This is a genomic window from Nostoc sp. XA010 (assembly GCF_020829625.1).
Taxonomy (GTDB): Bacteria; Cyanobacteriota; Cyanobacteriia; order Cyanobacteriales; family Nostocaceae; genus Nostoc.
Map to the genome: position 1 here is coordinate 115,343 of NZ_JAIVFX010000016.1, position 50,573 is coordinate 165,915.

General features: G+C 41.1%; 47 protein-coding genes and 3 pseudogenes (1 of these 50 cut by a window edge). 31 read left to right on the forward strand and 19 right to left on the reverse strand.

The window, feature by feature from the left end:
• Positions 1 to 484 carry the 5' end (the start) of a PAS domain S-box protein gene (locus LC608_RS22125; protein WP_229555557.1) on the reverse strand. It extends 686 nt beyond the left edge of the window, so 484 of the gene's 1,170 nt are visible here — the first part of the coding sequence; it begins with the start codon at positions 482 to 484; the stop codon falls past the left edge of the window.
• A 1,819-nt stretch (positions 485 to 2,303) separates the two neighbouring features.
• Between LC608_RS22125 and LC608_RS22130 the strand changes: the two genes are divergently transcribed.
• Positions 2,304 to 2,636: a hypothetical protein gene (locus LC608_RS22130; RefSeq protein WP_229555558.1), complete on the forward strand. Its 333-nt coding sequence runs from the start codon at positions 2,304 to 2,306 to the stop codon at positions 2,634 to 2,636.
• 383 nt (positions 2,637 to 3,019) lie between these two features.
• Here the strand turns inward: LC608_RS22130 and egtD are convergent, their stop codons facing one another.
• Positions 3,020 to 4,054, reverse strand: a complete 1,035-nt coding sequence (gene egtD, locus LC608_RS22135; RefSeq protein ID WP_229555559.1) for an L-histidine N(alpha)-methyltransferase — start codon at positions 4,052 to 4,054, stop codon at positions 3,020 to 3,022.
• 354 nt (positions 4,055 to 4,408) lie between these two features.
• Here egtD and LC608_RS22140 point away from each other — a divergent pair, with 354 nt between their 5' ends.
• The 4 genes from LC608_RS22140 (at position 4,409) to LC608_RS22155 (ending at position 8,525) form a co-directional block, all read left to right on the forward strand.
• Entirely contained in the window at positions 4,409 to 4,624 is a 216-nt protein-coding gene (locus tag LC608_RS22140) for a hypothetical protein (RefSeq protein ID WP_229555560.1), read from the forward strand.
• Entirely contained in the window at positions 4,624 to 5,100 is a 477-nt protein-coding gene (locus LC608_RS22145) for a PIN domain-containing protein (protein WP_229555561.1), read from the forward strand. The genes LC608_RS22140 and LC608_RS22145 overlap by 1 nt, the downstream gene beginning before the upstream one ends.
• Before the next feature lie 124 nt (positions 5,101 to 5,224).
• Positions 5,225 to 8,233 carry a UPF0182 family protein gene (locus LC608_RS22150; RefSeq protein ID WP_229555562.1) on the forward strand — a complete coding sequence of 1,003 codons (3,009 nt, stop codon included), beginning with the start codon at positions 5,225 to 5,227 and terminating at the stop codon, positions 8,231 to 8,233.
• Between the two features lie 109 nt (positions 8,234 to 8,342).
• Positions 8,343 to 8,525: a hypothetical protein gene (locus tag LC608_RS22155; RefSeq protein ID WP_094328683.1), complete on the forward strand. Its 183-nt coding sequence runs from the start codon at positions 8,343 to 8,345 to the stop codon at positions 8,523 to 8,525.
• Between the two features lie 57 nt (positions 8,526 to 8,582).
• On the opposite strand, the gene LC608_RS22160 is transcribed toward LC608_RS22155, so the two are convergent.
• The 6 genes from LC608_RS22160 to LC608_RS22185 form a co-directional block, all read right to left on the reverse strand.
• Positions 8,583 to 9,050 (reverse strand): hypothetical protein, encoded by a 468-nt coding sequence (locus LC608_RS22160; protein ID WP_229555563.1) that lies wholly within the window; start codon positions 9,048 to 9,050, stop codon positions 8,583 to 8,585.
• Between the two features lie 104 nt (positions 9,051 to 9,154).
• Positions 9,155 to 9,457, reverse strand: coding sequence for a hypothetical protein (locus tag LC608_RS22165; RefSeq protein ID WP_229555564.1), 303 nt, complete (start codon positions 9,455 to 9,457; stop codon positions 9,155 to 9,157).
• 418 nt (positions 9,458 to 9,875) lie between these two features.
• Positions 9,876 to 11,279: a glycoside hydrolase 100 family protein gene (locus LC608_RS22170; RefSeq protein ID WP_229555565.1), complete on the reverse strand. Its 1,404-nt coding sequence runs from the start codon at positions 11,277 to 11,279 to the stop codon at positions 9,876 to 9,878.
• A 346-nt stretch (positions 11,280 to 11,625) separates the two neighbouring features.
• Complete coding sequence (locus LC608_RS22175) at positions 11,626 to 12,435, reverse strand: SDR family oxidoreductase (RefSeq protein WP_229555566.1); 810 nt, start codon at positions 12,433 to 12,435, stop codon at positions 11,626 to 11,628.
• A gap of 331 nt (positions 12,436 to 12,766) precedes the next feature.
• The gene (locus tag LC608_RS22180; protein ID WP_229555567.1) at positions 12,767 to 13,426 is read right to left on the reverse strand and encodes a class I SAM-dependent methyltransferase; all 660 of its coding nucleotides are present in this window, start codon (positions 13,424 to 13,426) and stop codon (positions 12,767 to 12,769) included.
• Positions 13,427 to 13,561: 135 nt separating this feature from the next.
• The gene (locus LC608_RS22185) at positions 13,562 to 14,920 is read right to left on the reverse strand and encodes an APC family permease (RefSeq protein ID WP_229555568.1); all 1,359 of its coding nucleotides are present in this window, start codon (positions 14,918 to 14,920) and stop codon (positions 13,562 to 13,564) included.
• Between the two features lie 104 nt (positions 14,921 to 15,024).
• Between LC608_RS22185 and LC608_RS22190 the strand changes: the two genes are divergently transcribed.
• The gene (locus tag LC608_RS22190) at positions 15,025 to 15,162 is read left to right on the forward strand and encodes a hypothetical protein (RefSeq protein ID WP_229555569.1); all 138 of its coding nucleotides are present in this window, start codon (positions 15,025 to 15,027) and stop codon (positions 15,160 to 15,162) included.
• Positions 15,163 to 15,440: 278 nt separating this feature from the next.
• Here LC608_RS22190 and LC608_RS22195 read toward each other — a convergent pair whose 3' ends face one another.
• A complete protein-coding gene (locus LC608_RS22195; RefSeq protein WP_229555570.1) occupies positions 15,441 to 15,869 on the reverse strand; it encodes a hypothetical protein in 429 nt (142 codons plus the stop codon).
• A gap of 1,160 nt (positions 15,870 to 17,029) precedes the next feature.
• Between LC608_RS22195 and LC608_RS22200 the strand changes: the two genes are divergently transcribed.
• From LC608_RS22200 to LC608_RS22210, 3 genes are all read left to right on the forward strand, one after another.
• Positions 17,030 to 17,671 carry a hypothetical protein gene (locus tag LC608_RS22200; RefSeq protein ID WP_229555571.1) on the forward strand — a complete coding sequence of 214 codons (642 nt, stop codon included), beginning with the start codon at positions 17,030 to 17,032 and terminating at the stop codon, positions 17,669 to 17,671.
• 245 nt (positions 17,672 to 17,916) lie between these two features.
• Positions 17,917 to 19,260 carry a hypothetical protein gene (locus LC608_RS22205; protein ID WP_229555572.1) on the forward strand — a complete coding sequence of 448 codons (1,344 nt, stop codon included), beginning with the start codon at positions 17,917 to 17,919 and terminating at the stop codon, positions 19,258 to 19,260.
• A gap of 960 nt (positions 19,261 to 20,220) precedes the next feature.
• Complete coding sequence (locus LC608_RS22210; protein ID WP_229555573.1) at positions 20,221 to 20,610, forward strand: hypothetical protein; 390 nt, start codon at positions 20,221 to 20,223, stop codon at positions 20,608 to 20,610.
• Positions 20,611 to 20,834: 224 nt separating this feature from the next.
• Here LC608_RS22210 and LC608_RS22215 read toward each other — a convergent pair whose 3' ends face one another.
• From LC608_RS22215 to LC608_RS22225, 3 genes and pseudogenes are all read right to left on the reverse strand, one after another.
• The gene (locus tag LC608_RS22215) at positions 20,835 to 21,401 is read right to left on the reverse strand and encodes a 3'-5' exonuclease (RefSeq protein WP_229555574.1); all 567 of its coding nucleotides are present in this window, start codon (positions 21,399 to 21,401) and stop codon (positions 20,835 to 20,837) included.
• Positions 21,402 to 21,453: 52 nt separating this feature from the next.
• Positions 21,454 to 21,888, reverse strand: coding sequence for a hypothetical protein (locus tag LC608_RS22220; RefSeq protein ID WP_229555605.1), 435 nt, complete (start codon positions 21,886 to 21,888; stop codon positions 21,454 to 21,456).
• Positions 21,889 to 22,002: 114 nt separating this feature from the next.
• Positions 22,003 to 22,131, reverse strand: a pseudogene (locus LC608_RS22225) (ATP-binding protein); the annotation flags it as partial.
• A gap of 289 nt (positions 22,132 to 22,420) precedes the next feature.
• Between LC608_RS22225 and petN the strand changes: the two are divergent.
• The 6 genes from petN (at position 22,421) to LC608_RS22250 (ending at position 27,755) form a co-directional block, all read left to right on the forward strand.
• Positions 22,421 to 22,510: a cytochrome b6-f complex subunit PetN gene (gene petN / locus LC608_RS22230; RefSeq protein ID WP_012408302.1), complete on the forward strand. Its 90-nt coding sequence runs from the start codon at positions 22,421 to 22,423 to the stop codon at positions 22,508 to 22,510.
• A gap of 22 nt (positions 22,511 to 22,532) precedes the next feature.
• A complete protein-coding gene (locus LC608_RS22235; RefSeq protein ID WP_229555606.1) occupies positions 22,533 to 22,679 on the forward strand; it encodes a hypothetical protein in 147 nt (48 codons plus the stop codon).
• A gap of 153 nt (positions 22,680 to 22,832) precedes the next feature.
• Complete coding sequence (locus LC608_RS22240; protein ID WP_229555575.1) at positions 22,833 to 25,961, forward strand: GAF domain-containing protein; 3,129 nt, start codon at positions 22,833 to 22,835, stop codon at positions 25,959 to 25,961.
• 248 nt (positions 25,962 to 26,209) lie between these two features.
• Complete coding sequence (locus LC608_RS22245; RefSeq protein WP_229555576.1) at positions 26,210 to 26,440, forward strand: DUF433 domain-containing protein; 231 nt, start codon at positions 26,210 to 26,212, stop codon at positions 26,438 to 26,440.
• 154 nt (positions 26,441 to 26,594) lie between these two features.
• Positions 26,595 to 26,672, forward strand: coding sequence for a hypothetical protein (locus LC608_RS37630; protein ID WP_374108425.1), 78 nt, complete (start codon positions 26,595 to 26,597; stop codon positions 26,670 to 26,672).
• A 450-nt stretch (positions 26,673 to 27,122) separates the two neighbouring features.
• Positions 27,123 to 27,755, forward strand: coding sequence for an alpha-ketoglutarate-dependent dioxygenase AlkB (locus LC608_RS22250; RefSeq protein WP_229555577.1), 633 nt, complete (start codon positions 27,123 to 27,125; stop codon positions 27,753 to 27,755).
• A 91-nt stretch (positions 27,756 to 27,846) separates the two neighbouring features.
• Here LC608_RS22250 and LC608_RS22255 read toward each other — a convergent pair whose 3' ends face one another.
• The 3 genes from LC608_RS22255 to LC608_RS22265 form a co-directional block, all read right to left on the reverse strand.
• Positions 27,847 to 29,253, reverse strand: a complete 1,407-nt coding sequence (locus LC608_RS22255) for an NAD(P)(+) transhydrogenase (Re/Si-specific) subunit beta (RefSeq protein WP_229555578.1) — start codon at positions 29,251 to 29,253, stop codon at positions 27,847 to 27,849.
• Positions 29,250 to 29,543, reverse strand: coding sequence for an NAD(P) transhydrogenase subunit alpha (locus LC608_RS22260; RefSeq protein ID WP_012408294.1), 294 nt, complete (start codon positions 29,541 to 29,543; stop codon positions 29,250 to 29,252). Before LC608_RS22260 ends, LC608_RS22255 begins: the two co-directional genes overlap by 4 nt.
• A 98-nt stretch (positions 29,544 to 29,641) precedes the next feature.
• The gene (locus LC608_RS22265; protein ID WP_229555579.1) at positions 29,642 to 30,814 is read right to left on the reverse strand and encodes a Re/Si-specific NAD(P)(+) transhydrogenase subunit alpha; all 1,173 of its coding nucleotides are present in this window, start codon (positions 30,812 to 30,814) and stop codon (positions 29,642 to 29,644) included.
• A gap of 761 nt (positions 30,815 to 31,575) precedes the next feature.
• Between LC608_RS22265 and LC608_RS22270 the strand changes: the two genes are divergently transcribed.
• From LC608_RS22270 to LC608_RS22305, 8 genes and pseudogenes are all read left to right on the forward strand, one after another.
• Positions 31,576 to 32,088 carry a DUF2808 domain-containing protein gene (locus LC608_RS22270; RefSeq protein ID WP_229555580.1) on the forward strand — a complete coding sequence of 171 codons (513 nt, stop codon included), beginning with the start codon at positions 31,576 to 31,578 and terminating at the stop codon, positions 32,086 to 32,088.
• A 262-nt stretch (positions 32,089 to 32,350) separates the two neighbouring features.
• The gene (rpmH, locus tag LC608_RS22275) at positions 32,351 to 32,485 is read left to right on the forward strand and encodes a 50S ribosomal protein L34 (protein ID WP_094327629.1); all 135 of its coding nucleotides are present in this window, start codon (positions 32,351 to 32,353) and stop codon (positions 32,483 to 32,485) included.
• 26 nt (positions 32,486 to 32,511) lie between these two features.
• On the forward strand, positions 32,512 to 32,934 hold the full coding sequence (gene rnpA / locus LC608_RS22280) for a ribonuclease P protein component (RefSeq protein ID WP_229555581.1): 423 nt from the start codon (positions 32,512 to 32,514) through the stop codon (positions 32,932 to 32,934).
• Entirely contained in the window at positions 32,921 to 33,313 is a 393-nt protein-coding gene (locus LC608_RS22285; RefSeq protein WP_229555582.1) for a PH domain-containing protein, read from the forward strand. The genes rnpA and LC608_RS22285 overlap by 14 nt, the downstream gene beginning before the upstream one ends.
• Positions 33,314 to 33,528: 215 nt before the next feature.
• Complete coding sequence (yidC, locus tag LC608_RS22290; protein WP_229555583.1) at positions 33,529 to 34,680, forward strand: membrane protein insertase YidC; 1,152 nt, start codon at positions 33,529 to 33,531, stop codon at positions 34,678 to 34,680.
• The gene (locus LC608_RS22295) at positions 34,677 to 35,204 is read left to right on the forward strand and encodes a R3H domain-containing nucleic acid-binding protein (protein ID WP_229555584.1); all 528 of its coding nucleotides are present in this window, start codon (positions 34,677 to 34,679) and stop codon (positions 35,202 to 35,204) included. Before yidC ends, LC608_RS22295 begins: the two co-directional genes overlap by 4 nt.
• A 173-nt stretch (positions 35,205 to 35,377) precedes the next feature.
• Positions 35,378 to 35,896 carry a DUF177 domain-containing protein gene (locus LC608_RS22300; RefSeq protein WP_229555585.1) on the forward strand — a complete coding sequence of 173 codons (519 nt, stop codon included), beginning with the start codon at positions 35,378 to 35,380 and terminating at the stop codon, positions 35,894 to 35,896.
• A 107-nt stretch (positions 35,897 to 36,003) separates the two neighbouring features.
• Positions 36,004 to 36,156: pseudogene (locus LC608_RS22305) on the forward strand (IS630 family transposase); the annotation flags it as partial.
• Here the strand turns inward: LC608_RS22305 and LC608_RS22310 are convergent.
• Positions 36,153 to 36,494: a hypothetical protein gene (locus LC608_RS22310; protein WP_229555586.1), complete on the reverse strand. Its 342-nt coding sequence runs from the start codon at positions 36,492 to 36,494 to the stop codon at positions 36,153 to 36,155. The pseudogene LC608_RS22305 and the gene LC608_RS22310 sit on opposite strands and share 4 nt — an antisense overlap.
• 355 nt (positions 36,495 to 36,849) lie before the next feature.
• Here LC608_RS22310 and LC608_RS22315 point away from each other — a divergent pair, with 355 nt between their 5' ends.
• The 3 genes from LC608_RS22315 (at position 36,850) to LC608_RS22325 (ending at position 40,617) form a co-directional block, all read left to right on the forward strand.
• Positions 36,850 to 38,361: an AAA family ATPase gene (locus tag LC608_RS22315; protein WP_229555587.1), complete on the forward strand. Its 1,512-nt coding sequence runs from the start codon at positions 36,850 to 36,852 to the stop codon at positions 38,359 to 38,361.
• A gap of 112 nt (positions 38,362 to 38,473) precedes the next feature.
• Positions 38,474 to 39,010, forward strand: a complete 537-nt coding sequence (locus tag LC608_RS22320) for an SH3 domain-containing protein (protein WP_229555588.1) — start codon at positions 38,474 to 38,476, stop codon at positions 39,008 to 39,010.
• A 173-nt stretch (positions 39,011 to 39,183) separates the two neighbouring features.
• On the forward strand, positions 39,184 to 40,617 hold the full coding sequence (locus LC608_RS22325; RefSeq protein ID WP_229555589.1) for a peptidoglycan-binding protein: 1,434 nt from the start codon (positions 39,184 to 39,186) through the stop codon (positions 40,615 to 40,617).
• A 131-nt stretch (positions 40,618 to 40,748) separates the two neighbouring features.
• Here the strand turns inward: LC608_RS22325 and sbcC are convergent, their stop codons facing one another.
• A complete protein-coding gene (gene sbcC, locus LC608_RS22330) occupies positions 40,749 to 43,775 on the reverse strand; it encodes an exonuclease subunit SbcC (RefSeq protein ID WP_229555590.1) in 3,027 nt (1,008 codons plus the stop codon).
• Between the two features lie 125 nt (positions 43,776 to 43,900).
• Here sbcC and LC608_RS22335 point away from each other — a divergent pair, with 125 nt between their 5' ends.
• Positions 43,901 to 44,416, forward strand: coding sequence for a hypothetical protein (locus LC608_RS22335; RefSeq protein ID WP_229555591.1), 516 nt, complete (start codon positions 43,901 to 43,903; stop codon positions 44,414 to 44,416).
• Positions 44,417 to 44,679: 263 nt separating this feature from the next.
• Positions 44,680 to 44,970, forward strand: a pseudogene (locus tag LC608_RS22340) (DUF4288 domain-containing protein); the annotation flags it as partial.
• Positions 44,971 to 45,065: 95 nt separating this feature from the next.
• Here LC608_RS22340 and LC608_RS22345 read toward each other — a convergent pair.
• Positions 45,066 to 47,147 (reverse strand): cation:proton antiporter, encoded by a 2,082-nt coding sequence (locus LC608_RS22345; RefSeq protein ID WP_229555593.1) that lies wholly within the window; start codon positions 47,145 to 47,147, stop codon positions 45,066 to 45,068.
• Between the two features lie 378 nt (positions 47,148 to 47,525).
• Between LC608_RS22345 and bchM the strand changes: the two genes are divergently transcribed.
• The 3 genes from bchM (at position 47,526) to LC608_RS22360 (ending at position 49,557) form a co-directional block, all read left to right on the forward strand.
• Positions 47,526 to 48,212, forward strand: a complete 687-nt coding sequence (bchM, locus tag LC608_RS22350) for a magnesium protoporphyrin IX methyltransferase (RefSeq protein WP_229555594.1) — start codon at positions 47,526 to 47,528, stop codon at positions 48,210 to 48,212.
• Positions 48,213 to 48,611: 399 nt separating this feature from the next.
• Positions 48,612 to 49,097: a hypothetical protein gene (locus LC608_RS22355; protein WP_229555595.1), complete on the forward strand. Its 486-nt coding sequence runs from the start codon at positions 48,612 to 48,614 to the stop codon at positions 49,095 to 49,097.
• A 79-nt stretch (positions 49,098 to 49,176) separates the two neighbouring features.
• Entirely contained in the window at positions 49,177 to 49,557 is a 381-nt protein-coding gene (locus LC608_RS22360; protein ID WP_229555596.1) for a DUF423 domain-containing protein, read from the forward strand.
• Positions 49,558 to 49,594: 37 nt separating this feature from the next.
• On the opposite strand, the gene LC608_RS22365 is transcribed toward LC608_RS22360, so the two are convergent.
• Positions 49,595 to 50,371 (reverse strand): DNA polymerase beta superfamily protein, encoded by a 777-nt coding sequence (locus LC608_RS22365; protein WP_229555597.1) that lies wholly within the window; start codon positions 50,369 to 50,371, stop codon positions 49,595 to 49,597.
• Between the last annotated feature and the right edge of the window lie 202 nt (positions 50,372 to 50,573).

A 50,573-nucleotide genomic window follows, 5' to 3' on the forward strand; every position in this document is an offset into this window, starting at 1 on the left:
CATCAAATAACTCACCATGATGTTGTTGCAAGCGTATCAATAGCTCTTTAACTCTGTCTGATTGAGACAGTTCAATAAGTTCGGTACGAAGGCGCTGACGTTCTTCTAGAGGGACGAAGTTAATCATTGGTTTACCCACCAAAAATTGCTTTGAAACATTGAGCAATTTAACTGCGGTGAAGTTAGCTTCTTGGATGATTCCTTCTTTATTAGTCACTAAATAGGCGTCAGGCGCAAACTCGAATAATTCTTGATAGTGTTGGCGTTCTGATTCTAAGCAATTCCGTGTTTGTATTAGTTCCTCATTTTGTTGATGGAGTTCCTCTGCTGCTAACTGCACTATCTTTGAAGTGTTATAGAGTTCTTTAAACGCTTGCGGCAGCAGTTCAGGTGAAATCCAAGGTAATACACTAGCAGTTTGGTATAAATCTGCTAAACGATTGTGCAATGTTTCTGAGCGTTGGATAAATTTTTCTATGTTCACCTTAAATTCCCGCTACTTACTTGCAGAGTTGAAGCAAAAAATCTACTAGGTAAATTATCGGAAAAATTGCAGTATTCCATATTATAAATTCAACTAGTTCTGAACTGCAATTATTATTCAATAGAACCTATAAGAGTATGTCTATTCTAGGTTTTCAACAAATTATGTTTCATAGCACTACACTTCGTATAGTATTGTAAATGACATGTATTGCATTTAACCCAGACGAGCAAAGCAGATTGAATCTAGGGAATCAAAAAGTATCTATTTATAACTGTTGCACTCAGATGCTTTCTTACAAACAAGCTTACAACATTTTGCTAAGTCTTATTTCTACCTTTAGTGGGAACATTTGGTAAACTTAGCTAAATCCGAATGCAAAATGTGCTGGTCCCAGATTATGCTAATTTGTGATCAAACTTATAAGCCAGTCACAATTATGACTAGTAGAGAAATTATTAGATAAAACAGCACAATTAGAAAACCCTGGATCTCAACTTTAAGTTCCTATTCTTGTTTAACCCACTTTTTCATTTTCCCAATGAATGATTTAGTGCTAATAATAATTTTTTTCATTATTATTACTCAGAATAACTTATAATCTTTTCCCCAACTTCCATCACAAGCATAAAGCTACTACTACCAAAGATATATAGACTAAGTTAAGTTTATTTGTGCTTATGAATACATTTTTTTGAACAAAAAGCTTCCCGACTTTTGTAATAAGTCGGAAATCTAAGCTTTTGGATTTTCACAAATCTATTAAAGAACTATTTGGCATGAGCAAAAGGTAAGACTAATGGATATTAATAAGTTAGAACTATTTGTATAGGAAATTACATAATAACTTAACAATTATCCGCCTCTCTAGTTAGAGGATAAATCAAGCAATAAGCTGGTGTAATTTAAAAATGCGTAACAGCTTATCAACGCGCAAGTTATTAAGGAGTGATGGGTGAGGTGTAAATACTATAAAATCTCATCTCGTCACTTTTTTTATTTACTTCAGTTTACAGGGCTTATCCAGTAATTGAATTACACGACTCCCAACTCACTACTCCTGGTCTCAGTCGTAGTTTAAATAACTTAAATGGTGTAATGCACCGTCCAAAACCTTTGGCAATTTAGGGCTAAGTAAGTCAGTGCGAATAAATAAAACTATATTAAGTAATATAAAATTATTGTCATCAATTTCTTAGTAAGGACTTCAGTCCTTTTTTTGGGACTAAAGTTATTACTACAAACCTTTAATTATTTACGCCGTTTTACTTAAACATCCATAATTCGCCCTACATATACATATTTAGGTTTTTTCAAAAGTCAAATTTGATTGCTCTAGATAGATTAGTATCCATCCCGGAACGCATACACGTACTTTTGTAAAAGTCACTTCATAAAAGTCAGCTTTTGTTAAAACTTTATATATTGTTGGTTGTAGTTCATTAAATATAATATTTATTAGCTAATTTACTGAAAATTGCGTTTTTCAAAAACTTCAGTAAAATTCTTATTTTAATAATAAAAAATACGACTAAATTATTAATACTTAGTGCTGACTTAATTGAGGAATAAACGTCAATTATTTCAGGTGTATCTATTTGCAGGCTTTCTGTAAGATCAATTCCGTAATTCTAGGATAACCCCTCTCTTAAAAGAAAAGCAGAGTTTAGCTTTCCTTTACCTTATATGAAAGGTAACTGAAGGGGTTAAGTTTTTGTGAGTGAATCGATGTACTAAGCTGCGATTTATCGTAGAAATCACGGTTTTATTTCCAACTGAGAACAAATACAACTTCTTGAAGCTTTTTTGACAAATCCCCATGCGACAATATATTTTTAATCTGCTAATACTGGTATTAGGAACAAGCTCGACTTTCATCATTACTCCATCTCAAGCTGAAACTCCGGTAAAATATAACACCCAAAAGACTGATAATATTAGTTCCATATCTTCAAATTCACCTTCGGCTATCCAATTGAGTGATTTTGCCAATTCTATTAATAGCAAATCACTTATCCTCTCTGAAGCAGCCAAGAACTCTTCTGGTACTAATGCCAATTTAGCTGATAATGCCAATTTAAATGCAACTAAGCCGAAGCTACGGGTTCCTATATTCAGCAGAATTTTTCCTACACCTTCGATGCAGCAATAATTAGGGGCTAAATATTTAGTTTACTAGTTTGTGATGTTAGAGGTAAATATTTTTACATTGAATACAAGCTTAATTAGTGAAAATACTAGTATACTGAGAGATTTTAATTTTTCTCTCTCACTTGTGTAGGACGAATGTCATTTATAGCGATTCTCGCTTGTATGCAACATACTTAGACCTCACTTCATTCCCCAACTCTTATAGGGTTGGGGAATGAAGTGAGGTCTACATTGCAATACGCTTGGGTTAAAGATTTTTGGTATTGATTTTAGCTATGTAGAGACGTTGCATTGCAACGTCTCTTGCATTGGATTTGGGGCTTAACTGAAATGTATTGGTCTCACTGAGAACCGCTATCTATGTGAGGCATACTCTGATTTGCTTTATGCTTGCAGTTGACAGAGCAATAAACCAAACCATTGATTTGGATCTGTCCACATTTGGAGAGGTAATAAACCCTGTGCGGTAAGTTGCTGCTTGATAATATTGAGATCAAATTTGCGGGAAATTTCGGTGAGGATAGTCTCACCTAGTGCAAAATTAACCTTGAGGTTAAGAGCGCGTAATTCTACAGTTTGCGATCGCAGGCTGCGTAAATGCATTTCTATTTGATGCTCATTTTCATTGTAAAATGCCCAGTGTTCAAACTGGGTGGTGTCAAAATTCCCCTCAAACTGTTGATTTAAATGCTCCAGCATATTGAGGTTAAATGCTGCCGTCACTCCCTGGCTGTCGTTATAAGCTGGTTCTAAAATCTGTTTCGGCTTTCGTAAATCTATCCCCAACAAGAAATACTCACCTACTTGTAGGGCTTCTGTAATTTGAGAGAAGAATACATCACATTCATTAAGTGTAAGATTACCTAAACTGCTACCAATAAAACAAATCATCCTGCTGGGTAATTGCGTCGGTAAGAGTTTTGCAAGGGCTAATTCATAAGTTGCCGCTAAAGCATAAACTTGCAGTAAGGGATAATCTCTTAATAACTGCTTGGCGCTACTTTCCAATATACCTGCACACACATCAATTGGTAAGTAGTGCAGGGGATAGTCTAGCTGCTGGTAGGCATCTAGTAAAATGCGGGTTTTGGTAGAATTGCCACTGCCAAGTTCTACTAATTCACAAGCGCCAGTTATCTTGGCAATTTCGCTAGCATACTGTTGTAAAATCGTTGTTTCTGTGCGTGTGAGATAATATTCTGGTAAATCACAGATTAGTTCAAATAGCTCAGAACCACGGTCATCATAAAAGTAAGAGGGGGGTAGAGATTTAGATGTTTGAGTTAATCCCTTCACTACATCACTCCCAGTACTAGGTGCAACTATTTGAGTTGCTCCTATCAAAGACTGCATCTGCAAGCGTTTTTCAACGGTGTTTTGAGAAGTAACGTTCCTGTTGAGAGCTTTAGATATCGACATTAAACCTCCGTATGCTTGGCGTAATAGATTACCTGTAGTGGCAAACCTTTACTCTAATTAGTGAAACACATAGCCATAGCTAATAAAATCATGCTTGAGCAATATTGCTCAAGCTTTAAAGGTATTTTTAGGGATTTCCTGATTCAAATGACAATATAGCGGTTCTCGTTTATGTGAGGTACATGGGGGGCACGGCAGTATCCGTGCCACTATGTCGTGTTGTTGAGACTTTGAACTCCAACTTCTATCCTTAAAACTCGGAACTTCATGCTCAGAACTATCTAAGCTTACCCTGAGAACTCGGATGTTCTAAACTGGAACTACATTTAAAAATTAGATCGGAGGTAAGCAATAATGCTACGAACCATTGAAGGAATTTATAAAAATGGCAAAATTGAACTAGCTCAAACACCACAAAATATTACTGAAAGCAGAGTCTTTGTTACTTTCTTAGAAACAAAACCCATGACTTGGCCAGAAACGATTATCCAACATCAAAGTATAGTAGAAAGTATCATTTTTGAGTCCTACGTAGACGAACTGCTACCACCTAACGAAATCGAGTTGTAATGATGGGTTATTTACCCTATACCTGCGTAATTAGTGATTTTGTCAATGGAGAACGAAATACTCTCAAGCTATTAAAGTCTACTGTTCCTAGAGATATTTTTATTTCCTCATTAACAGTAATGGAGGTGAAGTACGGATTAGCAATCAATCCCCAACGTGCCTTGAAAATTCAATCATTGATTGAAACATTATTAGGTTCGATTACAATTTTACCTTTTGGTATCGAAGAAGCAGAACTTGCTGCCAAAATTAGAAGTATTTTGAAAACAGCAGGTACTCCTATCGGTTCTTATGATGTGCTGATTGCAGCAACAGCACTAACTCACAATCATATTGTTGTCAAAAGAGGCAGGGGAGCAGGGGGCAGGGAGCAAGGGAGAAAGCTGAGACGGAGCTTGTTACTCCGCCCCAGCAAGAGCGCCCTTTATGGCGGGGCTTTATACCCATGTTCCGCTCTGCTCCACGGCTTCGGGTAGGGCTTGCTCCCCCTGCTCCCTGCTAAGAGCCCCTCCGCTTCTTGGTAACATCTAATGTTCGAGAATTTCAAAGAGTACCCAGCTTGCAAATAGAGAATTGACGTTCTTATTAAATTACATATCAATGTATTGGAAATGGGGCTTTAGACTATTAATTGTATTTTTAGGGCTATGGCTACTCCTAAATCTGGGTTCCCGCGTGGGAGCAGAGATTTTTTGGTTTCAGGAAGTTGGCTACCTCCAAGTATTTCTGTTGAGGGTGGTAACTCGTGGTATTTTGTGGGTAGTCGTGGCTGGGATAACTGCTGCCTATCTACTGCTAAACCTGGCTCTAGCACAACGGCTAAAATATCCCCAGTCGCTGAAGATTGAAGAAGTCCGGCGTGAGGAAGCACAACTGAGCAGTGAATTAAAAAATTTTCTCAGTCCTCATTATCCAAGAGGCAACGAAACCCGCACACTTACGCCGCAACCCTTTAAACCTTTCAGATTGCGCTGGTTATTACCCCTATCTTTGGTACTGAGCTTGTTGATCGGGTTAATGCTGGCTCACTATGGTCAAATTGCTCTTTCTTACTGGCATCCTCCAGTTAATAAAGCTAGTCAACCCATTCTTAGCTTGTTCCGACTAGAGACAATTTGGCAGATATTGAGGCAGATTTTCTCTCAAGTCTCGTATCTCGGTTTAATTGGGGGAGTAGCGATCGCAATCTTAATTTATCCCCAATTTTTATTAACTGCGATCGCACTTGTTTTCAGTCCAATTTTTGGGTTGATCCTATTCCAAAACTGGGCAAAGGTGCTGCAATATTTTCACCCCACCCTTTTCAACAGCACTGAGCCTTTATTTGGTCGAGATATCAGCTTTTACGTATTTTCCTTACCCTTTTGGGAACTGCTAGAACTCTGGCTGATGGGATTATGTTTGTATGGCTTTATCGCTGTTACTCTCACTTATCTCTTGTCGGCTGACAGTTTGAGTCAGGGGATTTTCCCTGGTTTTTCACCCCAGCAGCAGCGTCATTTATCCGGTATGGGTGGCTTGTTAATGCTGGTAGTGGCTTTTAGTTATTGGCTGAGTCGCTATGAACTGGTGTATTCTACCCGTGGAGTAAGTTATGGTGCCAGTTATACCGATGTGACAGCCCAGTTGCCAGCTTACACCGTCTTGTGCATCGTGGCAGTAGCGATCGCAACTTACCTACTTTGGCGAACATTTTTCTGGAAACCCAAATCTCAGTATCGTCGTTTAGTATTTTACGGATTAGGGGTTTATTTAGTACTAGTTGTAGCAGCTGATGTTGTTATACCTGCTGTGGTGCAATATTTAATTGTTCAACCTAATGAGTTGCAACGAGAGCAACCCTACATTCAGCGAACTATTGCTTTGACTCGCCAAGCATTCGATCTAGAGGCGATCGATGCCAGAACCTTCAACCCCCAAGGAACACTAACTGAAGCTGATATTCAAAAGAATGACTTGACAATTCGGAATATTCGCCTTTGGGATCAGCGGCCACTGTTACAAACTAACCGTCAACTGCAACAAATCCGGCCGTATTATCGGTTCCCCGATGCCGATATTGATCGGTATACTCTCAAAACAGATGTAACTTCACCCCGACTATCAGCCCCCCAAAAACCGCCAGAACCGGAGCAGCAAGCAGCTGAGCCAGCAGAACGGCGGCAGGTACTGATTGCCGCGCGAGAATTAGATTACAATGCTGTACCACAGGAAGCTCAAACATGGGTTAACCGTCATTTAATTTATACTCACGGTTTTGGGTTCACTGTTAGCCCAGTCAATACAGTTGGGCCGGGTGGGCTACCAGAATATTTTGTCAAAGATATTAGCGGTGATAGTAGCGCTCTCACAACTTCCAGTGAAGCCATTCGTGACAGTATTCCCATTGGGCAACCCCGAATTTATTACGGTGAAATAGCTAATACCTACGTGATGACTGGCACAAGAGTTAGAGAGCTAGACTATCCCAGTGGTAGTGACAATGTTTACAACTCTTATGATGGTCTGGGTGGTGTTCAAATCGGTTCAGCATGGCGACGCTGGTTATTTGCCATGTATTTGAAAGATTGGCAAATGTTATTCACACGGGACTTTTTGCCTGAGACAAAGGTGTTGTTCCGGCGAAATGTGAAGCAACGTATTCAAGCGATCGCGCCTTTTCTCAAATTTGACAGCGACCCCTATTTAGTAGCTGCTGCTGCTAATCAAGATTTGCCAAGCAATCCCAGTTATCTTTACTGGATTGTTGATGCCTACACAACGAGCGATCGCTATCCTTACTCAGACACTGGTAGCGATGGTATCAACTACATTCGCAACTCAATCAAGGTAGTGATTGATGCCTATCACGGTAGTGTTAACTTTTATATTGCCGATCCAAGCGATCCAATCATTGCCACTTGGTCAGCGATATTTCCCAACATGTTTAAACCCCTCAGTACAATGCCAGTCAATCTCCGCAGTCATACGCGGTATCCGGTGGACTTCTTCAAAATTCAATCTGAGCGGTTGATGACCTACCACATGACCGATCCCCAGGTATTTTACAATCGGGAAGACCAGTGGCAAATCCCCAACGAAATCTATGGCAGTGAACCTCGTCCGCTAGAGCCGTACTATTTGATTACTAGTCTACCCACTGTACCTTTTGAAGAGTTTATTCTACTTCTGCCTTATACTCCCAAACAACGGACTAATTTAATCGCTTGGTTAGCGGCGCGATCGGATGGCAAAAACTACGGTAAGCTGGTGCTATATGTCTTTCCTAAAGAACGCCTGCTTTACGGGCCAGAGCAAATCGAGGCGCGGATTAACCAAGATCCAGTAATTTCTCAGCAAATTTCCCTGTGGAATCGTCAGGGGTCGAGAGCTATTCAAGGTAATCTACTTGTAATTCCCATTGAGCAATCGCTGCTATACGTCGAGCCAATCTATTTAGAAGCCACACAAAATAGTCTGCCAACTTTGGTGCGGGTAGTCGTGGCTTATGAAAACCGGATTGTCATGGCACAAACATTAGAACAAGCCTTGCAGGCAATTTTTAAACCAGAAGTTACACCAGCCCCAGCGATTATCCGTCCCTTTGAAGAAGCAGCCCCGCCTGGCTAAGGGATTATAAAACACATAGCAAGCGACAGGGAGCGGTTGCCATTAACAAAATTTATTACAACAGACATAGTTTAATAGTTAAACATAATGTAATAGACACTAAAAGTTAATGAACATGCTACAAAGTAACCAACTAGAAATCCGCCACATTAGTCCTAAAGTGAGGCAGTTGATTAAAATGTATGCCGATGTTAATAACTGTACGCAGTCTGAGATGTTGGAACGCATTATTTTGGAGTGGAACGCCCAACAAAGCGAGAGCGAACGACCGCCAGGAGATGAAGATGAATAGCTTTCTTGGACAATCTCTAATCAGCTTCTAGCGATACACTTTGATGAATTTGGCTCTTTAGTTGGAGAAAAACTTTCTAGAAATTGGGTCTTGTTTGAGGGATTGAATAAAATCCCTCAAAGTCATCATGCTACCTGTTAAAGTGAATTTAGGAGTGCCATTTTGAGCAACGATTCTTACTTCACCATCTTGGATCTGAATCTTATTTTTAATACTATCCCATAGAGTATCGAAGCTCTGATCATCGTTGCAACCATTGGCTTCAAGGAATCTTTGGCGGACTTCTGTTTTTAGCGCTAGTGCTTCTGCTGCTTGAGTCCGCGCCTCAAAGTGTTTAATTATATCTTCATAAGCACTTTCCCTCAAAGTTTTATTTTCAGCCTGAACTTGCTCTAACTGAGTTTTTATAGCTTGTAGTTGGGACGCTAAAGCGGCTGATTTCTGGTATTCAAGTTTTAAGGCTTGCTTTGCATTGGCTAACAAAGCTTTATAATCTAGCTGATCTTGATTTTTTTCGGATTGCATTTTTATCTCTTGATAAACAGATTTTCGTTGAAAAAATCTCGTCAGTTCTATTACAAAAACTGGCGAGAGTTTAGTAAATATTTTCTGTGTTATCTAAGTATTCCTTATTGTACTAATAATGGTGTTTCCGAGTGAGGATTTTGCTGAATACTACTCAGACTAGAACTAATGTGGGAGCGGATAGCTTTTTCATAAACACTAGTCTGCTGATTACGTACCCCTACAGCTTGATATATTAAGTTAACTTCTGGGAATTCAGACCAATACATCAAGAAAATGTCTTTAGCTGGAGTAATAATTTCATAATTATTCTCCTGTCTTTTCTTTCTAAGTTTACAATTATTTAGTTGTAATTTTTGTCTGAATAGTTGTTCAAATTCTGAAATTAAATCTGAAGTATTTTTCATGGTTTATACACGTTAAAACGTGTTGATGATGCAAAGACTATCTGGTGATATTACTAAGTATGACACTTCAGATACCTCTTACTATATAGTGTATCAGTTATCGGGTATTTGAGGAGAGGATTCAGACGCAGGGTAATTCGTTGGCTCAGGCTCTGGTAGAAAAGAGGCTGTGCGATCGCTGCGACCTGTTGATTGCGATTTTACCTAGCACAACTCTGGTATTTATTCACTTATACTTACTACCAGTTTGGCGTAGATCCATATTCCTAGGTCGAAGCAAGCTATGCATAGCCTCTGGTAGAGAAGCGGCTTGCCCTGAGGCATCGCTGTTTCAGTGTAGCTAGTTAGCAGAGACACCCTATATAAAATCACACAGCTAAATCATATTCTCTTTAGAGCCTTAGGGGGCAATCAGTACTTACAGGCTACAGCCTGCGACTTCAAGACCCTCTGCAAAGCTGATTAATTCTAAGTACTCTGGATTTTCTACGAACTTTTTGGCTGCTAGCAATCCGGCAATGCTCCAGGTTTGATAAATTCTAGCTTCTTTGCCAATCAAACGACCATTGTTGCCATCGTAGTATTCTGGGAATTTATCCTTAAATAAACGCCTTTCGGCAATGGCGATCGCTGCTTGGGCAAGTTCTGTTCGACCTGCCTTCAGTGCGGCGGCGGTAAATAACCACAGCAAAACGGGCCAGTTACCGCCGTTGTGATAAGACCAAGCCCTGTTCTTAGCATCACATCCTGTAACAATTCTCCACTCTAAACCATCCATTGCTGGAAAGCAGATTTTAACAGGCATATAGCCGATCAAGTCTTGCCAACGTTGGGCAAATAAATTCATAATGCTTTGAGATTCTTTTTCGCTTGCTAAGGAAGTTAAAATTGCCATTAGATTTCCCAGAGCAAAAAAGCGAAAATCTATCCGTCCCGGCCCCAGATTTCCCGCTAAATATCCTCCAGTTTCGGGCAACCACTCGGTCAACCAAGTGGGGATTGATTCTGAGTTGATGTTGAATTTATTAACAATTTCTTTACCAAATTCGTTATCCTTGTAACGATAAATTTCCCCCAATCGCTTCAGGTCTAGCCAGTAATAGTTGCGGATATGATATTTCAAAGATCCCAATCGCCTATTGACTTTGCCAAGGTACGTATCGCCATCTCCATCTGGTAAAAGCAATTCAGTAGCAGCTCTGAGGGATGCATAGAATAATACTTGAATTTCTAGAGGATGTTCGTAGACTCCCATGCGACGGTCAATCATAAACGCGCCATCGGGAACTAACATTGTTGGGTACATGGAGAAGCGATGTACCAAGCAAAGATCCAAAATTAACTTGATTCCTGCTTGAAAATCTGGCTGACGCGCTAGGGTTAAATCGCCTGTAACTTTTTCATAAGCGCGTAGCAAGAGAATCCACCACATACAAGAATCAATTGGGGGAACGCGAGCGATCGCTAGTTCACCAAAATCAGCGACCAAAAATTCCTCATTCCCATTACAATGTACTTTGAAACTTGCAGGCATTAATCCCGCTCCTGGTTCAAAGCAGTCTATCTGCTTATCATGACTTTGTAATTTCAGTGTTTCTACTAAGAAGTTACGCACAATCTCTGTTTTGCCGTGCATGAGAAACACCAAGGCAGAAGGGACAAAATCGCGGAGGAAGCACTGATCGTAATTGAGCGCATCTGACTCCGCATCTCTGGCGGCTACAGTACCAATGGGTTTTCCCTGGTAATAAATTATCGACTCTTCCAACAATTCCCAGGCTTCTGCTTCGAGCAGACTGTTCTTATCGATCGCGCTAGTCATGGGCGTTTAATTCCACTAATGGTATGTATCGGCTCAATTGTGGAAAGTACGCAAGCCTACCTCAACGAAGAGGCAGGGGGCAGGGGGAAGGGAGCAGGGGGATATGACCTCTTCCTCCTGCTGTGGAGCAGAGCAGAATATAGGTCTAAATCTTCCACTTCAACAAACGTAGTTCTCGTACCATACGGGAAGCTAACGCAACAGGTAGGGTGTTTACGTAGCTCTAGCTCTTCATTGCCCGTAGCTCTACCGTTGACCCAGCCTCTCCAACAGTTGGGTCTAACTGTCGAATTCCCTTTCTGTTCTATTCCCCTTGCTCCATGCTCCCTGCCCCCTTGCCTCTTTTTCAAGCTGACCAGCTTTCTCGGAAGTCAGCATACAGAGTTAATCCACCATCTATAAAGAGGGTTTGTCCGGTGATGTAGGCGGCTTCATCCGAAGCTAAAAAAGCTACTGCGGCTGCCATCTCCTCTGAGGAGCCAGCACGCCCCATTGGGATGTGACTTTCCACAACCGCCTTTTTTTCGGGGTCATCTATCCAGGCTTGATTTATTGGCGTGACTGTTGCTCCGGGGGCAATGGCGTTGACACGAATACCTTGCTTGGCATATTCCAATGCTAAAGTTTTGGTTAGGTTTTCCATACCACCTTTGCTGATGGAATAACTGATATACATCGGTCGCGGAATAATTTCGTGAACGCTGGAAATATTAATAATCACCCCCCGACGATTAACAGACAGGAGGTGTTTAATAGTTTCACGGGCGCAAAGATAAGCACCCCGGAGATTGACTGCAATTACCCGGTCAAAGTCTGCTGTGGTAACTTCGTGGGATGGACTTTCTGCTTGAATGCCAGCATTGTTAACTAGAATATCTAAACTGCCAAATTCCTTGACTACGGTGTTGACCATCTCAACAATGTCTGATTCTTGGGAGACATCTCCCTGAACCGGTAGCGACTTCACACCACAATTTTCGATATTTCCGCAGGCTTTTTGCAATGCCATCTCTTCCGTGTCTGCCGCAGCTTCGGGGTCTTTGCGGTAATTGATGGCGATGTTGCACCCTTCTTGAGCGAGTCTGATAGCGATCGCCTGACCAATACCTGAAGTTGCACCTGTAATTAAAGCATTCTTTCCTTTTAACCCTATCATATTTCCTGCCTAAGCTGCCCTTACTTGAATTTGCACCAGTCAAAAAATTTTGGATTTTAGATTATTCTTTTGAGTATTAAACTTGCTGTTGTCAACCTCCAATAGAGGTAATTTAAAAATATAAAGGTTTTCGTTTGTATGAAGTACATTTCATGCCCAACTCCTCTCTTTGCCAAGGAGCTACGGTGTAAACACAAATTATACGATTACCTAAAAGTCCTCTAAAACCTCACCCTGTCCTATCGGACATCCCTTTCCTTACTAAGGAGAGGCACAGGTTTTGCTTGTGCAAAACCAGGGTGAAGTATCTTAGGGGCAATGGTATTAGTCCCTAGCGCAAATTCGCTGGCACTTTTTCAGGAACTACCCAATAGTAAATAGTTTTGCCCTCTACAGTCAGCGTCTGGTCTGGTTTCCAGTCGCCCATATCGAAGGCATGGGAGACAATGCGAGTACCAGGTTTAAGTTCACTCAATAGCTTGGGACGAAGTTTGAGGTTAATTTCAGGCAGCAAATAAAGTGTAACTACTGTTGCTTTACTAAAGTCAGTCTTGAACAAGTCTTGTTGGACAAACTTCACGCGATCGGTTACTCCTGCCTTCTGGGCATTCTCATTAGCTTCTTTGACGCGTTGGGGGTCAATATCTATCCCAAAACCCTGCGTACCAAACTTTTGTGCCGCAGTATTGACAATTCTGCCATCACCACTACCAAGGTCGTAAAGCAGATCATTTTTACCCACTTTTGCCACTTTCAACATTGCGTCTACCACTGCCTGTGGTGTAGGCACATAGGGAACATCGCCGGGGCGTTCTTGTGGTTGAGTTGTGGGAGTTGTCGTAGCTGGTATTTCGGTTTCGGTCTGACCTGTTAAAGTAGAAGGTTGTGTCCCGGCTTCCAAATCTTGCTGTTGCGGCGCACATCCAGCAATTCCCAAACTGGTAATACTAACGCCTGTAACCAGTAAAAACAGAATTTTTTTGAAGTTCATCAATTTTCTCCTTGATTCAATAGCTTGTGGTTAGTAGTTAGTAAAACAATTGATAGTCATGGAATTTTGAATTGCTTATAGTGTGAGATTTAGGTTGCAAAATCCAAAATCCAAAATCTAAAATCCAAAATCGTATTAAGTCCTACCTTGGCGATAGTTATTCCAGAACAACAGGGGAATACCTGCTGCCACAACTAAAACACCTGCAACTGCTCCCACACCTGTATAAACCAAGCTGGAATAAAGCAAGTAAGCGCAGACGGCACAAAAGAGTAATGGTGTGAAAGGATAAAATGGCACACGGAATGGGCGCACTATGTGGGGTTCGCGGATTCGCAATACTAGCAGTGATATCCCGGAAAGCAAGAAGAAGAACCAAAATATCGGGGCGGTGTAATCCACCATTGTTTCAAAGCCTTTGCGGGTGAGCGTGCCTAAAAAAACCAGTCCTAAGGCGATCGCAGCTTGCAACAATAAGGCATGGGTAGGAGTACTAGGACGTTGTTGCCAGCGTCCCATAAAACCAAATAGCGAAAAATCCTGTCCCAGTGCGAAATTGGTACGCGCTCCGGTAAATATTGTGGCGTTCGTTGCTCCCAAAGTAGCGATCGCAATCAATACACTGATAAACAAGGCTCCTGGTGCGCCCCAAAGAGAGCGCATTAAATCTGCGGCTACTGCTTCTGACTGGGCCATGTTTGCTAATCCCAATCCCCGCAGGTAAGCCAGATTGATGAGTAAGTAAATGGCAGTGATAATGCCAATACTCCACATTAGCGATCGCACAATATTACGTCGTCCATCCTGAATTTCTGCCGAGATGTAAGCTGCTTCATTCCAACCGCCGTAAGAGAGCAGCACAAACACCATCCCCAATCCCCACGTTCCTGATGATGTAGATTCCACAGGGGCGGCAGAATTAGGAATGGCGGTAAGCCCAAGAATTACTACCAGCAACAAACCTAGAACTTTCGCAGCACTCAGCAAGTTTTGTGTCCACTTACCCTGCTGCAAACCGATGATGTTCAAAGCAGTTAAAAGTGCGATCGCTATGGCTGCATAAATAGAAGACGAAAACGTTCCTAGCCGCCATATCTGAGAAACATAATCGCCAAAAACAAATGCCAACAGGGCAATGGAACCAGTTTGAATCACTGTCATCCGCGCCCAGGCAAATAAAAAGGCGACTCCCCGCCCGAATGCACGTTTCAAATAATTGTAGGCACCACCAACATCGGGATAGACAGTGGCTAACTCTGAATAGCACAGCGCTCCTACCAGAGATATCACACCACCAATTAGCCAAAAAAGTAGTACAGCAATATCACTACCTGCTTGATTTGCCACTAAAGCCGGGGTTTCAAAAATCCCCGCCCCGATGACAATACCGACAATCAGAGCCACTGCGTCTGGTAATGTTAGCGATGGCTTGGGTGCTGCTACTTCAGTTGTTGCTGTTTGTTGAAGCAAATTGTAGTCTTTACGTCTACTCACATTACTTCCTTATTAGTGTTGAGTGGGGACTTGCCGCTTTGTTTCATCTTTTTTTGCAGTGTTTTACCTATATCTCTATGGTTTAAAACAAATGTGACTCAAAAATGACAATCATCAGAGATATGCCTTCAAACGGTAATATCCATCTCGCCACATTCAGATCAATCTCTCTACAGCGATCGCTTCAATTTCTGTTGCTAGACAACATCTATGGTTTTCATAACAATGGCAACTTAATGTGAGACAAGGAACAATGCCCCAGTTTCCTGTTAAGTCCCTAATGTCACCTATCTACCTCTGATTTCCTTCAGAAGTATTTACATTGTTAACTTGTCTTAATTCTGGTAACAGGCTAGAAAATCTCACTCAATAAAACGTCTTCCTTGAGTGGTATTTATAGTAGTCTATAGAATGATTGACTAATAACAGGAATCGTGCATTATTTTATCAAATAGCTAGAGAAAGCGATCGCCTAAAACTTCAGATTAAATAACAAAAATCTTTTTTTACTTTTATTCCTTTAGTATCTGCTACTGGGAAAAAGTAAAATATCTATCAATTCGCCAATCACTAAACCTAATATTGCTATGACTGTTAAAATCCAAAATGAATCTAGCTTGTCGAAGCCAGAAAAGCGCATTTCCAAATCAGCTAGAAGCGTAGTTGCTAGGGGTATGAGAAAAAGCCTTAATAATAGCGACCAAGTTGCTACAAAAGCAATTGATATACTTAAAAATAATATAACAGCTAAACTTTTAGACCCAAATTCAACTAAACGCTCTAACCAAGAAATACTTTTCCGCACTACAGCTATAACCATAGCAGCGACAAAAGCTCCTACTAACCAAATAATATGATGAGCAGCAAGATACCATCCCAGGAGAGTGTAAGCCAGCCATAGTAATACTAAAGGCATCAAAGGAATCCTATTAAAAAATTCCGCATTCATACTGCTAAGGCTTGTAAAAATACCAAGTTAATATCTTAATTGTAGTCAAACTTTGTTACCACTTAAACATCTAAATATATCAACTTTGCTCAGGATATTCCTCTACCTACAGGACAAATTTAAGGACATACTCTTTCGTTGTGATAAAAAAATGTATATAGGTCTAGTTAATGTTTCTATCGGAATATCTGAGCCTTAGACGCCTAGAAGGTAATACGCTTAGGTTAGCGTCAAAACCTTAAGTTGCGTAGGTTTAGTTGAGGGATAAACCCAACAGTTCGGGGGCTTTGTTGGGTTAAGCAAAGCGTAACCCAACCTACAATTTTTTATAAAGCCAAGCGTATCGGCTTACAAGGTCTATAACAACAACAGCTTACTAAATAGTAAAACTTGTACTTAGTAAATTAAAGTTATATTTAAAACATAAGTTACTGATTTAAGAACAAAATTACTAGATTCTAAAATACTAGTAAGGTATAAGTAAATTGATTTTGATTCTCAGCTATTTGCCATGAAATTTAATCAAGAGGTAGTTACAATTCACCGTGTACAACTTTGACAACTGTCCACAATAGTGTTGCATGTCTCAAGCTCATGGTAATATTATTTTACTGTTAGGAGATATTATTTTATACATCAAGTTTAAAACATGCTGAAACAGTTAGTTAGGTGCGCTACCTTCAAAAAAGAAAAATTATTCAATCCACCAAGGAAATCCACAAAAGCGCTAACGTGCAAAGCACAGAGCTTTTAGAATTATGCTTATATAAGGTACTAAATAGCTCACAAAGGCCTCTTTGAAAAATCATTAGAGCTAGCTAAGAACGCATAAAAGCCTCTTAAAATGGCAAAAAATTAGACAAGAGTAAATAGAAAAGTTTTGACACTAAGTCAGTTGTTTTTCGTATATGTAAAAATATCGAAAAGCCAAATTTGTCTTGTCAATAAGACACTAATATTATGTGTTTTATTTTAGATGCTGATTTCTCTTTGTGGGTAGTTACCTATATAAAATCCCTATTTCATTGTCGAAAACTTAAGCTACCTCGACCAAATGAGGCAAACACTTAAATCTAAAAAATGATTTAGGACTGCTAGATCAATCTTGATTTAGTAATGACTCGATTCTTAACAACGTCAGCAAAAGTAACAGGAAAAACATGAATATTATTGTTCGTTTGGTTGGAGCGATCGCTCTCCAAATATCTGCGATCGCTACAATGTCTACTATGGCAATGGCTAATGACAAGCCTCTACGTGTCGATACCCAGCAGGCCCCTACTGCTGCTCAACAAAAAACAACGCAGAGGATTTGCTCTTTAGATCCCATTGATAATTTATTACCTCCAGTACAGGCAAAGGCAAGTAATTCTTTGCTTTCTTACCTTGCAGAACAGGGTTTTATACAGAATCAAGAGGGTTCTTGGGTCTGTTATGCGAACGATCCTAAAAAAGAAGGGCGTTACTTTACCCTATTTAAGGTTAAACAAGTTGATGGCAGGCTCATAGCAAGTTCTTTCCTAGATGAGGGCAGTCTGATTCAGGGACAGGAAAATCGTAGTTTGGACTTCTTTATGATGCTGATTAAGCGTCATACGAATACTAGTCCAGAGAACCGTCAAGGTATACGTAGGTATTTAGAAGCCTTTGTCTCGTTAGTAAAAGAAGGCAAGATCAAACCTACACGTCGTGGGTTTCTTTTCGACCAACCAAACCGGGGATTGGTCTTATATCACACGCTCTCATCAGGAAATCTCAAAGGTACCGGAATCACGATCAACATTTCTTTACCTAAGAGTTGAATGAATTAGGTAGTGGGGAGTGAAATGGGTATAGATGGGGATTCAAACCTCACTCAACTCGTAAAGAAATTTTCTCCCAATCCCTAATCGTAGCTACCAAGGATAGGAATGCTGTTTGCAGACTCGGTGAGTCTGCGGTATTGCTGCGACCCATTGGATTTATAGAGCTATTAATATCAACCCCACGGACTGAAAGAGGGACGTGAACAACCAATGAAATTGCTGTCATTTAGTGGAGGTGCATCTTGCCTAAATCAATCGTTCAAAGAATTGCAATGCCGTTCGCAAAGCGTTTGTCTGCGACACGCTGCGCGAACGTAGAGAAGGGGGTTCGGTTTGCGACCATCGTATTCTCATCTATTGCAGTAGTACTGACTACGTGTCAGTCTAGTTTTGCACAGCTCAATATTGGACGCTATGGTATCCAGCAAGGACTGGAGTATGAGTATCTCCAGTACCAAATCAATAACCAGAATCTGAGCCAGATGCGAGTCATTCCTGGATGTGATGTGGGATTTGGTCTGACCTGCAATAAAACTGGCTCGGTAATCCAGCGATTACTGGATTTAAACGACGGGACTAGCTATCAAAACCTCTTGATACGAGCAGCTGGTGGGGAAGAAAACTTCCAGAATTTCGCTAGCTTTTACGGTAACAATCCCAACCTCTCTGAGGTGCCTTACGCCTCATTTTGGAGAAACCAATCCCCCGCAATCATGGATAGTTCCCAATACCTTCTTGGACAACCTGTTGGTCGGAATCCAGTAGAAGGACTCGGACTTGTAACCAAGCAGTTCTACTGGTCACCATACTCAGGAACCAATAACTCGGTTAGTCTCCGTAATGGATTACTAGACTTGAAGTTGTCATACGGACGACTACTCTTTGAGGAAGCCTCAAAAATCCCTAACATTAAGGAGCAGATTCAGTCTTTAGGTCTGTCGCCAGAGATGACGAATTTCTATTTCAATAAAATCTCTACAGGCTTGAATGCGTTGAATTCTGGAAATCAAAACCAACTCCAACAGAGGATTTTTGAAGTACTATCGTTTCCATACTCTGAAAATGGTGGGGAACTCGGACGTCCCATTAACGCGATTCCACAGGAATTTAGTCAGATATTGGGAGAAGATATCCCAGGAGATATATTGCTGAGTGATAATCCACTAGCGTTGGATGGAGAAGTAATGGGCCTCGATACTTCCCCTGCCTCTATGGGAGATGTTTTGGTACAAGACAGTCCTGATTCCTTTCCACTCTGGCCAATATTCGGAATTGGGGGTCTTGCTTTAATTCTGCTTCTACTAATGAATGGCGATAGTTCCTCAGCTCAAGCATCTGTTTCATCTGTTTCTTCGGGAAATACACCTTTGTCTCTCACTAGCACAGGCGAATGCGATCTGACTCCCAGTGGTAATGCTCCCGATCACACACAGATCATTGAGGTTCCGTGTAATGTTACTCCTAAAACCCCTATGGAAGTGAAGAAGGTAGTGGAGCCATCAATGATCAAAGCGCTTATATTGCTAATTGTTTTACTATGCATAGTCGGTTACAAACACCGCTCTTTAAAAATCCGTAATTCATAGCAGCTTTAATTTTTGTAAGGGTACAGTAATAATCATTGGTGTCATAAGGTAAAAGTCATGTCTCGCATGGAACTAAAGTTCCATGCGGGTGAGGGAGCCAGCAGTTAAGCTATCTCTAGGCTTTTTTTGACACGTATGAGTAATACTGTGCCCCTACAGTACAAGTCTATTTACCTGGCGATCGCTTGTAAAAGTATTCAGGGCTTACGCAACTGGCAATACTGCGTAGGTTTTGCCTAAAAAATAACTTTAATGTAGGTTAGGTTGAGGAATATAGACCCTTTCGCGGATCGTCTCGTAAAGTCGTCTTTAGACAACTTTCATCACTATTAGACTCAGAATTCATTCTAAGGCGGGCTAGATGAGCACTCCAAAAGCCCCATCTTCAGCGAAAACTTTCTACTAGATAAGCTGCTAATAACTTACAAAGTAGAATGGTTTTGAGGTTCAGAAACTTTTAAAATTATTTTTGCGTATATTTTAACCTAAAAGCATCTATTTCTAAGCTCATAATCTAATTTCTCTCCTTGGGTATATAACTTAAAAATATAAGCAAAACTCTTGACAGATATGGCTGAAGTTTTATTTTGCTAAACCTATAATTAAACCCCTATAAACATTAGAAGTTGAACTACTGAAAAATCTGTAGTGATTTGTTTATTAAAAAACAGATCAACGAGCATAAACTCTAAATATCATTATTCGCCAAAATATTTTGATATTTACATCTCTGATATGAAAGATTTATAAATTTGTCATGATTTAGCTAAAATCAAGTCTTGTTTATAGAATTATGCTGAATTTTATTCCGCGAAAAATTTCTATATATTCCTACAGATACAGTGCTATCAACCTAATTGCGATGACACAGTAATAGTCAGGATATATTTCCAAATAACTAGTTAGTTAACTGGCTAGCAAAAATCAAGATATTAAAGACATATAGTAAAGGTAAATAATATGTATCATCCTCAAATGTTGCCAACAAATGTAGCAGCCAATAGTAACTTACATCAAGTAATCGTGAGTGAAGCAACAAAAGATAAAGCACAAACGCATGAATTAACTATTACTGATGTAGTGATATCTTTATCGCCTGTTGGCTTTGTAATTAGTTGGATGGTTTTTTTCCTAATATTGCGAAAAATCCAGGCATTTTTAGATTATAAAATGGTGTTTCCTGCCAAAGCTTTACACAAACTTCCTTGTAAAAACTGTAGCTTTTATTCCAATAATCATTATCTAAAATGTGCGGTAAACCCTTCTATAGTTCTCACTGAAGAAGCGATGAATTGCTCTGAATACTCACCCAGCAAAAAAGATTCTTCCTCCAAAAATCCTTTTGTCTAGATATAATAATTATTAATCTGATACCACACGAGTAACAGAAGCTACATATTAAGTAAGTTCTTTAGCTGGTAACGCCTTGGTTTGGATAGCGATCGCCTGTCTTTTTCCGTCACGTTTATCTAGCTGTACCCTGATTAAGTTGAATTACTAACTAAGTGGGATAAGTACCGAAAGTGCTATATCTTCGTAATGCACCGCAATAGTTGAAGATGGTACGTTACTACTTACCCATTATTCAGCTTAGTTTTAATCTGTCTGTAGATAGCTGCAATGTTGCGAGCATCATCAATGCCACGATGGTGTGTACCTTTTAATTCTATCCCCAACTCATTGAGAGCCTGTGCCATGCCAAATTTTTTAGACACACCAAGATAATCTGAAAACTCCTCTTTGATATTGATGTGTTCGAAACTAAAAGGATAAGGGAAATTATGAAACGCGCAATCTTGAATAAATTGCTTTTTATCGTAATTGCCCCAAGAACAAAAAATATGATTGGGAAATGAAGAAATCCATTCTTTGAAGCGAGAAATTGCCTCTATAAATTTTGGTGCTTTGTCAACATCTTGCTGACGAATACTAGTCAATTCGGTGCAAAAACCTGTTAGTTGCGGATGTCTCACAGGTTGAATGAATTGCTGAAACTCGGAATCAATTTCCCAGGTTGTTCGATTGAGCATCACTGCACCAATTTCGATAATTTCCATTTCATGGCGGGGAATAGTTCCACTGTCAGAGCATGTAGCCTCTAAATCGGCTATCAAATAATAGTGGGATATTTTAATTTCCATATTAGATATTAGTAATAAATTATATTTTTATTTAGCGATCGATATAGGGAATTTAGATTGATGAAAAAGGTTTAACCCAACGAAATTGAATAGCGACATTAAGAGCAATTGCAGCCAACGCAAACCACAACACACTTTCTCCCGCCAACACCAAAAAAGGCCAAATTGTGCTATTAGAATTCCAGCCAAGTTCTATCTGAGTTAATCCCCGCACCAAGCCAAAGGCCAGTACACCACCAGCTTTGAGTTGGGGATTTTTATCTGAGCGGATGATATAGCGGTAGGTGACACCAAATAGTAAGCCAGTAAAAGTTGCAACTGCACCACTTACACACAAGTGCCAGTCAAGATCATTTTGCAGACATGCGAGTGTCTGAAAATACTTTGCCAGTACGAAAGTATTCAACAGACTAGAAAGAGCAAAAGCAAAACACACAGATAAACCCCCAACTATTCCAGCTTTTAGGGATTCTAAGCGTTCTGCCATCAGTTGAGGATCTAAAATTGAGTTCACTCTATATAGATAGGGATTAGATATTGGGATTTTCCTTACTCTTCAGTATGATAAATGCTAGAGCAGCTTTGTAATTAAATCCTGCTCTTATGTGGGAATTTTGATGATAAACTCGGTTCCCACGCCTAGTTGAGAATTCACATCTAATACACCTTTGTGTTTCTCTACAACTATTTGATATGCGATTGACAAGCCAAGCCCAGTACCTTTCCCAACGAACTATCAAGAGGGAAAGCGCGATCGCTAATTTTTTACATTTGTCTTTATTAATGCCTGAAGTACTAGCGTACCAAGAAAAAATGGTGTATCGTTTGCGACGACGATAGCGAGTCCGTGTACCACTTCGTGCAAGCAAGCTACGCGCAGCGTCTCGTAGAGAGCGTCATAGCCCGTCGTAGACATCGCACGTCCAACTTATAATCTTATTTATAAACAAATCTGAGCCTGCCCAATCCCTGTATGATAAATATTAGAAACCTTTTGTAATTATTTGAAAAGCAGGACTATGGAGATTTTGACACTAGGTTGGGTATCACTGTTAGTTGTGTTTACTTGGTCAATTGCAATGGTAGTTTGGGGACGTAACGGACTCTAGAGGCATCGTGGAAAGCCCATTTTTGAGTATTTTAACAATAGTAGCCGTAGTGCTACTCGTACTAGTCACTGGTGGTATTGGTTATTTGACCGTGGCAGATTGGCGCGATCGCCGTCGCCGAGATGATGACAAACGCAGCAGCCGCAGCGCCACTCCCAAGCGGCGATAATTTTCTCGTGGTTGAGAAATGTTTTTGTAGGGACACGATAATATCGTGTCCCTACACTATTTTTCTAGCATTCCCAGAAAATAACTGTTACCTTTGCGATCGCAACGGGAATCATGAGATAGAAGACTTTCAATATTTCAAGTCCCACTGGGAATGGAAAACTCCTCTACTACTCAACCCATAAAACCAAATTCAGAACAGCAAGAGTCTCATTCAGATGTGACACTCTCCCTGCGTCAGAATGATCAACAAAAAGCCTTGTCTGGAGTTATTGCCCACATCCGCGAGTCTATAGACATAGATGTGATCTTTAAAATTACAGTCACTGAAGTACGCCAACTTCTGAAAACTGATCGGGTTGGCGTGTTTCGTTTTTATCCCGAATTGGGATGGGAAGGGGAATTTATCTATGAAGATGTGGGAGCAGAATGGGATTCGGCACTAGCAGCCAAACTGCATGACCACTGCTTTGCTGAAGAGTTTGCAGGCTTATATCAGCAAGGTCGGATTAAAGCAATGGCTGATATATATCAAGCTGGTGTCAGTGATTGCCACGTCCAAATGCTAGAAAGATTCCAAGTCCGTGCCAATATAGCTGCTCCCTTGATGAAAGGTAAAGATTTATGGGGATTGCTGTGTATTCATCAGTGTAGTAGCCCTCGGGAATGGGAAGCGTCAGAAATTGAGTTTGTGCAACTAATCGCCGCACATCTGGGAGTTGCTTTACAGCAAGCAGATTACCTAGAACAAGTAAAACTACAATCAGCAGAACTAGCACAAGCAAAAGCCAGAGAAAAAGCAGCTCAATGGCAAAGAACCATAGCCATAACCATTGAGAAAATTCGTCAGTCTCTAGACTTGGAAAACATTTTCCACACAACCACTGGAGAACTTAGGCATCTGTTAAATGGTGACCGCGTGGCTATTTATCGCTTCAATCCCGATTGGAGCGGTGAATTCGTGTTTGAATCAGTGGCAGAGGGTTGGATTTCCCTCATAGATGAGCAATTGCAGGGGGCGGAAGTGAGTAAAAACGTCAGTGAATGTAGTGCCAAAGATTTAGCTAAACCTCCAGTCGCTGACACTTACTTACAAGATACAGAGGGTGGTAGCTTTAGTCGCTGTGAAGTGTACCGTGTTTGTAATGATATTTACAATTCGGGCTTTAGCGACTGCTACATTAAAATCTTAGAGATATATCAAGCAAGAGCTTATGTGATCATTGCCATTTACCACGGTCAGAAGCTCTGGGGCTTGCTAGCAGTCTACCAAAATGCCAAAACCCGTGATTGGCAAAAAGATGAGGTTTACTTGCTTACCCAAGTGGGCACACAATTAGGTGTAGCTTTGCAGCAAGCGGAATTTATCCAACAAATGCAAACCCAAGCAGCAGAGATTAGCAAAGCTGCCGAAAGACAAAGAGCGTTAGCGAACACCGTAGAAAAAATTCGTCAGTCTCTTGATATTGAAGCTATTTTTAAAACCACAACTCAAGAAGTCCGTCGGTTATTACAAGTGGAACGAGTAGCAATTTATCGCTTCTATCCTGATTGGAGTGGCGAATTTGTTGCTGATTCTATTGTTGATGGCTGGACACCAATGGTTAAGCCGCAGCCTGTGACAGAAGGCGTTTTTGTACAAGGAAAGCAAGCGGGTAAGTATGCACGAAATGAAGTTTTTGTGCCAATTTCTCAGGGCGAGAAGTTGTGGGGATTGCTAGTAGCTTATCAAAATTCCCAGCCTCGCTATTGGCAAGATGAGGAAATCAACTTATTGGCACAAGTTGGCGCTCAATTGGGGGTAGCATTACAGCAAGCTGAGTCTTTGAAACAGATGGAGGTGCAAACCCAAAAACTGGCTCAAGCTGCTGCACGAGAACGGAAAGCAGCCGAAAGAGAAAAAGCATTAGCCGCAACGGTGGAAAAAATTCGCCAGTCTCTTGACATTCATACCATCTTTGCCACCAGTACAGAAGAAGTCCGGCGACTATTGGAAGTTGATCGAGTGACAATCTATCGATTCGGGGCTGATTGGAGTGGCGAATTTGTTGCTGAGTCTTTAGCTCAAGGTTGGACACCAATAAGGGAAATTTTACCTGTAGTTACAGATGATTACTTACAAGAAACGCAAGGCGGAAGGTTTGCTAATGCCAAAAGTTGTGTCATTAAAGATATTTACAGCACCAATTATTCTATTTATCATATTGCCCTGCTTGAGCTAATGCAGGCTAGGGCATATATGATTGTGCCGATTTTTCAGGGTGAGAAACTTTGGGGACTACTAGCAGCTTATCAAAATATCAAGCCCCGTAATTGGCAAGAGGATGAGGTAGATTTGCTGATGCAGATTGGTACTCAGTTAGGGGTAGGACTTCAACAAGCAGAATTACTCGAACAAACTCAACGTCAAAAAGAAGAAATTACCCAGACTCTTAAAGAATTACAGCACACTCAGAGCCAGTTGATTCAAAGTGAAAAAATGGCAGGTTTAGGGCAGTTAGTTGCTGGTGTAGCACATGAAATTAACAACCCGATTAGTTTCATTTATGGCAACATCACTTATGTTACTGAACATGCCGAAAGTTTATTAAAATTACTGCGCCTCTATCAAAAAGAGTATCCTAAGACAACAGGAGAAATTCAAAAGCAAGCAGCAGCACTAGATTTAGATTTCATTAGTGATGACTTGCCTAAAGTTCTGACTTCAATGAAGATAGGGGCAGATCGGATCTCTCAACTAGTCTTATCATTACGAACTTTTTCTCGACTTGACGAAACAGGAATGAAGCCTATTGATCTTCATGAAGGCATGGACAGTACTTTGTTGATTTTACAACATCGACTGCAATTAGAGACTAATTCTTTTGCTATTGAGGTAGTTAAAGAATATGGTGAATTACCTCCATTAGTCTGCTATGGGGCCCAGATGAATCAGGTGTTTATGAATATTCTCAACAATGCGATCGATGCACTAGAAAACTCAGCAACTAGTAGAAAAAAAATTGACAATCCTAAAATTTGGATTCGTACAGAAGTGATATCCGGGAATACGATTCTAATTTGGATTGCTGACAATGGTTGTGGAATTCCAGAGATTAAGCGATCGCGCATTTTTGAACCTTTCTTTACCACCAAACAACCTGGACAAGGTACTGGCTTAGGGTTATCTATTAGCTACCAAATTATTGTGGAAAAACACGGCGGTAATATCAAGTGTGTTTCTGAACCTGGCAAAGGCTGTGAGTTCTGGATAGAAATCCCGATGAAACGAACAGTTAGTTAAAAAAATCAGGCTATGCCAACTCTTGGAGACGCTACGCGTAGCTTGCTTCTCCAAAGGAGTACGGCGGGCTTGTCTACGAAACGCTAACGCCAACGCCTAAGCTTTTTTAACTAACCACAGAGGCTCAGAGAACACAGAGTAAGGAGAGGGCGATCGCAGAGTTTTGGAACTGCCTAGCCTACTATAGTTATCGCCTCTATGCTCAGGCAATTTATGAGAAACTAAAAGATATTACAAAAAAATAATTTATGTTAGGTCTGGAAAGAATTACATTTAATCCTCACATTATGGCGGGACAAGCGTGCATTCGCAGGATGCGGATTCCAGTTTCATTGGTGGTTAATTTGATAGCTAATGGCAAACCTGTAGAGGAGATTTTAGAAGAATATCCTGATTTAGAGCCAGAGGATATTCGTCAATCTTTACTTTACGCAGGTTGGTTAACTCAAAAACGGGTTTATCCCTTCAAAACGGCTTAATAGCGATCGTCTACTCCAAATCTTCTATACTTGTACTATGTAAAGGTAATCAAATTCTCTATGATTACAAACACTAATACCTAAATCAAAACCAATCAATACCCATTTGCTCAAGAATTAATCACAGATACTCAAGGTACATTGTAAAGTAATTATCGATTTTCAAGACTATCTACGCTTATTAGAAGCAATTGAAGATGAAGGATTGATATTAGCCATCAAGGAAGCATAACAAGAAATACCAACTAAATATTAATGAAGCATTAGCCGAATTAGAAAGCGAGTGAATACCCAGTATCTCTCCAGCTTTATTAAAGATTTAAAAGCACTCAAAAGTAGACCTTACTATGAGACGATTAAAGTACTTGCTTTTGAATAAATACCACAAATAGCTAACTTTGACGAAATTACTAATATCAAAAAGCTACAAGGATATGATGATATTTATCGTATTCGTATAGGTGATTATCAGATCGAAATTATATTTGACGGTGAAACACTAATATTTCAGCGTGTGCTACATCGTAAGGATATTTATCGATATTTTCCTAAGGTTTCTGGTGTAGATACTTTTCCAATACGTTCAGTTTCAGAAATAAGATTAGTCAGAAAACTAGGTCAACTCTCCGACTCAGAAATGCAACTTGTTTGAAAAGTTATAGATATTAATTTAAATTAGTTTATGTCTAATCAACTTTCGATATGGTCAGATGGGAATGATAAAACCAATATGCAGGGTGAACAGTTACCTATGCCCGATGCTGAAGTAATGTTTTACTATAATTTCTTTGATAATAATGAGAGTAACCAATTACTTGTTGAATTATATAAAACTATTTTTTGGCAGCAACAATCCACAATAATTTTTGGTAAGAAAGTGAACTTACCAAGGCTTACGGCTTGGTATGGAGAACCAGATAAATCTTACTCATACTCTAAAATAACAATGGAACCTATTTTGTGGACTCCTCTATTAATCAAGATTAAATCTAAAATTGAATCTTTATCTGAAATTAAATTCAATAGTGTATTACTGAATCTATATCGAGATGGTAAAGACAGCGTAGCTTGGCATAGTGATGATGAACCAGAACTTGGAAAAAACCCTGTAATTGCTTCTGTAAGTTTTGGAGTCCCTCGTCGTTTTATGTTTAGACACAAAACAAAAAAAGAATTAAAGTACGAAATTAAACTGACTCATGGAAGTTTATTAATGATGACGGGAACTACACAGCATTTCTGGCAACATCAAATACCTAAAATGAACAAACTTACACAACCAAGAATAAATCTTACCTTTAGGCAAATTACCTGAGCAAAATATCTAAAAAACTTGCCTTAGAAGCATCACACCCCCAAGGCAAGCCAACTCTCTAAATTATTTACTCCGCGCCCTTCGCGGTTCGTTAAAGTTGCTTCACTTCCGAAACCAACTTCGCCACCATATCCTTAGCACTACCAAAAAGCATCGTAGTTTTATCCTTGTAGAACAACTCATTATCTACACCGGCAAAACCCGTACTCATCCCACGCTTAATTACAATCGTCTGCTTCGCACGATCTACTTCCAAAATCGGCATACCATAAATCGGGCTATTTGTATCACTCCGCGCCGCCGGATTTACCACATCATTTGCCCCAATTACTAAAGCCACATCCGCTTGATCAAACTGGGGATTAATATCATCCATGTCATACAACTGCGTATAAGGCACATTTGCCTCTGCCAACAACACATTCATGTGCCCCGGCATTCTCCCAGCAACGGGATGAATGGCATACTTGACATCAACGCCCATTTTTTCTAACTGATCTGATAATTCCCGGACGCTATGTTGCGCTTGGGCAACTGCCATACCATAACCGGGCACAATTACCACAGAACGGGCATAACCCAACATCATCGCCCCTTCTTCAGGATCAATGCTGCGGACGGTTTGATCAGTTGCACCACCGCTAGCAGCAGCACCACTAGAACTAGAACCAGTACCAAAAGCGCTGAACAGCACACTAAATAAGGAGCGGTTCATCGCCTTACACATAATCTCGGTGAGAATTAACCCGGAGGCTCCCACCAAAGCACCAGCGATGATTAACATATTGTTCATCACCACGAACCCAGCCGCCGCCGCCGCCACGCCTGACAACGAGTTCAACAGCGAGATTACCACGGGCATATCGCCGCCACCAATGGGGATGACGAACATCACGCCCAACACTAAAGAAACGGCAACGACTCCCAAGAATATGGGTAAGCTATCTGGTGTGATGATTAAGTAGGCACTACCTACTACATAAGCACCCAGAAGCAAGAGGTTAAATGGTTGCTGGAATGAAAATGTAATCGGGGAACCGCTAATTAAACCTTGCAATTTGGCAAAGGCTAAAAAACTACCTGTGAAGGTAACACCACCGATTAACACATCCAACAGGATGGAAATGTTGACATCTAGGGGTATCGATTGAGAACTATCTAATAACCGCCAGAATTCGGCAACGGCTACTAATGCCGAAGCCGCACCGCCCAAACCGTTGAGTAAACCCACCATTTGGGGCATTTCGGTCATTTGGACTTTGTAGGCAATGATCGCACCAATTCCCGATCCAATCGCCAAGCCCAACAATATCATCTCGTAGTTCAACACATGTTGATCCAGCATTGTTGCCACAATTGCCAGCAGCATCCCCACAGCCGCTACGATATTACCGTTCCGCGCTGTAGCAGGTGATCCCAGCTTTTTCAAGCCCAGAATGAATAACGATGCAGCGACTAAGTACGTCAGCTGAATGCCAGTTGGTAAAAAGTCGCTCACGCCTTAATCTCCTTCTTCTTGAACATTTGCAACATTCTGTCTGTCACTAAAAAACCACCCACAACGTTGATTGTTGCCAATACCACAGCAATCAAACCGAGAATTACTGATACACTTGTGTCTCTCGCACCAGCAGCAACTATTGCTCCAAGTACCGCAATTCCAGAAATCGCGTTTGAGCCTGACATTAATGGTGTGTGTAGAGTCGGTGGGATTTTATTGATGACTTCAAAACCGATAAAAGATGCTAAAACAAATACAAACAAAGCAGCAAGTAATGCCTCTGTCATGAAATCAAAACTCCTTGTATAAATGGGAATGGGGCAATTCAATTTTGGATTGAATTCCAATCTAAAATCCAAAATCTAAAATTCTTACTTCCCATTCCCTAATTAACCGCCGGTTGTTGAGTATTCAAAGCTTGTAGCGCATCCCGCACTCGTTGATTGCGAATTTCACCTGCGTGGGTAACGCAAGCTGCATCAACGATGTCGTCGCTAAAGTCCACCTGCAAAGCTTTGTCTTTAATTAGCAATTGCATCAAGGAAGTTACGTTCTTGGCATACAATTGGCTGGCGTGAATTGGCATCGATGATGGAAGATTGATAGGGCCGATAATTGTTACGCCGTTCCAGACAATATCTTTACCTGGTTCTGTGCAGGCGCAGTTACCACCTTGTTCAGCAGCCAAATCCACAATCACTGAACCTGGTTTCATTTGTGCCACCATTTCTTCTGTAACTAGCCGTGGTGCTTGTCTCCCAGGAACTTGGGCGGTAGTAATCACTACATCAGAATTTTTGACGTGTTCGGCGACAACTTCTTGAGTGCGTTGTTTGCTAGCCTCAGAAATTTCCTTGGCGTAACCACCAGCAGCGACGGTTTCTTCTTCTAATTTGACTTCAACGAATTTTGCCCCTAAGCTTTGCACTTCTTCTTTGACGGCGGGACGGATATCAAAGGCTTCTACCACTGCTCCCAAACGTCTAGCGGTGGCGATCGCTTGCAATCCGGCTACACCAGCGCCCATAATAAATACTTTCGCTGGAGCGATCGTGCCTGCGGCTGTGGTTAACATCGGAAAATATTTCGGTAATGCAGCTGCGGCAATTAATACAGCCTTGTAACCTGCTAATGAAGCTTGCGAGGACAAAGCATCCATACTTTGCGCCCTGGTAGTACGGGGAATCATTTCCATACTCAAGGCTGTGACTTTCCGATTTGCTAGTTGCTGTGCTACAACCGGATTTCCCAAGGGATTGAGGAAACTGAGTAATACAGCCCCTTCCTTTAAAAAATCAATTTCTGAGCGTCCATCTTCTCGTTCTTGTGGGGGGCTAACTTTCAACAGAATATCTGTTTCGCCCCATAATTTGGCAGTATCGCTGATTATTGTGGCTCCTGCGGCTTCATAGTCAGAATCGCTGAAAAATGATCGTTCTCCTGCACCTGTTTCTACCCAAACTTCCAAACCTTGTTTTACCAATCGAGCAACGGTGTCAGGAATTAATGCCACACGACGTTCACAAACTTCAATTTCTTTAGCAACTGCTATTCTCATGAAATCTCCTGAAGATAAATACCTAATCTCTGCCAAGTAAGCGATTGTCTAGAAGAGGGATATCCCGCACTCATAGTACTTAGGCAGGAACATCACCCATGAATTTTACTTCTAGATTGAACCTTGAAACTTTCCTCTCCTACTCTTAGCTATCCAGGCAAAGCCTGACTTTGCCGCTCGCAGATGTCATATTTTCAGATAGTTGCAAACAGGGTTACGTATTGCACATCCTAAATTGATTCCCAAATTTTGCATCTTTATCTTCAGCTTATTTTCGGGATTGAAAAATTTTGGTATTCCTTTCTTATAGAGTAATATTGACCAAATTTTGAAAGCTTTATAATTTCCCAATTAAATTTTAATGATTACGACTTTGATTCCAACTTATTTTAATCAATTTAGCCCAACTTAACTGGCGATCGCTAATGGCACGCCTCAATTTTTATAACAAAATTCTCCAATTTAGATACATTTGTACATATTTGGAAACATAATCCAATCCCGGCTGTGTTTATATTGAGTTCAAAATTTGACCAACTTAGTTATCAAATCAGGACTCTGTAAGGGTAATGAAGTAAATCGAGTATATGGTAAATTTATAACTAAATAATTTTGCTGTCGCCCGAAGCTCAGTGGGGATGGCACTTTTTTTTGTTATTGAACGTCAATTGTCAGGAAGTCAGTAGTAAAGTTTAGTAACGAATACTAACACACAGTTATTTTAGATAACAGATTTATATTTTGGTAGAGGAAGCCTGATTATGCGACGTTTACTTTCTGCTTTAGCCGTGACTAGCTTTTTAGTTACTGGATTACCAGCCTTGACTTGGGCGCAAAGCTTACCTGGATTTACACTGTTTAGCGGCGTCAAACAAGAAAATCAGCTGCCCTTTAGGTTAGATTTTGGTGGACAAGCCAATGGTTGGGATCGATACATATTAAGGATTCCAGCCCAAAAGATGAAATTGGCTGTTGGTCAATTTGCCATTACTTACCCTGATTATTACAAAGGAACTTTTGACCAAAAAAAAATTGAAGTCCGAGTCAAAGGTAAAGCAGTTCCGCTTTCTGAGGTGAAGTGGGACAAAGAAGGTAAGCTGATTAATATTTTTCCCCAAGAGCCAGTACCAGCAGGTAGTCCAGTTGAGGTAGTCTTATCTAACGTGAAAAACCCAGCCTTCGGCGGAGTTTACTATTTTCGCTGTCAAGTTCTCTCCCCTGGCGATGTGCCACTATTGCGCTACATGGGAACATGGATTTTGAGCATCAATTAAGAGTGGGGAGTGGGGAGCAGGGCGAACGCACGGTATTTCTGAAACCCTTACTGGGTAAGGATATTGACGAAAAAATAGGCTAAATTTAAAAACGCCGAAACCCTTGCTATTAAAGGATTCTTATACTTTAGATGCGTTTGCCCTGGAGTGGGGAGTGGGAAGATGAGGGAGAAATAACCAATGCCCTATTCCCTATTCTTTAATAAAGTAATACAATTAGAGATTGTGAGTTTTTATAAAAATCACCTAAGAGGAGAAGAGTATGAAAAGAACACTAGGCGGCACTAGCCGTAAGAGAAAAAGAACCTCTGGTTTTCGCGCTAGGATGCGGACACCAGATGGCAGGAACGTGATTAGTGCTAGGAGAAGAAAGGGGCGTCACCGTTTAAGCGTTTAGGGCTTATCTAAGATAAAAGAACATCTGTGGCTTTGCCTAAAGCAAATCGGCTAAAATCCCGCAAGGATTTCCAGGCAGTTTTCCGGGAAGGAATTCGGCGTCATGGCTCTTATTTAACATTGAGAGCCTTAAAGCCGTTATGTTTAACAAAACCTTCTTTGTCCACTGCCACCCAGACTACACAAGCAAATGACTCAGCACATCTTGTCAGCACGCGGATTGGCATTTCCATAAGCACAAAAGTAAGCAAAAGGGCAGTGGTTCGCAACCGAATCAAACGGCAAATTACTTCTGCTTTATATAGCTTGCTGCCTAAATTATCACCAGGATGGCGGCTAGTGTTCATTGTGAAACCCACAGCAGCAGAATCTAAGTGCGTAAGCCCACAATTTCTGCAAGAATTAGAGCAGTTGTTGGCACAAGCTGAGGTGTTCGATGGGAATTCGTGAAGATGTTTATTATGAAGGTGGCCCCCATCGTGGGGATTTAATTGTCAACCTGTTGATTGGGCTAACCATTGTCGGGATACCATTAACAGTTGGGGCAATTGTCAGAGCATTGTGGCTGCGTTTCCGCATCACCGATCGCCGAATTACTGTGATCGGAGGTTGGCAGGGACGCGATCGCACTGACATAATTTACTCAGAAATAGTCAAAGTCGTCACAGTCCCCCGTGGCATTGGCTTGTGGGGAGATATGGTACTAACCCTAAGAAACGGGAGTCGTCTCGAATTACGGGCAATTCCCAACTTTCGGGAAGTCTATGACTACATCAACGAAAGAATTGCTGCGAAAAATCCCGAATATAGCGCTGCTGCTAACAAGTGATGGGAGTAGGGATTAGTGAATGCAAAATTTACTCAGATAAGATCCAAAGTTAAGAACTTCCCACTTACCAAAAACTACATACCACTCGCAATTCCCCACTCTCCACTCCCTTTTTTTGGAATGTGCGGCTATCCGTAGCGAAGGGTAGTCGCACATAATTTATGATTTAGATAAATTAGATTCAGTTTACAGTAGCTCAGGTTGAATTCAGAATAATGGATTTTGGTATCGGCTTTCTCTCGAACAACGTGATGCTGCCAATCATAGATTTCTTCTATGGTATTGTGCCTAGCTACGGATTGGCGATCGTTGCTTTGACCCTGATAGTCCGCTTCGCGCTCTATCCCCTGAGTGCTGGCTCAATTCGCAACATGCGGAAGATGCGAATTGTACAACCTCTGATGCAGAAGCGGATGGCAGAAATCAAAGAGCGCTATAAGGATGAACCGCAAAAGCAGCAAGAGGAAATGGTCAATGTTCAAAAAGAATTTGGCAATCCTTTAGCAGGCTGTTTTCCATTACTAGTGCAAATGCCGGTCTTATTAGCGCTGTTTGCAACTTTGCGGGGTTCGCCTTTTGCAGGTGCTAACTACAGCGTTAACCTGCAAATCTTACCCGCAGGACAAATCGAACAAATTCAACCGCAAGCCTTTGCCACTGCTCCTCAAAATATTTACGTTGCTGATGGAGAACACGTTAAGGTAGCTGCCATCCTTCCTAGTGGTAACAAACTAGCGGTGGGAGAACAAACTAAAATCCAATATCAGACCGTTGAGGGCAAACCATTTCAGGTACTCTTAGAAGAACACCCAGAAAATAAGCTCATTCCTGATTGGAAAGTCACCAAAGGTGAAGATAGAATAAAAATTGATGCCCAAGGCAATGTGGAAGCATTACAGCCTGGAGAAGTGACTATTCAAGGAACAATTCCTGGACTAGCGGCAGACAAAGGCTTTCTATTTATTGATGCCTTAGGCAGGGTTGGCGCAACTGATCCAGATGGCACAATCCACTGGGATATCGTCGCCATGATCGTCTCCTTTGGAATCAGCCTTTATGTTAGCCAAATGCTTTCTGGGCAAAATTCCAGTGGTGGCAATCCGCAGCAAGATACAGTTAACAAAGTCACTCCAGTTATTTTTTCTGGGATGTTTTTGTTCTTCCCCTTACCAGCAGGGGTGCTGATGTATATGGTGATTGGTAATATTTTCCAAACTGCACAAACTTATCTTCTCTCCCGCGAACCTCTACCAGAAGAACTGCAAAAAATCGTAGCAACCCAGGAAAAAGAAGCAGTAGTCGCAGAACAAAAGGCATTGCCATTTGAACCAAAAAGTGCCAAGAAAAAGGCGACAGGGGGATCATGAGCAACATTCCCATGCAGCGAGGTCAGCAGTGGTTAAAATCCCTGCTGGAACTCACTGGAATACCTGCTGAGATTCAGGGTCATTTAGAAACTGCTCAATCTCAAGACGGCGATTCCCCAGAACCAGATAACTACTGGTTAACAATTGACCAAACTAATTTGACGACAGAACAAATCCAGGTATTAATTGGTGCTGATGGTTCTGTGTTAGATGCGATTCAGTATCTAGCAAATTCGGTTTTAAACCTGAGCCAACCCCCGGAAGAACAAGCCTCTTACACCATTGAGTTAAATGGCTACCGGGTTAAAAGAGAAGCCGAAATTCGCGCATTAGCAGAAGCAGCAGCCGATGAAGTGCGCTTTTCTGGTAGAGAAGTGGAAATCAAATCCCTCAGTTCTGCTGAAAGGCGGCAAATCCATACCTTCTTGAAGGAGTTTGGAGATTTAGAAACCTTCAGTCGCGGTAAAGAGCCGCATCGTAATCTGGTTGTCCGTCCAGCTTCGTTGGAAGGAGTTGGGAGTTAGGAGTTGGGAGAGACGCGATTAATCGCGTCTGTACAAGAGTTTGGAGTTAGGGTTAATGAAGCTCATAACTATATAATTTCAAAATTCCTCTTGTTGCCTAAAATAAAGATGTAGTATCAGTATTATTGCTGGTAATGAAGATAAATTATTAGTGAGGATGTCTCACAAATCCTATGGACGCAATTTTTATTCCGCAGCTAACTAAAGCCCCGGAGCGGACAGAGGAAGTTCAGGTTCAGGAATTTCTGCCTGGTCTAGAAACGTTGACACCAGTTCGCGGTCATGTGCGCGTGGAGCATCATGGCAATTACCTCGAAGTGTCCGCTCAGGCAGAAACAATTATAACTTGTACCTGCAATCGCTGTTTGCAGCAATACAATCGACGCTTAGGGCTTGATACGAAGGAAATCATCTGGTTAGACGAAACTGCAAATCAAGTAAATGACTTGCCCTTAGAACGGGAAGTGATTATGGAGGAGTTGCTGGAAAGCCTGCCGCCCGATGGTTATTTTTATCCCAACGAATGGCTGTATGAGCAGATGTGCTTGGCAATACCCCTGCGTCAGTTGTGCAGTCGTAATTGTCCAGGTATTCCTGTAAGTAGTACTATTGATAATTCCGATATTCCTGAAACTCCAGTTGATAACCGTTGGGCTTCTCTGGAAGCTTTGAAAAAGCAACTTCCGGGGTAACAATTTGGTAATTCCATCAGACTTAAGTCTGCACTTACATGAACTAAGCCTGTCTACACAGGCTTATTGTTTTATTAAATACTTATAGCGTTGGAATGGAAAAGAACAAAACCCCCGAAGAGGATATTTGGCTGCAAGTCAAAACATGGGTTTGACGTTTTTATGCCTTGATTCCTTCGTTCTCTCATTTAAAGTCGATGTTTGAGTGGTTTATCCGATACACTACCTTTGATTTCCACACTCTTGAGATGTCTTATTAAACGCCAACCATCGCAGAAACATAAATACCGTTTGGCGTTATAAATATTAAATTTGGGTCATAAGATATTTCTTGTCTATTGAAGCCTCCAACCTCTATTATGGTGGTATCTCGGCTCAAAATTCTAATATTAATTCCTCGGTTATCCGTCGAGTAAGTGATGTCAATATTGAGAACTTCACCATTTGGCAGCTTGACTGGCACGAAATCAATACCAAAGAGATTTTGAACTTCTGCAAAAGGGCGTAAATTTACGTTCAATAGAGGCTTGAGTTCAATTTCACAGAGGCTTTTCCATTGCCCCGATAATTCTTCTCCGTACTGCAAATACAACTTCATTTGCTCTTGTTAATGTTAATGTATTGTCAGAGTAAGCGAATCTTAAATGCTATTGAAAAGCGGGTTTAAAAGCATAATATTGGGATAAACAAGCAACAATAATAGTCAACATATAGTTATTTCCATAGCGGCTCGATTTTATTTTTGAGGATTACTACGTTTGCCAAAATAAAATGTTATCAATCACCTCATGATTTAAATTCTGCTCACCATAACAAAGCGATCGCCTTTAAAAAATATCTTACGTAGAGCGATCGCACTGCCAACCGCGATGAAGTGGTAAATGTTAGTTTTTAGTTGTTAGAGGCGATACAAACCTGAACAATGAGAGAATAACTAATAACCACAGCCAAATATGAACTTCCGTGAAGAGTTTAAACTGCTGCTACGCGCCCGCTACCCCTTAATTTATATTCCCACCTATGAGGAAGAACGGGTAGAAGCAGCTATCCGGGAAGAAGCAAGCAACCAGGGTAATCGCCCAGTGTATACTTGGGATTTTGTCGATGGCTACCAAGGAAACCCTAATGATGTTGGGTTTGGGCGGCGTAACCCGTTGCAAGCTTTAGAATTTATCGAAAAATTACCAGCTTCGGCACCTGCGGTATTGATTCTACGAGACTATCATCGCTTTTTAGATGATGTAGCGATCGCCCGCAAACTCCGCAATTTGTCCAGACTTCTCAAGTCGCAACCAAAAAATATTGTCCTATTGTCGCCCCGCATCGCCATCCCTGACGATTTAACCGAAGTGCTGACAGTCGTCGAGTTCCCCTTACCCGCCGCCGCAGAAATTAAAGTGGAGGTGGAACGCTTGCTACAAAGTACTGGTAACTCCCTTTCTGGCAAAGTTTTAGATGACTTGGTACGCTCTTGTCAAGGGCTTTCGATGGAGCGGATTCGCCGAGTTTTGGCAAGAGCGATCGCTACCCACGGAGAATTGCGACCAGAAGACGTGGATCTCGTTTTAGAAGAAAAGCGTCAAACTATCCGCCAAACCCAAATCTTGGACTTCTACCCCGCCACTGAGCAAATTTCTGATATTGGTGGATTGGATAACTTGAAAGATTGGTTGATTCGGCGGGGAGGTTCATTTACCGATCGAGCACGACAGTACGGATTACCGCACCCCCGTGGTTTAATGTTGGTGGGTATCCAGGGAACTGGTAAATCGTTAACGGCAAAAGCGATCGCTCATCACTGGCATTTACCCTTGCTACGTTTGGATGTGGGAAGGTTATTTGGTGGTTTGGTGGGTGAATCTGAATCTCGGACTCGGCAAATGATCCAAGTAGCTGAAGCCCTTGCTCCCTGTATTTTGTGGATTGATGAAATAGATAAAGCCTTTGCCGGGCTTGGTAGCAAAGGTGATGCCGGAACAGCTAGCCGTGTGTTTGGGACTTTTATTAACTGGCTAGCTGAAAAAAGCTCACCCGTGTTTGTCGTCGCTACCGCCAACGACATCCAAGCCTTACCGCCGGAAATGCTCCGTAAGGGGCGATTTGATGAAATTTTCTTTGTGGGATTGCCCACCCAAGAAGAGAGAAAAGCAATTTATGATGTTCATTTATCTCGATTGCGCCCCCATAACTTAAAAAGTTATGACATCGAAAGGTTAGCTTATGAGACGCCCGATTTTTCTGGGGCAGAAATTGAGCAAACTTTAATTGAAGCGATGCATATTGGATTTAGTCAAAACCGCGATTTTGCTACTGATGATATTTTAGAAGCAGCCAGTCAGATCATCCCCTTGGCGCGAACTGCTGTAGAGCAAATTCAGCAACTCCAAGAATGGGCTGCTGCTGGGAGAGCGCGTTTAGCATCTAAACACAATCCTTTAAGCGAACGCCTCCGGCGCACTACGTGAACGCATTCAGCAGTAGCTACAATAATTGGTTAGTTAATAATTGCTAGTCAATAGTCAACAGTTAATCATGAATTACTATTGACTATTGACCACTGGTGATCAGGTTTTAAATATGTTGTCTGGTTTCATAAAGTTTATACTTGGGTTTTTCTTAGCGATCGCTGTGCTAATAGGTGGCGGCGTTGCAATTGGACTCTATTTCTTCAATCGCACCGGCATACCCCCTGCCAAACCCGTTTTTTCTAATGATAGTCCCTCGGTGAAAGCCCAAGCTCCTAAAGCAACTCAGCCTGGAGGAGCTAAACCCACTCTTACACCTGGGACAAAGGCTGAATCGTCTCCAAACCCAAACTCTACTCCTACAGAATCACCAAAGGCTACCCCATCACCAAAACCATTGCCATCGGGAGCTTACCGAGGGCGTGTTAGTTGGCGTGAAGGCTTGAGTTTGCGATCGCAACCAAATCAAGAAGCTGAAAAGATTGGTGGGGTAACTTTTAATCAAAAAATTATTATCTTGGAAGAAAACCAAGATAAATCCTGGCAAAAGATTCGTTTGGAAGGTAGCGAACAAGAAGGTTGGGTGAAAGCAGGTAATACTCAAAAAGTTGATGAAAAGCCAGAGGACACACAAAAACCAGAGCGATAACAATAATTTACAACTTTTCCATAAATAAATTTAGTTGCTCTGAAACCCTTGCAAGAGCAGCTGCCCTCCCCCCTGCCTCTTCTGGTTAATTACTTGTAAAGAACCATACACAAAACCAACACAACACAGAGCAAGCCGTATAATTAGGTGTAGTCATAACTTGAAAAAAACAAGTGGAAACAGGGGTAAATAGCTATTCAACCAAGCTTGCCTCAGTCTACGAGGCTTCCGAAAACGTCAAGGTTATTCCTAGTATAGGTAATTTAAAATTCAAGAATTTGAAAAAGTTATCTAGTGGTGCGGCGATGCGTTTTTTGTCCGTGGCACTGATTACGGGGTTTTTGAGCATTGCTGGACAAGCTTTAGCACTTCAGAAAATAGGAAGTAATGGCGCTGAAGTTTCCAGTAGCCAGAGGTGTTTAAAAAAGTTAGGCTACTTCAACGGCCCGGTGAGTGGTAAGTTTGCTAGCTTGACTCAGAATGCTGTGATCAAATTTCAGCAAGCCAATAGAATCGCTGCTGATGGTGTTGTAGGTGCTAGTACTCAAAGAGCCTTGCAACGAGCATGTCAAAGTAGAACTTTTAGCAGGAATACCAGTGGTGGTCAATATCCTGTCCTATCTCAAGGCAAAACTGGTGCAGCCGTCACAAGGTTACAACAGCGTTTGCGGCAGTTAGGCTACTTGAATACTAATCCCACTGGGAATTTTGGCCCAATGACTAGAGATGCTGTCACCCGATTCCAGCGAAATTATCGCATATCTGCTAACGGGATTGTGAATCAACAAACTTGGAATGCACTACTGGGTTCCTCTGCGACTCCAGGCAGAGCAAAGCTCTCTACTCAACAAGTGAAAGAATTACAAGTGCGTTTGCGGCAGCTAGGTTATTTTAATACTGCTGCTACTGGGAATATTGGCCCAATAACTAGAGAAGCTGTCACCCGATTCCAGCGAAATTACCGCCTACCTGTTGATGGCATCGCCAATGCTCAAGTTTTAGAGGCAGTACGTAGAGCCTCCACTGGTGGATATACTACTCAACAACCAGGCAGAAGTTATCTGACTGTAGGCGATCAAGGAGATAATGTCAGATTAGTTCAAGAGCGTTTATCCCAGTTGGGTTTCCCTAATACCAATCCTGATGGCGTTTTCAACGATTACACCAGAGAATCTGTGATTGCATTTCAGCAATCATCTCGACTGAATCCTACTGGAAATGTAGATTGGCAAACTTGGCAAGCATTAGGGCTGAATAGCTCCAATGGGGGTAATTATACTGACAATAGCAGTTATGTATATGGTGATACTAATGAGTATGTAGCACCTCAGACTAATCGCTATGCATTACCTCCTAGCAATGGCTACGTTGTACCTGTAAGTAATGGCAACACATTAGTTGCTAATAATCCTTACAGAGTAATAGTGCCAATTTCCAATAATGATACTCTGAGTAAAGTGCAACAATATATACCCGATGCTGTCACGGAACAATCCCATCTAGGGGATTATGTGAATGCTGGGGCATTTAGCGATCGCGCACAAGCAGAAACACTAACGAAAAAGCTTCGCTCATTAGGTCTTGATGCACGGGTAAAATACAATTGAAGAAGAATTCAGAATATAGAATCAATTAGGCGGGAATTCAGCCCATTGATCCGTCACTCACACAGAATTCAATTCTGTAGCTTGCTTCCCTGAAAGAGTATTCTGGCTCCTGACTCCTAAATTCTGTTTTATTAAATTGACAAACTCAACTGCGAACCTTCTTGAGTTTTATTCACTTCAATCCTGGCTTGGAAAGCTTCTTTGAGGTGGGGCATGTGAGTGACAGTGAGGATGCAGGCGAAATCGGAGGAGATCGCATTAATCGCTGCAATCAAGCGATCGCATCCTTCGGCGTCCTGTGTACCAAAACCTTCATCTACAATCAACAATTGCAACGCCGCCCCCGCCCGTTGCGCTAATAATTTCGCCAGGGCTAAACGGATGGCAAAGTTAATTCTAAAGGCTTCTCCACCAGAGTAAGTTTCATAAGCTCGTGTTCCTCTAGAATCGGCGATTAAAATATCTAAGGTGTCTATCAGCTTGGCGTTTTTCTTAGTTGATTTAGCACTGCGTCCAGCTTTTTGAGTAATAAATTGTACATGAAATTGATTTCCACTCAGCCGCGAAAGTAGTTGATTTGTCTCAGCTTCCAGTTGTGGTAACACATTCTCAATCATCAGTGCTTGGATACCATTTTTACCAAAAGCTTGCGCTAATTCCTGATAAACACGATATTCCTGCTTGCAAGATTGTAATTGCTGCTGCTGTTGTTCATACTGAATTTGCAGCGTTTCTAGTTGATGCGCCAACTGCTCTAAACGCCCTAATTTGGCAATTTGCTCATCGAGTTGCCGTCTGCGTATTGCTAACTGCTGCTCTAAAGCTTGAATTTGGGCAGAGGGGTTAGCTGTTGCTTGTAATTGCTGGATAATGCTTTCAATTTGTCCGCCGAGTTTTTGCCACTCGGTTACTCTGGCGCTTCTGGAATCCTCTAACTCTTGCAATCTCGTCTGGAGTTGGGGATACTGCTGCTGGGCTGACAGCAGTTGTTGATACCGCAAATGCCAAGATTGAGCTTGGCGCACAGCTATACGCAGATTGTTGTGCTGCTCGGAACTGTAGCCAATTTCGGTAATGTGACGCTCAAGAGCCGCGATTTGTTTAGCACATTCAGAATCAATCTGATCCTGCTGGATTTTGGCTTGTAATTGAGCAATTTGGGATTGTAATTCTGGTTTTCGGGCTAATAGTTGCGCTTGTCGCTTAGTAGCATCCTTAATCTGCCCTTGTTTAATTTCTGCCCATCGCCAACGCTCAACTTCACTCCGGGCGAGGGCGTGGTCTTGTTCATTATAATTAACCTGTTGCAGATATTGCTCTAGCTGCCGGAGTTCGGCTTGTTTATCGGGAGCGTAATCACCAGCTTGGAGCGATCGCTCTAAATGCTGTTTTTCGGCAGCAATTTGTTGTAACTGTTTTTGAACATCAGTTGTAGCTTCTAACTGGGCTGCCAACTGTCCCCGTTGTTCGCGTAAACCATCGTAGCCCGCCAACTGTTGGGAAATTTCCCGATATTCCTGCCTAAGTACCTGAATTTCTCGGTCAGACACAGCCATTTGTTCTCGCACTACCCAAAACTGCCCTTGAGTATCCTCTAACTCAGCCTGGGTTTTTTCCACTACCCGACTCCAGTGATGTTCATCTAAAGGACGTTCGCATAATGGACAAAGTGCTTCAGGATTTTGGAGCATTTGCAATTTCTGCTCTAATTCTCCCAGCAGTTTTTCATAATCGCGTTGATGAGCTTGCAGACGTTCAATAAAGTGCCGCCTTTCTTGCCCTTTTTCTTGGACTCGTTGCAGATAAACCCGCTTTTTCTCCAGTTCCTCAATCTGGATTGCCACATCAATCACCGCTTGTTGCAGTTGCGGTTGGCGGCGATGCTGGCGTTGCAATTGGTTTTCAGTACTTTGGAGTTGTTCGAGCCGCGCTACTAAACCAGCATGAGTGCGATCAAGTTGGTTTTGTAAAGTTGCTCGTTGTTGCAACAAGGGAGTAACTTGCATTTGCAGTTGATCGAGACGAGCAACATGGTGACGGGCTGCGGTTAGTTGTGACAAAGCAGCTTCTACTTCACCTGATTTAGTCAGAGTTTGCTGAATATCTCGCTCTTGTTGCTGCAAAGCTTCGATTTGGGCTTGGGCTTGTTGCAGTTGCCGTTCGATTTCGTGAATTTGTTTGGTAAGCTGTTGTTGCTTTTGTTGGCGAGTCTGCCCAGCGCGGGTGTATTCTTCAAATTTGGCAGCAAAGGCTTCTTCTTGAGATTGGAGACTTTGATATTGGGCGTATCCAGCTTTAATTTCAGCTTCTTGGTGTAATATTTTTTCTAAATCTGATAGCTGAGAGCCAATAGCTGATTGTTCTTGTTGGAGGCGATCGCAATCTTGGGTAAGATTTTGGTATTGCTGCTTTACAAAGCTGAGTTGTTGTTCCCAATTTTGGCGCTGGTGCTGGACAACTTGCAAACTTTGTAATTGAATATTATCAAATGCTTGTACTTGTTGCAGTTGATTGAGTTCGGCTTCTAACTCGACTCTTTGCGCTTGGGTTGTCTCGCGTTGTTGCAGCTGAATTTTGATCGACTCCAAAGAACGCTCTAACTCTACTGCTCGCGCTTTGAACTGACGAGAAGATTCCTTTGCCCGTTCTTCCAAATCATCATACTGATTGAGTTTCAACAACTCCGCTAAAATTTCTTTGCGTTCTGTCGGGCGTTTGAGCATGAACTCATCTGCACGGCCTTGACGTAAGTAGGCAGAATTAATAAATGTATCGTAATCGAGCTTGATATGTTCTAAAATCAAATCTTGGGTTGCTCTTACCCCTTTGCCAGTGAGTGAGCGAAACCCAGATGGTATTTCGATTTGAAATTCAAGAACGCTAGTACCTCCCCGAATTCGGGTACGAATCACGCGATATTTTTGCTGGTTACTTTGGAAAGTAAAATCAACTCGAACTTCTTTCGCGCCAGAATAGATGACATCATCTTCAGCAGTGGCACGGCTTTGACCCCAAATTGCCCAAGTGATTGCTTCCAAAAGTGAAGATTTACCCGCACCATTGGAACCCGAAATACAAGCCGTATGCAAACCACGAAAATCTAAAGTTGCATCACGGTAACTAAGAAAGTTTTTGAGGATAAGTTGTACTGGGATCATTCACCCTATAGCGCCACATCTACTTTTAATAGTTAACAGTACAGATGCACTGTTTGTTAGTTTAGCTATCTAGATATCAGGTTTCTAGTCTTGAAGACATCAAATTTACAAAATTTAACAATAGGATGAGCAAATTTCTCTTGTTGCATGAAGAACTTTTGCTGTCTTTGGAGAAAAATGAAACTTCTGTAGAGGTTTCTTGTTATCTGTGCCTGTCATCTGAGAGAAAAACATTCATAGAAGAGTGGCAATACTTTGAAAATCGTGTTGAGGTACTCCAAAGTCATGTTGAGGTACTTGAAAGTCGTGTTGAAGTACTTGAAAGTCGTGTTGAGGTACTCCAAAGTCGTGTTGAGGTACTCCAAAGTCGTGTTGAGGTACTCCAAAGTCGTGTTGAAGTACTTGAAAGTTGTGTTGAAGTACTCCAAAGTCGTGTTGAAGTACTTGAAAGTCGTGTTGAAGTACTTGAAAGTCGTGTTGAAGTACTTGAAAGTTGTGTTGAAGTACTTGAAAGTCGTGTTGGAGTACTTGAAAGTCGTGTTGGAGTACTTCAAACTTTGTCGCACCGAGATCAAGTACACAGGTGCGTAGGCGTAGCCGGCCGTAGGCATCGCTTTCATAAATCTCCACAAACAAAGTAATGTCTATGACGGGCTACGCCTACGCTTGATTTTTAAAACAGTCGCTACGAATCTTTTTAACTGAGTAGTATTGAGATGATTGGGCTAAATTTAACGTCAAGCTAAAAGAATCAAGGTGATAGGGGAAAAACGTTAATATACTCAGTAAAGATGTATGTATATTTCTGAGACGTGGAGAACATGAGATGGAAACTGAAAGTGCAAATAAAGCAGAATCCTTCTATATTGCTATAATTCTCTAAAAATCATCTTCAGATAAACTTGATTATCAACCTTTGTACCAAGAAAGCTTTGTTTTGATTAAAACCGCTTCTTTAGAAGAAGCAAAAGCAAAGGCTTTGAATCATGGTAAAAATCAAACCGTCAGCTATACAAATGAGAATGGAGAAACTATTACTTGGTCTTTGCAGCAAGTGATAGACGTGAATTCAGTTTTATATGATGACTTTGATTCATCTGAGGATATTGTTGATTTATATGCCCGACATTTTCGTAATTATGAGGCTTATCAATCATTTGAGCCGTTATTATCTCAAGAGCAATTTGGAGAATAGCTATAAAACCATGCGATCGCTCTTGTCAATTCTCATCACTGAGGCAAAAGCGATCGCAAGTGATTTCTCTTTTTACTGGTATTGACTTCCCCACATTACGAATGAGGCTCTCCCAGCAATACAATTGAACACTTCAATTCTCGAATTAACTGCGTTGTCACTTCGCTGACGGCTAATCCACCTGCTGTGCGATAACGAACGGAACGTAACACCGCTAAATCAAATGCCTGAGCTTCCCGAATTATGGTTCTAGCAATATCATCACCTCTGATTGTTTGGATATTTGTATTCACCTGTAATTGGCCTTTAGAAGTAATATCAGACAATTGAGATACAAAGTTTTCCACTCGATTCGGCGGTGTTTTGCGATCGGATACGTGTAACAGCACAACTTCTGCCTGATTAACATCAGCCAAAATCTGGGCAAATCTCAAAGCGCCTATAGTTTGCCGCGTTAAGTCTCCAACTGGTACAAGAATTCTTTGAATTGTCTTAGGACTACTTAAAAGGCGTGTTACTGCTACTGGACAGTGAGAAGACCAAAAAACGCTATCAATTACACTACCAAATAAGCGGGCACGCAAACCTGTTGCCTGCGACCAACCCATGACTACTAAACTAGCGTTTTGTTCTCGACTGGTGCGGCTAATACCTAAAGCTGCATCATCATCAATCCGAATTGCTGGTGATACTTCCACCTCAAATTCTTGACTAATTTCTTTAGCTAAATTCAATCTTTCCCGACTTTGATTGAGCGCTGTTACTAATTGCGGATCATCCATCTGGATATGTGCTCTAGTAATAGCTAATGGCACAATTTTTCCAGATTCATGACTAGCCAGTAGTGCTGCCATTTCTATTAGATAGCGCTGGGTTTGGGGATTGTATATTGGCACTAATACAGTAAATGGATACTGGCTTTTCTCTACTTGCTCATCTTCATCACCTTGCCACCAAGTTGTCAAACTATCTGTTTCAAAATCTGTCTGAGAAAGCTGTAGGGAAGGAGCAAATCGTGCTGTTATTATGGGACCCAAAATTGCAGTTACCAGCATGAGGACAATCACACTGTTTAAGACAGCTTCACTGATTAAGCGCTCACCAGCAGGATTTAGCGTTTGATAAGCAACCAAGGTTGCCGCTAGCGTGGCTGCTACCTGTGGTAGTGACAATGACCACATCGTTAGCAATTCCGCCGTGTTGTAGCGATACAATAATTTGGCTAAGAATGCTGCTATAAATTTGCTGCCAATCAAAGCTACTACAATTACCAGAGTCAGCCAAATCGAACTAAGGGTTTTGATAAATGCAGGAATATTAATCAATAATCCCATGTCCACAAAGAAACAAGGGATAAATAAAACACTACCAATAAACTCGATTTTCTCTCTGACTGGGCTACGTCCTAGAACATCGTTGACAGCTAAACCTGCTAAAAAAGCACCAACAATTTTTTCAACTCCAATTACCTGCGCTCCAACAGATGCCAAAAATAATGCTAGTAATATAAACAAAAACTGGTTACTTTGTTCATCCCCAGAGCGGCGAAAAAACTCTTTTCCTGCCCAGTCAAAGCCAAACAGGACAACAGCAGTGTAAATTGCTAATCCACCTAATAAAATCGCTAAACTCATGGCGGAGAATTCTCCTCCGTGAATTCCAACACAAATCGCTAATACTAGCAAAGCACCTGTGTCAGTAAAAATTGTCGCACCAATCGTGACAGTTACAGCTTCATTCGTTACCACTCCCAGACGACTCACAATTGGATATGCTAAGAGGGTATGAGAGGCCAGTAAAGAACCAATGAGGACGGAGGCATTCCAACCAAAATTGAATAATCGTCCTGTCGCAATGCCAGCAATCATTGGAACTAAAAATGTTAAAATGCCAAACCCAATTGAGCGATTTCTAGTTTTACGAAACTGCTCTAAGTCAATTTCTAAACCTGCCACAAACATCAAATAAAGCTTGCCGATCTCCGAGAGCAGATTGATAGTTTCAGACTCAGGGTTTAATAACTTTAGTCCATTTTGCCCTAGTAATATACCTGCAACCAACAACCCCACTAATCCAGGTAGCCTTAATCGCTCAAATATAGGAGGTACAGTAAATATTACTGTTAGGAGAATTGTAAATGCAACGATAGGACTGTCTGTTAGCGAGTTCAGTGCCATGTTTAATAATTAAACCTAAATAGGAAATTTACAACTAACATAAGAAATTTTACTTAAAATTTCTACTTGTTCAGTCTTATTGGTTACAAACAATTAAATTTTTAACAGCATAAATGCTGCGATCGCAATTACGATACTACCTTAAGAAAGGGTTATCTACATCTACAGGGTGAAATAACAATAAAATTTATAGTAACCAAAACAATGGATGAATAAATAGTAGAAAATAGCTCATACAACTGATCCTTTGAATCATTAGAGGTGCAAAGATGTTAACCTACTTCTGTGCGCCATATCTATAAAAATCTGGAAGACCGTTATTATGGGTTCCTATCAATGATAATTTTAAGCATTGGGAACCCCTAAAAATCAAAGTTTATGAACGCAGCCGACGATAAAACGATTGTTCGCGAGTATTTCAATTCCACAGGGTTTGACCGTTGGAAGCGAATCTACGGCGATGGCGAAGTCAACAAAGTCCAACTAGACATCCGCAATGGACACCAGCAAACCGTGGATACAGTTCTCGGCTGGCTGAAGGCTGATAACAATTTACCAGAGCTATCAATCTGCGATGCTGGGTGTGGTGTCGGTAGTCTCAGCATCCCCCTAGCGGTAGATGGTGCTAAAGTCTATGCCACCGATATTTCTGAAAAAATGGTGGAAGAAGGCAAGGATAGAGCCAAGCAAACTTTGGGAAATGCTGAAAATCCCACTTTTGCCGTGCAGGATTTGGAATCGTTGAGTGGTAGTTACGATACCGTAATTTGCTTGGATGTCCTCATCCACTACCCTCAAGAAAAAGCGGATGAGATGATTTCTCACCTCTGTTCTTTGGCACAGTCGCGGATAATTCTCAGTTTTGCGCCGAAGACCTGCGCCCTAAGTATACTCAAGAAAATTGGCAGTTTCTTTCCCGGGCCAAGTAAAGCGACTCGTGCATATTTGCATCGTGAGGCTGATGTAGTGAAAATCTTGGAAAGTAATGGCTTTTCATTGCAACGAAAAGCGATGACGAAGACTCGTTTCTATTTTTCCCGCCTACTTGAAGCTACACGCAACTAAGTTTAGAATCGCAGCAAAATAAATATTATACCTCTGCTGCGATTTGAAAATCTCAAGGCTTAACACTGTGTAAGTATTCTAATTGGCGCTAAGTTCTGCTTTTGATCTTGGCGATTGCTCAGATTGGGAGCATGAACAATTAATTATTATAGCGATCGCACACCCTTATTTAAATAACAAAGGCAAATTTATACTATATTTTTGACATTTAATCCGTTCGCTTTCCTCCGTGAAAAATAAACAGTGGGAGAACCGTAAGCGCCTAGATGGTATTAAAAAAGGACTCAAGAATATAGAAGAAGCTCTGACAAACCTATCGTCAGGAATAGATTGATATATTGGAACCTTTGCGAAAGTCAGGTTAAAATCGCTAGCAAAGTGTAAATCTGAAGTGGAACTATGAAAACTGCTGAAAAATTGGCCGCAGCTTGGCTACTGACAATGGGATTTATGTTTGTAACTCTATCAGCAGCAGAGGTATTTAATAAAACGACTATGGAAAAATCAATCACGCTACCCTTATCTTGGGATGGTTCGATTGAGTTCTCAGAAACAAATACCCCTGTAATTGATGATACTACGATAGAACGTCTAATTTTTGGCATTCCTACTCTAATATTGGGCACATGGTTAGCATTGGGATTATACCGTCAAAGCCGACAGGAAAAAAAGGCGCTTAATCAACAAGTTAGCGATCGCCTGCAATCGATTTTTTATGAGATGCTACAAAAAAATCATGGGCGAATAACTGTATTAGGCTTTGCCATGCAGTCACAACTACCCGCAGCCCATGCTAGGCAATATTTAGATGAAAAAGCTAAAGACTTCAATGCAAACTTTAAGGTGAACGAAGAAGGGGCTGTATCATATCATTTTGACGTCTAATTGTCATTTGTCCTTTGTTATTAACTAATGACTAATGACCAATGACTAATGACTAATAATTAACTTACGGCTAGGTCTAATGACGCAGATTTTTTTAAGCGTAGCTGCTATTTTAGGCGGTTTATCAGTTGCTGCTGGTGCTTTTGCTTCCCATGCCTTGCGGGAAAAAATTAGTGAGCGATCGCTAGAAATTTTTGAAACTGGCGCTCGTTACCAAATGTATCATGCTCTAGCACTTTTTCTCGTAGCACTACTAATTAGTCGCACTGAATTTCCTCAACCCACTCTCATAGCTAGTGGATGGCTGTTTATCATTGGCATTGCTATTTTTTCAGGTAGCTTGTACGCCCTTAGCTTAACCGGTATTAAATCTTTAGGAGCGATCGCACCAGTAGGCGGTGCAGCTTTTCTTGCAGGTTGGGGTACTTTAGCTTTTGCCGCTTGGACTTTGAAGTTGTAAAGTAACAAGAATATTTTCCTACAAACAAAGTTATGAATTATAAGTTGTTCACTTGTAATTCATAGCTCTTCATTCTCAGGCGTACCAACAAATTATGTAAATCCGCGTTCGCTGAAGGTACTTCAGGTAATGGGCTGCATTCATATACCTCCTGCAATTTATTACGCAGACGTTGATATTCTATTTGATGAAAAGCTACATTAATATCTGACAAAATAGACTTTTCTGTACCTGCTAACTTTTGGACGATTAAATCATGAATATATGGTAAATTAAAAACATTATTTAGCTTAATTAAATTAGCTTCAAGTATCCCTGTTTGCATAAGATAAATCCCAGTTAAGAGAACTCGATAAACATAAAGTAATGGCTTGATTCGATACGTCTCTTCTTTATTAAAAAGTTTCCATTGTGTTGCAGCAAAACCAAGATAGTGATAACTATGGTGACGAGTAACGCAATTTTTGGCAATAAATTTTAATTCTTCATGTTCGGGTGAAGTGGTTAATATTAAAGGTGAATACAGTTGTTCTAATACGTAACCATTCTTTTTAAGTAGCATCAAAAAGAATTTTTTGACATCATGAGTTACTAAATCAATTTCTAAAGATTCCCGAACTTCTGAAACTTCAATAGTTTCATTCCCAGTCTCTAATCCCACCACTTCTGTAACTGGTAAAATATGCATACCACGCAAGTCATAATCAGAATCAGGTGACGGGAAACCATATAAGTGGGAACCACTGATGATGGCGAATAAAAGCGGGTAAGGCTGTTGCCGAATAATTGTGTTAAGTGAAGGTGGAATATTCATAATATACAGTTTACTCGCTTACCTCCGTGCGCCTGTTTCTTGAGAGCATCTTGTTTTTTAAGCCTTCGACAAAACGTAACTGTTCACAGGATCTGAAACGCTACAATCAAAAATGGGTTACTGAGATGGTAGATTAAAATGCATGGATGAAAACTGCCTCGCCTACGGAATTGAAATTTCGGATTCAGATTGGGAAAAAACT

Excerpts from the sequence above, each read along its gene's own strand:
- LC608_RS22130 (WP_229555558.1), top strand. The coding sequence starts at position 2,304 with ATGCGACAATATATTTTTAATCTGCTAATACTGGTATTAGGAACAAGC.
- egtD (WP_229555559.1), bottom strand. The coding sequence starts at position 4,054 with ATGTCGATATCTAAAGCTCTCAACAGGAACGTTACTTCTCAAAACACC.
- LC608_RS22140 (WP_229555560.1), top strand. The coding sequence starts at position 4,409 with ATGCTACGAACCATTGAAGGAATTTATAAAAATGGCAAAATTGAACTA.
- LC608_RS22145 (WP_229555561.1), top strand. The coding sequence starts at position 4,624 with ATGATGGGTTATTTACCCTATACCTGCGTAATTAGTGATTTTGTCAAT.
- LC608_RS22150 (WP_229555562.1), top strand. The coding sequence starts at position 5,225 with ATGTATTGGAAATGGGGCTTTAGACTATTAATTGTATTTTTAGGGCTA.
- LC608_RS22155 (WP_094328683.1), top strand. The coding sequence starts at position 8,343 with ATGAACATGCTACAAAGTAACCAACTAGAAATCCGCCACATTAGTCCT.
- LC608_RS22160 (WP_229555563.1), bottom strand. The coding sequence starts at position 9,050 with ATGCAATCCGAAAAAAATCAAGATCAGCTAGATTATAAAGCTTTGTTA.
- LC608_RS22165 (WP_229555564.1), bottom strand. The coding sequence starts at position 9,457 with ATGAAAAATACTTCAGATTTAATTTCAGAATTTGAACAACTATTCAGA.
- LC608_RS22170 (WP_229555565.1), bottom strand. The coding sequence starts at position 11,279 with ATGACTAGCGCGATCGATAAGAACAGTCTGCTCGAAGCAGAAGCCTGG.
- LC608_RS22175 (WP_229555566.1), bottom strand. The coding sequence starts at position 12,435 with ATGATAGGGTTAAAAGGAAAGAATGCTTTAATTACAGGTGCAACTTCA.
- LC608_RS22180 (WP_229555567.1), bottom strand. The coding sequence starts at position 13,426 with ATGAACTTCAAAAAAATTCTGTTTTTACTGGTTACAGGCGTTAGTATT.
- LC608_RS22190 (WP_229555569.1), top strand. The coding sequence starts at position 15,025 with ATGACAATCATCAGAGATATGCCTTCAAACGGTAATATCCATCTCGCC.
- LC608_RS22195 (WP_229555570.1), bottom strand. The coding sequence starts at position 15,869 with ATGAATGCGGAATTTTTTAATAGGATTCCTTTGATGCCTTTAGTATTA.
- LC608_RS22200 (WP_229555571.1), top strand. The coding sequence starts at position 17,030 with ATGAATATTATTGTTCGTTTGGTTGGAGCGATCGCTCTCCAAATATCT.
- LC608_RS22210 (WP_229555573.1), top strand. The coding sequence starts at position 20,221 with ATGTATCATCCTCAAATGTTGCCAACAAATGTAGCAGCCAATAGTAAC.
- LC608_RS22215 (WP_229555574.1), bottom strand. The coding sequence starts at position 21,401 with ATGGAAATTAAAATATCCCACTATTATTTGATAGCCGATTTAGAGGCT.
- LC608_RS22220 (WP_229555605.1), bottom strand. The coding sequence starts at position 21,888 with ATGGCAGAACGCTTAGAATCCCTAAAAGCTGGAATAGTTGGGGGTTTA.
- petN (WP_012408302.1), top strand. The coding sequence starts at position 22,421 with ATGGAGATTTTGACACTAGGTTGGGTATCACTGTTAGTTGTGTTTACT.
- LC608_RS22240 (WP_229555575.1), top strand. The coding sequence starts at position 22,833 with ATGGAAAACTCCTCTACTACTCAACCCATAAAACCAAATTCAGAACAG.
- LC608_RS22245 (WP_229555576.1), top strand. The coding sequence starts at position 26,210 with ATGTTAGGTCTGGAAAGAATTACATTTAATCCTCACATTATGGCGGGA.
- LC608_RS22250 (WP_229555577.1), top strand. The coding sequence starts at position 27,123 with ATGTCTAATCAACTTTCGATATGGTCAGATGGGAATGATAAAACCAAT.
- LC608_RS22260 (WP_012408294.1), bottom strand. The coding sequence starts at position 29,543 with ATGACAGAGGCATTACTTGCTGCTTTGTTTGTATTTGTTTTAGCATCT.
- LC608_RS22265 (WP_229555579.1), bottom strand. The coding sequence starts at position 30,814 with ATGAGAATAGCAGTTGCTAAAGAAATTGAAGTTTGTGAACGTCGTGTG.
- LC608_RS22270 (WP_229555580.1), top strand. The coding sequence starts at position 31,576 with ATGCGACGTTTACTTTCTGCTTTAGCCGTGACTAGCTTTTTAGTTACT.
- rpmH (WP_094327629.1), top strand. The coding sequence starts at position 32,351 with ATGAAAAGAACACTAGGCGGCACTAGCCGTAAGAGAAAAAGAACCTCT.
- LC608_RS22285 (WP_229555582.1), top strand. The coding sequence starts at position 32,921 with ATGGGAATTCGTGAAGATGTTTATTATGAAGGTGGCCCCCATCGTGGG.
- yidC (WP_229555583.1), top strand. The coding sequence starts at position 33,529 with ATGGATTTTGGTATCGGCTTTCTCTCGAACAACGTGATGCTGCCAATC.
- LC608_RS22295 (WP_229555584.1), top strand. The coding sequence starts at position 34,677 with ATGAGCAACATTCCCATGCAGCGAGGTCAGCAGTGGTTAAAATCCCTG.
- LC608_RS22300 (WP_229555585.1), top strand. The coding sequence starts at position 35,378 with ATGGACGCAATTTTTATTCCGCAGCTAACTAAAGCCCCGGAGCGGACA.
- LC608_RS22310 (WP_229555586.1), bottom strand. The coding sequence starts at position 36,494 with ATGAAGTTGTATTTGCAGTACGGAGAAGAATTATCGGGGCAATGGAAA.
- LC608_RS22315 (WP_229555587.1), top strand. The coding sequence starts at position 36,850 with ATGAACTTCCGTGAAGAGTTTAAACTGCTGCTACGCGCCCGCTACCCC.
- LC608_RS22320 (WP_229555588.1), top strand. The coding sequence starts at position 38,474 with ATGTTGTCTGGTTTCATAAAGTTTATACTTGGGTTTTTCTTAGCGATC.
- sbcC (WP_229555590.1), bottom strand. The coding sequence starts at position 43,775 with ATGATCCCAGTACAACTTATCCTCAAAAACTTTCTTAGTTACCGTGAT.
- LC608_RS22335 (WP_229555591.1), top strand. The coding sequence starts at position 43,901 with ATGAGCAAATTTCTCTTGTTGCATGAAGAACTTTTGCTGTCTTTGGAG.
- LC608_RS22345 (WP_229555593.1), bottom strand. The coding sequence starts at position 47,147 with ATGGCACTGAACTCGCTAACAGACAGTCCTATCGTTGCATTTACAATT.
- bchM (WP_229555594.1), top strand. The coding sequence starts at position 47,526 with ATGAACGCAGCCGACGATAAAACGATTGTTCGCGAGTATTTCAATTCC.
- LC608_RS22355 (WP_229555595.1), top strand. The coding sequence starts at position 48,612 with ATGAAAACTGCTGAAAAATTGGCCGCAGCTTGGCTACTGACAATGGGA.
- LC608_RS22360 (WP_229555596.1), top strand. The coding sequence starts at position 49,177 with ATGACGCAGATTTTTTTAAGCGTAGCTGCTATTTTAGGCGGTTTATCA.
- LC608_RS22365 (WP_229555597.1), bottom strand. The coding sequence starts at position 50,371 with ATGAATATTCCACCTTCACTTAACACAATTATTCGGCAACAGCCTTAC.